Source organism: Blastococcus sp. SYSU DS0669 (genome assembly GCF_054050895.1).
The window spans coordinates 1-57,671 of the sequence record NZ_JBJHAE010000015.1 but is presented as its reverse complement, the minus strand read 5'-3'; the positions used below and the strand labels follow the sequence as shown (position 1 = coordinate 57,671).

At 74.6% G+C, this 57,671-nt stretch carries 48 protein-coding genes; 23 read left to right on the top strand and 25 right to left on the bottom strand.

What is annotated here, in order from left to right; genetic code table 11:
• Positions 1–24 precede the first annotated feature (24 nt).
• The 4 genes from ACI792_RS14985 (at position 25) to ACI792_RS14970 (ending at position 2,961) form a co-directional block, all read left to right on the top strand.
• Positions 25–924, top strand: coding sequence for an alpha/beta hydrolase fold domain-containing protein (locus ACI792_RS14985; RefSeq protein ID WP_456603286.1), 900 nt, complete (start codon positions 25–27; stop codon positions 922–924).
• Positions 925–1,043: 119 nt separating this feature from the next.
• Positions 1,044–1,439, top strand: coding sequence for a YciI family protein (locus ACI792_RS14980; protein WP_456603285.1), 396 nt, complete (start codon positions 1,044–1,046; stop codon positions 1,437–1,439).
• A gap of 5 nt (positions 1,440–1,444) precedes the next feature.
• Positions 1,445–2,683, top strand: coding sequence for an RNA polymerase sigma factor (locus tag ACI792_RS14975; protein ID WP_456603284.1), 1,239 nt, complete (start codon positions 1,445–1,447; stop codon positions 2,681–2,683).
• On the top strand, positions 2,680–2,961 hold the full coding sequence (locus tag ACI792_RS14970) for a DUF1905 domain-containing protein (protein ID WP_456603283.1): 282 nt from the start codon (positions 2,680–2,682) through the stop codon (positions 2,959–2,961). Before ACI792_RS14975 ends, ACI792_RS14970 begins: the two co-directional genes overlap by 4 nt.
• On the opposite strand, the gene arfB is transcribed toward ACI792_RS14970, so the two are convergent.
• From arfB to yidD, 3 genes are read right to left on the bottom strand one after another with little or no spacing between them, the layout of a single operon-like run.
• Positions 2,958–3,398: an alternative ribosome rescue aminoacyl-tRNA hydrolase ArfB gene (gene arfB, locus ACI792_RS14965; protein ID WP_456603282.1), complete on the bottom strand. Its 441-nt coding sequence runs from the start codon at positions 3,396–3,398 to the stop codon at positions 2,958–2,960. The genes ACI792_RS14970 and arfB overlap by 4 nt on opposite strands.
• A 23-nt stretch (positions 3,399–3,421) precedes the next feature.
• A complete protein-coding gene (locus ACI792_RS14960; RefSeq protein WP_456603281.1) occupies positions 3,422–4,423 on the bottom strand; it encodes a hypothetical protein in 1,002 nt (333 codons plus the stop codon).
• Between the two features lie 31 nt (positions 4,424–4,454).
• The gene (gene yidD / locus ACI792_RS14955) at positions 4,455–4,949 is read right to left on the bottom strand and encodes a membrane protein insertion efficiency factor YidD (protein ID WP_456603280.1); all 495 of its coding nucleotides are present in this window, start codon (positions 4,947–4,949) and stop codon (positions 4,455–4,457) included.
• 32 nt (positions 4,950–4,981) lie between these two features.
• Here yidD and mmuM point away from each other — a divergent pair, with 32 nt between their 5' ends.
• Positions 4,982–5,890: a homocysteine S-methyltransferase gene (gene mmuM, locus ACI792_RS14950; RefSeq protein WP_456603279.1), complete on the top strand. Its 909-nt coding sequence runs from the start codon at positions 4,982–4,984 to the stop codon at positions 5,888–5,890.
• Between the two features lie 80 nt (positions 5,891–5,970).
• Here the strand turns inward: mmuM and ACI792_RS14945 are convergent, their stop codons facing one another.
• The gene (locus ACI792_RS14945; RefSeq protein ID WP_456603278.1) at positions 5,971–6,828 is read right to left on the bottom strand and encodes an SDR family oxidoreductase; all 858 of its coding nucleotides are present in this window, start codon (positions 6,826–6,828) and stop codon (positions 5,971–5,973) included.
• A gap of 216 nt (positions 6,829–7,044) precedes the next feature.
• Positions 7,045–7,188 (bottom strand): hypothetical protein, encoded by a 144-nt coding sequence (locus ACI792_RS14940; protein ID WP_456603277.1) that lies wholly within the window; start codon positions 7,186–7,188, stop codon positions 7,045–7,047.
• Between the two features lie 157 nt (positions 7,189–7,345).
• On the opposite strand from ACI792_RS14940, the gene ACI792_RS14935 reads away from it, so the two are divergent.
• The 7 genes from ACI792_RS14935 (at position 7,346) to ACI792_RS14905 (ending at position 20,187) form a co-directional block, all read left to right on the top strand.
• Positions 7,346–9,901, top strand: coding sequence for a DEAD/DEAH box helicase (locus ACI792_RS14935; RefSeq protein ID WP_456603276.1), 2,556 nt, complete (start codon positions 7,346–7,348; stop codon positions 9,899–9,901).
• 506 nt (positions 9,902–10,407) lie between these two features.
• Complete coding sequence (gene sbnA, locus ACI792_RS14930) at positions 10,408–11,517, top strand: 2,3-diaminopropionate biosynthesis protein SbnA (RefSeq protein ID WP_456603275.1); 1,110 nt, start codon at positions 10,408–10,410, stop codon at positions 11,515–11,517.
• Between the two features lie 46 nt (positions 11,518–11,563).
• A complete protein-coding gene (locus ACI792_RS14925; RefSeq protein WP_456603274.1) occupies positions 11,564–14,632 on the top strand; it encodes a Pls/PosA family non-ribosomal peptide synthetase in 3,069 nt (1,022 codons plus the stop codon).
• Complete coding sequence (locus ACI792_RS14920) at positions 14,629–17,262, top strand: amino acid adenylation domain-containing protein (RefSeq protein ID WP_456603273.1); 2,634 nt, start codon at positions 14,629–14,631, stop codon at positions 17,260–17,262. The genes ACI792_RS14925 and ACI792_RS14920 overlap by 4 nt, the downstream gene beginning before the upstream one ends.
• A gap of 26 nt (positions 17,263–17,288) precedes the next feature.
• Positions 17,289–18,284 carry a TauD/TfdA family dioxygenase gene (locus ACI792_RS14915; protein WP_456603272.1) on the top strand — a complete coding sequence of 332 codons (996 nt, stop codon included), beginning with the start codon at positions 17,289–17,291 and terminating at the stop codon, positions 18,282–18,284.
• Entirely contained in the window at positions 18,281–19,369 is a 1,089-nt protein-coding gene (gene sbnB / locus ACI792_RS14910; RefSeq protein ID WP_456603271.1) for a 2,3-diaminopropionate biosynthesis protein SbnB, read from the top strand. The genes ACI792_RS14915 and sbnB overlap by 4 nt, the downstream gene beginning before the upstream one ends.
• Entirely contained in the window at positions 19,366–20,187 is an 822-nt protein-coding gene (locus ACI792_RS14905; protein ID WP_456603270.1) for a 4'-phosphopantetheinyl transferase family protein, read from the top strand. The genes sbnB and ACI792_RS14905 overlap by 4 nt, the downstream gene beginning before the upstream one ends.
• On the opposite strand, the gene ACI792_RS14900 is transcribed toward ACI792_RS14905, so the two are convergent.
• The 10 genes from ACI792_RS14900 to ACI792_RS14855 form a co-directional block, all read right to left on the bottom strand.
• Positions 20,139–20,456 (bottom strand): hypothetical protein, encoded by a 318-nt coding sequence (locus tag ACI792_RS14900; protein ID WP_456603269.1) that lies wholly within the window; start codon positions 20,454–20,456, stop codon positions 20,139–20,141. The two genes, ACI792_RS14905 and ACI792_RS14900, sit on opposite strands and share 49 nt — an antisense overlap.
• A 6-nt stretch (positions 20,457–20,462) precedes the next feature.
• Entirely contained in the window at positions 20,463–21,881 is a 1,419-nt protein-coding gene (locus ACI792_RS14895; RefSeq protein WP_456603268.1) for an FAD-binding oxidoreductase, read from the bottom strand.
• On the bottom strand, positions 21,878–23,374 hold the full coding sequence (gene mqo, locus ACI792_RS14890; protein WP_456603267.1) for a malate dehydrogenase (quinone): 1,497 nt from the start codon (positions 23,372–23,374) through the stop codon (positions 21,878–21,880). The genes ACI792_RS14895 and mqo overlap by 4 nt, the downstream gene beginning before the upstream one ends.
• 11 nt (positions 23,375–23,385) lie before the next feature.
• A complete protein-coding gene (locus tag ACI792_RS14885; protein WP_456582332.1) occupies positions 23,386–24,315 on the bottom strand; it encodes an AEC family transporter in 930 nt (309 codons plus the stop codon).
• Positions 24,312–25,175 (bottom strand): ATP-grasp domain-containing protein, encoded by an 864-nt coding sequence (locus ACI792_RS14880; protein WP_456582333.1) that lies wholly within the window; start codon positions 25,173–25,175, stop codon positions 24,312–24,314. The genes ACI792_RS14885 and ACI792_RS14880 overlap by 4 nt, the downstream gene beginning before the upstream one ends.
• The gene (locus ACI792_RS14875) at positions 25,168–26,688 is read right to left on the bottom strand and encodes an aldehyde dehydrogenase (NADP(+)) (protein ID WP_456603266.1); all 1,521 of its coding nucleotides are present in this window, start codon (positions 26,686–26,688) and stop codon (positions 25,168–25,170) included. Before ACI792_RS14875 ends, ACI792_RS14880 begins: the two co-directional genes overlap by 8 nt.
• Before the next feature lie 21 nt (positions 26,689–26,709).
• Positions 26,710–27,882: an L-talarate/galactarate dehydratase gene (locus ACI792_RS14870; protein ID WP_456603265.1), complete on the bottom strand. Its 1,173-nt coding sequence runs from the start codon at positions 27,880–27,882 to the stop codon at positions 26,710–26,712.
• A 17-nt stretch (positions 27,883–27,899) separates the two neighbouring features.
• A complete protein-coding gene (locus ACI792_RS14865) occupies positions 27,900–29,231 on the bottom strand; it encodes an enolase C-terminal domain-like protein (RefSeq protein ID WP_456603264.1) in 1,332 nt (443 codons plus the stop codon).
• Between the two features lie 28 nt (positions 29,232–29,259).
• Positions 29,260–30,174, bottom strand: a complete 915-nt coding sequence (gene kdgD, locus ACI792_RS14860) for a 5-dehydro-4-deoxyglucarate dehydratase (RefSeq protein WP_456603263.1) — start codon at positions 30,172–30,174, stop codon at positions 29,260–29,262.
• Between the two features lie 146 nt (positions 30,175–30,320).
• Positions 30,321–31,214 (bottom strand): LysR substrate-binding domain-containing protein, encoded by an 894-nt coding sequence (locus tag ACI792_RS14855; protein ID WP_456603262.1) that lies wholly within the window; start codon positions 31,212–31,214, stop codon positions 30,321–30,323.
• Between the two features lie 131 nt (positions 31,215–31,345).
• Between ACI792_RS14855 and ACI792_RS14850 the strand changes: the two genes are divergently transcribed.
• The 4 genes from ACI792_RS14850 to ACI792_RS14835 are packed head-to-tail and all read left to right on the top strand — an operon-like array spanning position 31,346 to position 34,866.
• The gene (locus ACI792_RS14850) at positions 31,346–32,356 is read left to right on the top strand and encodes a tripartite tricarboxylate transporter substrate binding protein (RefSeq protein ID WP_456582339.1); all 1,011 of its coding nucleotides are present in this window, start codon (positions 31,346–31,348) and stop codon (positions 32,354–32,356) included.
• Positions 32,353–32,952, top strand: a complete 600-nt coding sequence (locus tag ACI792_RS14845) for a tripartite tricarboxylate transporter TctB family protein (protein ID WP_456603261.1) — start codon at positions 32,353–32,355, stop codon at positions 32,950–32,952. Before ACI792_RS14850 ends, ACI792_RS14845 begins: the two co-directional genes overlap by 4 nt.
• 10 nt (positions 32,953–32,962) lie before the next feature.
• Positions 32,963–34,480 (top strand): tripartite tricarboxylate transporter permease, encoded by a 1,518-nt coding sequence (locus ACI792_RS14840; protein ID WP_456603260.1) that lies wholly within the window; start codon positions 32,963–32,965, stop codon positions 34,478–34,480.
• Entirely contained in the window at positions 34,477–34,866 is a 390-nt protein-coding gene (locus tag ACI792_RS14835) for a universal stress protein (RefSeq protein WP_456603259.1), read from the top strand. The genes ACI792_RS14840 and ACI792_RS14835 overlap by 4 nt, the downstream gene beginning before the upstream one ends.
• 84 nt (positions 34,867–34,950) lie before the next feature.
• On the opposite strand, the gene ACI792_RS14830 is transcribed toward ACI792_RS14835, so the two are convergent.
• From ACI792_RS14830 to ACI792_RS14820, 3 genes are all read right to left on the bottom strand, one after another.
• A complete protein-coding gene (locus ACI792_RS14830) occupies positions 34,951–35,505 on the bottom strand; it encodes a hypothetical protein (protein ID WP_456603258.1) in 555 nt (184 codons plus the stop codon).
• 152 nt (positions 35,506–35,657) lie between these two features.
• Positions 35,658–37,337, bottom strand: a complete 1,680-nt coding sequence (locus ACI792_RS14825; protein ID WP_456603257.1) for an alpha-amylase family protein — start codon at positions 37,335–37,337, stop codon at positions 35,658–35,660.
• Positions 37,334–38,377, bottom strand: coding sequence for a TIGR03885 family FMN-dependent LLM class oxidoreductase (locus tag ACI792_RS14820; protein ID WP_456603256.1), 1,044 nt, complete (start codon positions 38,375–38,377; stop codon positions 37,334–37,336). The genes ACI792_RS14825 and ACI792_RS14820 overlap by 4 nt, the downstream gene beginning before the upstream one ends.
• 131 nt (positions 38,378–38,508) lie before the next feature.
• On the opposite strand from ACI792_RS14820, the gene ACI792_RS14815 reads away from it, so the two are divergent.
• The 3 genes from ACI792_RS14815 to ACI792_RS14805 are packed head-to-tail and all read left to right on the top strand — an operon-like array spanning position 38,509 to position 41,012.
• Positions 38,509–39,285 (top strand): sulfite exporter TauE/SafE family protein, encoded by a 777-nt coding sequence (locus ACI792_RS14815; protein ID WP_456582346.1) that lies wholly within the window; start codon positions 38,509–38,511, stop codon positions 39,283–39,285.
• Positions 39,286–39,322: 37 nt separating this feature from the next.
• Complete coding sequence (locus ACI792_RS14810) at positions 39,323–40,090, top strand: sulfite exporter TauE/SafE family protein (protein WP_456603255.1); 768 nt, start codon at positions 39,323–39,325, stop codon at positions 40,088–40,090.
• Positions 40,091–40,097: 7 nt separating this feature from the next.
• On the top strand, positions 40,098–41,012 hold the full coding sequence (locus ACI792_RS14805; RefSeq protein WP_456603254.1) for an AEC family transporter: 915 nt from the start codon (positions 40,098–40,100) through the stop codon (positions 41,010–41,012).
• Positions 41,013–41,037: 25 nt separating this feature from the next.
• On the opposite strand, the gene ACI792_RS14800 is transcribed toward ACI792_RS14805, so the two are convergent.
• The 5 genes from ACI792_RS14800 to ACI792_RS14780 all read right to left on the bottom strand — a co-directional run bounded on the left by ACI792_RS14800 (position 41,038) and on the right by ACI792_RS14780 (position 46,631).
• Positions 41,038–42,546 carry a tripartite tricarboxylate transporter permease gene (locus tag ACI792_RS14800; RefSeq protein ID WP_456603253.1) on the bottom strand — a complete coding sequence of 503 codons (1,509 nt, stop codon included), beginning with the start codon at positions 42,544–42,546 and terminating at the stop codon, positions 41,038–41,040.
• A 7-nt stretch (positions 42,547–42,553) separates the two neighbouring features.
• Positions 42,554–43,015 (bottom strand): tripartite tricarboxylate transporter TctB family protein, encoded by a 462-nt coding sequence (locus ACI792_RS14795; RefSeq protein ID WP_456603252.1) that lies wholly within the window; start codon positions 43,013–43,015, stop codon positions 42,554–42,556.
• Positions 43,016–43,132: 117 nt separating this feature from the next.
• Positions 43,133–44,197, bottom strand: a complete 1,065-nt coding sequence (locus ACI792_RS14790; RefSeq protein WP_456583074.1) for a tripartite tricarboxylate transporter substrate-binding protein — start codon at positions 44,195–44,197, stop codon at positions 43,133–43,135.
• A gap of 134 nt (positions 44,198–44,331) precedes the next feature.
• Positions 44,332–45,000 (bottom strand): response regulator, encoded by a 669-nt coding sequence (locus tag ACI792_RS14785; protein ID WP_456603251.1) that lies wholly within the window; start codon positions 44,998–45,000, stop codon positions 44,332–44,334.
• The gene (locus ACI792_RS14780; RefSeq protein ID WP_456603250.1) at positions 44,997–46,631 is read right to left on the bottom strand and encodes a sensor histidine kinase; all 1,635 of its coding nucleotides are present in this window, start codon (positions 46,629–46,631) and stop codon (positions 44,997–44,999) included. The genes ACI792_RS14785 and ACI792_RS14780 overlap by 4 nt, the downstream gene beginning before the upstream one ends.
• A 172-nt stretch (positions 46,632–46,803) precedes the next feature.
• On the opposite strand from ACI792_RS14780, the gene ACI792_RS14775 reads away from it, so the two are divergent.
• A complete protein-coding gene (locus ACI792_RS14775; RefSeq protein WP_456583077.1) occupies positions 46,804–47,979 on the top strand; it encodes a mandelate racemase/muconate lactonizing enzyme family protein in 1,176 nt (391 codons plus the stop codon).
• A 19-nt stretch (positions 47,980–47,998) separates the two neighbouring features.
• Here ACI792_RS14775 and ACI792_RS14770 read toward each other — a convergent pair whose 3' ends face one another.
• A complete protein-coding gene (locus ACI792_RS14770; RefSeq protein ID WP_456603249.1) occupies positions 47,999–48,400 on the bottom strand; it encodes a tautomerase in 402 nt (133 codons plus the stop codon).
• 85 nt (positions 48,401–48,485) lie between these two features.
• Between ACI792_RS14770 and hrpB the strand changes: the two genes are divergently transcribed.
• Together hrpB and malQ are read left to right on the top strand one after the other, a co-directional pair.
• Positions 48,486–50,987: an ATP-dependent helicase HrpB gene (hrpB, locus tag ACI792_RS14765; protein ID WP_456603248.1), complete on the top strand. Its 2,502-nt coding sequence runs from the start codon at positions 48,486–48,488 to the stop codon at positions 50,985–50,987.
• 37 nt (positions 50,988–51,024) lie between these two features.
• On the top strand, positions 51,025–52,854 hold the full coding sequence (malQ, locus tag ACI792_RS14760) for a 4-alpha-glucanotransferase (protein ID WP_456583080.1): 1,830 nt from the start codon (positions 51,025–51,027) through the stop codon (positions 52,852–52,854).
• A 66-nt stretch (positions 52,855–52,920) separates the two neighbouring features.
• On the opposite strand, the gene ACI792_RS14755 is transcribed toward malQ, so the two are convergent.
• On the bottom strand, positions 52,921–55,539 hold the full coding sequence (locus ACI792_RS14755) for an ExeM/NucH family extracellular endonuclease (RefSeq protein WP_456603247.1): 2,619 nt from the start codon (positions 55,537–55,539) through the stop codon (positions 52,921–52,923).
• 198 nt (positions 55,540–55,737) lie between these two features.
• Here ACI792_RS14755 and ACI792_RS14750 point away from each other — a divergent pair, with 198 nt between their 5' ends.
• Positions 55,738–57,525, top strand: coding sequence for a bifunctional metallophosphatase/5'-nucleotidase (locus ACI792_RS14750; RefSeq protein ID WP_456603246.1), 1,788 nt, complete (start codon positions 55,738–55,740; stop codon positions 57,523–57,525).
• Positions 57,526–57,671 lie beyond the last annotated feature (146 nt).

Genomic DNA, 57,671 nt, shown 5'->3' with positions numbered 1-57,671 from the left:
CGCTCCACCGACCCCGGAGGTCCCGTGCCCACCCCCGCCGGCCGCCTGCTGCCCCCGCTGCTCCGCCTGCTCCGCGCCCGGAGGGAGTTCGAGCGCCCCGAACTCATGCTGCAGGGCGTGCAGGAGCGCCTGCTGCGCCCGGCGCCGTACGGGCCACCCCGCCGGCTCGGCCCGGTGGAGGTCGTGGTGGACGTCCACCACCGGACCGGCTGGCCGGTCTACCGCGTCCTCCCCCGCGCCGGGACGCCGGACCGGGCCGCCGTCTACGTGCACGGCGGTGCCTGGGTGAACCAGATCCACCCGCTGCACTGGCGCCTGGTGGCCCGGCTCGCCGCCCGCACCGGCACGGCGATCACCGTGCCCGTCTACCCCCTGGCGCCCGTGGGGACGGCGGCGACGGTGGTGCCGCCGGTGGCCGACCTGATCGCCGCGCTGGTCGAGCGGCACGGCGCCGGGCGGGTGACCGCGATGGGCGACTCGGCCGGCGGTCAGATCGCGCTGTCGGCCGCCCTGCTGCTCCGGGACCGGGGCGTGCCTGCCCTGCACCGGACGGTGCTCATCTCCCCCGCGCTGGACCTGACGCTGGCCAACCCGGAGATCGACCTCGTGGAGCCGCAGGACCCCTGGCTGGCCCGACCCGGCACCCGGGCGGCCATCGAGCTCTGGCGGGGCGACCTGCCGCTGACCGACCCCCTGGTCAGCCCGCTGTTCGGGCAGTTCGCCGGGCTCGGTCCCCTGACCGTCTTCAGCGGCACCCGCGACATCACCAGCCCCGACACCCGGGTGCTGGTCGAGCGCGCCCGCGCGGCCGGCGTGCCGGTCGACCACCACGAGGAGGAGGGCCTGGTGCACGTGCACGCCCTGCTGCCGGTGCCCGAAGGGCGGCGGGCCCGGCGGGTGATGGCGGCCGTCCTCGCCGGCTGACGCAGCACCCCGGCGGGCCGGTCAGCGGTTCCGCTCGGGTGGTGCTGGCGCCGCCCGTGGCCGTGCTGGGAAGGTCGCGACGAGGGTGTCGATCCGGCCGCACCTCGTTCGTACAGAGGGTGAGCGACCGGCACGAGGCCGGCGCCGAACCCCAGGAGGCAGCCATGGCGCAGTACCTGCTGAACATCGTCCAGCCGGTCGGCGAGGTCCCCCCGCCGGAGGACCTCGAGCCGGTGATGAAGGAGCTCGCCGCGCTCAACGAGGAGATGCAGGCGGCGGGCGTGTGGGTCTTCGCCGCCGCGCTGCACCAGCCGGAGGCCTCGACCGTCGTCCGAGCCGAGAGCGGCGACCTGCTGATCACCGACGGCCCCTACGCCGAGACGAAGGAGTTCGTGGGTGGGTTCGACCTGATCGAGGTCGACGACCTGGACCAGGCCCTGGTCTGGGCCGGCAAGCTCGCCCGCGTCCTCGGCGGCCTGCCGGTCGAGGTCCGGCCCGTCGTCCAGGCCTTCTGACGCCGGTGCCCGACGCCGCCGCCGAGGTCGAGCGTGTCTTCCGCGAGCACCACGGCCGTGCGGTCGCCGTCCTGATCCGCCTCCTCGGGGACGTCGACGCCGCCGAGGAGGCGGTCCAGGACGCCTTCCTCACCGCCCTCGCGCGGTGGCCGGCCGACGGGGTGCCGCCCAGCCCGGCCGGCTGGATCGTCACGACCGCCCGCAACCGGGCGATCGACCGCTGGCGGCGCGAGTCCGTGCGGACCGACCGGCACGCTCAGGCCGCCTTGCTCGGCGGCGCCCCCGAGCCCGTCGAGGAGGGTCCCGTGCACGACGACCGGCTGCGGCTCGTCTTCACCTGCTGCCACCCCGCGCTGGCCGCGCCCGCCCGGGTGGCGCTCACCCTGCGGCTGCTCGGCGGCCTCACCACCGCCGAGATCGCCGCGGCGTTCCTCGTGCCCGAGGGGACGATGGCCCAGCGCCTGGTGCGGGCCAAGGCGAAGATCCACACGGCCGGCATCCCGTACCGGGTGCCGCGCGAGGCGGAGCTGCCCGACCGGCTGCCGGCCGTGCTCGCCGTCGTCTACCTCGTCTTCAGCGAGGGGCACACCGCGACGTCCGGGGACCGGCTGGTGCGGGCCGACCTGTGCGCCGAGGCGATCCGGCTGGGCCGGCTGCTCGCCGAGCTGATGCCCGACGAGCCGGAGGTGCTGGGGCTGCTGGCGCTGATGCTGCTCACCGAGGCCCGCCGCCCGGCGCGGACCTCCGCCGACGGCGACCTCGTGCCGCTGGCCGACCAGAACCGGTCGCGGTGGGACCGCGCGCTGATCGCCGAGGGCCAGGAGCTCGTCCGGCGGTGCCTGCGGCGGGGCCGGCCGGGCCCCTACCAGCTGCAGGCGGCGATCGCCGCGGTGCACGGCGACGCGGCGACGGCCGCCGGAACCGACTGGCGGCAGGTGGTCGCGCTCTACGACCAGCTGCTGGCCCTCAGCCGGAACCCGGTCGTGGCGCTCAACCGCGCCGTCGCCGTCGCCGAGCTCGAGGGCCCCGCCGCGGGGCTGGCGCTGGTCGAGGCGCTGGAGCTGCCGCGCGAGCACCTGCTGCCCGCCGTCCTCGCCGACCTGCTGCGCCGCGCCGGGCGGCCGGCCGATGCGGTCGCGGCCTACGAGGAGGCCATCGAGCGCTGCGGCAACGAGCGTGAGCGGGCGTTCCTCCGTCGCCGGCGCGATGAGTTGTCGGTGCTGCGCCGGTCGGAGGAGGCATGAGCACCCCCACCGCCCTCGACGTCACCTTCACCGCGCCCATCGAGACGGACGGCGCGTTCCCCACCTACCTCGAGGTGCCTGACTCCGCTGAGCTGCTGGGCACCCGCCGGGCGGTCAAGGTGACCGGCACCGCCGACGGGCACGCCTTCGCGGCCACCCTCATGCCGTCGGGCAGCGGCCCGCACTGGCTGCCGCTGCGCGCGGCGATCTGCTCGGCCATCGGCAAGAGCCGCGCGGGTGAGGAGGTCACCGTGCACCTGCAGCAGCGGCTGGGCTAGTCCCAGGAGCCGCGCTGTTTCTTGAGCTGGCCCCGCTGCTTCTTGGCCTGGATCCGGCGCTCCTGCGAGCCACGGGTGGGCTTGGTGCGCCGCCGGGCCGGCGCCGGTGGGGCGAGTGCGGCGCGCAGCACCGCCGCCAGCCGATCCCGGGCGGCCTGCCGGTTGCGCAGCTGCTGGCGGTGCTCGCTCGCCGCGATGGTGAGGACGCCGTCGACCAGCCGGCCGCCGAGCCGCGAGGCGAGCCGCGCCCGCTGCGGGTCGGTCAGCCCCGGCAGGTCCAGCGGCCGCACGGAGAGCTCGACCCGGGAGTCGGCGGTGTTGACCCCCTGTCCACCGGGCCCCGAGCTGCGGGAGAACCGCCACGACTGCGCCGCCGCCGGCACGACGAGCGAACCGGTGACCGGGAGGTCACCGGAGGCGTCGTCGGTCCCGGGCACCGGCACAGTGTGGCCGACGCGGTTCAGGTACGGGACGCCAGCGGGCCCGGCGCCAGGTGCTCGGCGGTCCAGCCGGGCACCGCTCCGGCCCACGCGGCGCGCTCGGCCTCGTGCACGCCGCGCAGGATCCGGCGCCAGGTCAGGGCGCGCTGCAGCGGCGCGACGTGCAGCGCCAGGTCGCACAGCTCGCGCAGCTCGGCGGCGCTGCCGTGGTCGAGCCACGGGTCGAGGTACGCGTCGCGCAGCCGGAGCAGCCCGGGGTCGCCCTGCGGCAGCCCCAGCGCCCGACCGGCGGAGCGGAGGGCGACGAGCAGGACGAGGAACGGGTGCGAGACCGAGGCGTCGCCCCAGTCGAAGAAGCGGTACGGGCGGTCACGGGCGAAGACGTTGCCGTCGTGCAGGTCGTCGTGCTGCACGCTCGCCGGGACGCCGCCGTCCGCGAGCTCCCGGCAGGCCGCCGCGTAGCCGCCGAGCCCCGCCCGCAGGCGGGCGCGCACGGCGTCGGGGAGCTCCTCCGGGCGGCCGGCCTGCTGCGCCTCGTCGTCGGCCAGGAGGTCCGCCAGCGCGGGCAGCCGCTCCGGGCGGTGGTCGGGCACCCCGAGGCCGACGAGCTCCTCGGCGTGCCGGGAGACCTGGGCCTGCAGGCGGGCGTGGCCGGCCAGCAACGCCGCCCAGCCGGCGAGGTCCGCGCCGGTCTCGCGCAGGGTCGGACCGCCGTCGGTCATGAGGAGCAGCCGGCGCTCCCGGTCCACCGCGAGCGGCACCAGCACCTGCTGAGGCACCCAGCGGCCGAGGGCCTCGGCGAGCACCGGCTCCTGCGCCGAACCCGGCCCCACCGCCTTCAGCCAGACGGCGTCCCCGCCGCGCAGCGGGATGCGGAAGGCGGTGGACCAGGCCCGCACGTGCGGCTGCTCGGGCTCCCCCGTGACGACCAGCCCGGCGCTGGCCAGCTGATCGGCCGCCCAGGCCAGCGCGCCGGCCCGCCACGGGGGATCCCGCCAGGTGCGCGCGCCGGTCGGGATCACCGGGCGACCGTAGGCGAGGTCCTGCTCCGGGTCAGGCCGGGACCGGGTCCGCCCCGCCGACGGCGCCGGGGCGGCAGCGTGCCAGGCGGCGCAGCGTCAGCCACGAGCCGCGCAGGGCGCCGTGGGTCTCCAGCGCCTGGATCGCGTACGCCGAGCAGGTCGGGCCGTACCGGCAGCACGGCCGGCGCCGGGGGCTGATCTCCCGCTGGTAGTAGCGGACGGCCGCGATCAACCGGGCGGCGGCGCCGCTGCCCTGCTGACCCGCCCGGATCGCCGGCAGCGAGCGGGGCGCGACCAGCAGGAGGTCCATGCCGCAGCCGATGGCGTTGGCCAGGCAGCAGCCGGTGTTGAGGAACAGCAGGTCGCGCAGGCACGAGTCGTCGCGCCGGCCGCGGCGGTAGCCGCGCGGAGGCCCGTACCCGTAGCCGGGGCCGTAGTGGCCGCCGTAGTGCCCGCGGTAGCCACCACCGCCGTAGCGGGGCCGCCGGCGCCTCGGACCCCAACCGCTGCTCCAGATGAACACCATGGGTGCGCAGGTACCGCGGGAGGATGGTCGCCATGCCTGATCTCGCCCCCGGTCTCGCCGCCACGCTCGCCACCGGCCCCGTCGTGCTGGACGGCGGGCTCTCCACCGAGCTCGAGGCCCGCGGGCACGACGTCTCCTCCGCCCTGTGGTCGGCCCGCCTGCTCCGCGACGACCCGGGGGCGGTGGTGGCCGCCCACGCCGCGTTCGCCGCGGCCGGTGCGCAGGTGGCGACGACGGCGAGCTACCAGGCGACCGTCGAGGGGTTCGCCGCCACCGGTGCGGACGCGGCCGAGGCCCGGCGGCTGATCGCGTCGTCGGTCGCGCTGGCCCGCGAGGGGCAGGGCCAGGGGTGGGTCGCGGGGTCCGTGGGCCCGTACGGCGCGATGCTGGCCGACGGGTCGGAGTACACCGGCGCCTACGTGGCCGAGGTCGGCGTCGCGGCGCTGCGCGCGTTCCACCGCCCGCGCATGGCGGTGCTCGCCGAGGCGGGGGCCGACGTGCTGGCGTGCGAGACCGTCCCCGCGGCGGCGGAGGCCGAGGCGCTGCTGCTGGAGGCGCAGGCGCTGGGGGTGCCGGTCTGGCTGTCGCTCACCACCGTCGTCGACGAGCACGGCGTGCCGCGAACGCGGCGCGGGGAGCAGGCCGCGGACGTCTTCGCCATGGCGGACGGGGTCGACGAGGTGGTCGCGGTCGGGGTCAACTGCACCGCCCCGGACGCCGTCCTGCCCGCCGTGCGCGCGGCCGCGGCGAGCGGCAAGCCGGTCGCGGCCTACCCCAACAGCGGTGAGTCGTGGGACGCCGTCGCGCGGCGGTGGACCGGGACCCCCGGGATCGCGCCGGACGCCGTCCGGGAGTGGCTGCCCGCGGGGGTGCGGCTGGTCGGCGGCTGCTGCCGGGTCCGCCCCGCCGCCGTCGCCGCCCTCGCCGCGACGATCAGGTGACCTGATCACGCAGCGTCCTCCCTCACGGTGGGCGGTGAGGGAGGACGCTCCATGATCAGGTGAGCTGATCGTGGCCGGGGTCAGAGGATGGGCTTGCCTCCGGTGACGGCGATCCGCGCGCCGGAGACGTAGGACGCCTCGTCGCCGGCCAGCAGCACGTAGACCGGGGCCAGCTCGGCCGGCTGCGCGGGACGGCCCATCGGCACCTGCTGCCCGAAGCTCTCCACCTTCTCCTCGGGCATGGTCGCCGGGATCAGCGGCGTCCACACCGGCCCGGGGGCGACGCTGTTGGCGCGGATCCCCTTCTCCGCCAGCATCTGGGCCAGCGACGCGGTGAAGTTGGCGATCCCGGCCTTGGTCATGGCGTAGGCGATCAGGTTCGGGCTGGGGTTGTCGCTGTTCACCGACGACGAGTTGATGATCGACGCCCCGGGCCCCATGTGCGGCAGCGCGTCCTTGGTCAGGGTGAACATCGCCGAGAGGTTCGTGGCGAGGGTGAAGTCCCACTCCTCGTCGGAGATCTCCTCCAGCGAGTCGTGGCTCATCTGGAACGCGGCGTTGTTGACCAGCACGTCGACCCGCCCGAACTCCTCGACGGCCTTCGGGATGATCGTCTTGCAGTGCGCGCGGTCGGAGATGTCCCCCGGCACCAGCACGCACTTCTGACCGGCCTGCTCGACGTACTTCGCGGTGTCCTGCGCGTCCTCGTGCTCGGACAGGTAGGAGATGAGGACGTCGGCGCCCTCGCGCGCGAAGGCGATCGCCACGGCGCGGCCGATGCCGCTGTCCCCGCCGGTGATGACGGCCTTCTTGCCGGCGAGCTTCCCGGAGCCCTGGTAGCTCTCCTCGCCGTGGTCCGGCTTCGGCGTCATCTCGCCGAGCGTGCCGGGGGTGCTCTGCTGCTGGGCGGGCTGGGACTCGGGACGGGGCTCGGACACGGGCGTCCACCTTTCCTGGATCGGGAGCGCTCGGCACTCGGGCGCTGGTCTCACGCCCCTGCGGTGCCGTGGCGCGGCCGACCTACCCGCCCACCGCGGTCCGGAACCCCGGACACGGGCCCACCGGCCGCCTGACAGCACACGACCCGGGCGGGAGGAGAGGCGCACGTCGGTGTGCACCCCTCCTCCCTCCCGGGTCGGGAGGAGTCGTCCTGGTCAGGCGGCGCGCGCCACCGGGCTGTGGGTGGCCGCGGCGTCGAGCGGCACCCAGCGCATCTCGAGCCGTCGCCGGCCCGCCTGGTCGGTCACAACGGTCCACCGGCACTCCGGGCAGAAACGTTCGCGCATGGTCTCAGCCACCTTCCGTTCACCTGTTGTTCACCTTCCTCTCCGGTTACGGCGTATGTCACACACTCCGGGAGACCTCGTTACCGGATCGTTACCGTCCGCCGCACACGGGACGCCGCCGGGCCTGGTCCGGGGAAGCAGGAGAGCGTCGGGCACGCTGGTGCACCTGATGACCACGACCGCTGCTCCTCCCCTGCTCGAGGACCCCGCCGACCTGTCCGCACTGCGCGCGACCGGCGGCGACCCCGACGCGCTCTTCGCCGCCTTCGCCGCCTGGGCCGAGGCCGGCGGCACGCCGCTGTACCCGGCCCAGGAGGAGGCGCTGATCGAGCTGGTCAGCGGCGCCAATGTCGTGCTCGCCACCCCGACCGGCTCCGGCAAGTCGCTGGTCGCCACCGGTGCCCAGTACGCCGCGCTGGCCGCCGGCCGGCGCAGCTACTACACCGCCCCGATCAAGGCGCTGGTCAGCGAGAAGTTCTTCGCCCTCTGCGGGGTCTTCGGCGCGGCCAACGTCGGCATGCTCACCGGCGACGCCGCGGTCAACCGTGACGCCCCGATCATCGCCTGCACCGCCGAGGTGCTCGCCAACATCGCGCTCCGGGAGGGCAGCGAATCGGAGCACCTCGCCGACGCGCTCGTCGTCATGGACGAGTTCCACTTCTACGGCGACCCTGACCGCGGCTGGGCCTGGCAGGTGCCGCTGCTCGAGCTGCCGAAGGCGCAGTTCCTGCTGATGAGCGCCACGCTCGGCGACGTCACCTCCCTGCGGGAGGACCTGACCCGCCGCACCGGCCGGCCCACCGCGCTCGTGGCCAACGCCGTGCGGCCCGTCCCCCTGCACCACTACTACGCGACGACGCCGATGCACGAGACGATCCAGGAGCTCCTGGACACGCAGCAGGCGCCGGTCTACGTCGTCCACTTCACCCAGGCCTCGGCGCTGGAGCGCGCCCAGGCCCTGATGAGCGTCAACGTGTGCAGCAAGGAGGAGAAGGCCGCGATCGCCGAGATGATCGGCGGGTTCCGGTTCTCCTCGGCCTTCGGGACGACGCTGTCACGGCTGGTCCGCCACGGCATCGGCGTGCACCACGCGGGCATGCTGCCCAAGTACCGGCGGCTGGTGGAGCAGCTCGCCCAGGCGGGGCTGCTCAAGGTCATCTGCGGCACCGACACCCTCGGGGTGGGCATCAACGTGCCCATCCGGACCGTGGTGTTCTCCGCGCTCTCCAAGTACGACGGCACCCGCACCCGACTGCTCCAGGTGCGCGAGTTCCACCAGATCGCCGGCCGGGCCGGCCGCGCCGGTTACGACACCGCGGGCACCGTCGTCGTCCAGGCACCGGAGCACGAGGTGGAGAACCTCAAGCAGTTCGCCAAGGTCGCCGACGACCCGAAGAAGCGCCGCAAGCTGGTGCGCAAGAAGGTGCCCGACGGCATGGTGCCGTGGAGCGAGGCGACCATGAACCGCCTGGTCGAGGGGGAGCCCGAGAAACTGACCAGCCACATGCGGGTGACGACGGCGATGGTGCTCGACGTCGTCGACCGCCCCGGCGACCCGTTCGCGGCCATGCGCCGGCTGCTCACCGAGAACCACGAACCGCGCAAGAGGCAGCTGCGGCTGATCCGCGACGCGATCGGCATCGCGCGGTCGCTGCTGCAGGCCGGAGTCCTGGAGCGGCTGACCGAGCCCGAGCCGGACGGCCGCCGCTACGACCTGACCCTCGACCTGCCCCCGGACTTCGCGCTCAACCAGCCGCTGTCGACCTTCGCCCTCGCCGCCATCGAGCTGCTCGACCCCGGCAGCGACACCTACGCCCTCGACGTCGTCAGCGTCATCGAGGCCACCCTCGACGACCCGCGCCAGATCCTCGCCGCCCAGCTCAACAAGGCCAAGGGCGAGGCGGTCGCCCAGATGAAGGCCGAGGGGATCGAGTACGACGAGCGGATGGAGCTGCTCGAGGAGGTCAGCTACCCCAAGCCCCTGGAGGAGCTCCTCGGGCACGCCTACGACGTCTACCGGCAGAGCAACCCCTGGGCCGCGGACGCGCAGCTGTCGCCGAAGTCGGTCGTCCGCGAGATGTGGGAGCGGGCGTTCACCTTCCGGGAGTTCGTCAACACCTACGGTCTGACGCGGGCCGAGGGCGCGGTGCTGCGCTACCTCTCCGACGCGTTCAAGGCGCTGCGGTCCGGCGTGCCCGCCGCCGCACGCACCGAGGAGGTCACCGACCTGGTCGAGTGGCTCGGCGAGCTCGTGCGCCAGGTGGACTCCAGCCTGCTCGACGAGTGGGAGCAGCTCACCAATCCGGACGACGGGGCGGTGGCCGAGGTCGCCGTCCCGGCCCGGCCGCGCCCGCTCACCGGCAACGAGCGGGCGTTCACCGCGATGGTGCGCAACGCGCTGTTCCGGCGGGTCGAGCTGTGGGCGCGCCGGCGCTGGTACGACCTGGGCGAGCTGGACTCCGGCTCCGGCTGGGACGCCGAACGATGGGGCGAGGTGGTGCAGGCCTACTTCGCCGAGCACGACGAGGTGCGGACCGGAGCCGACGCGCGCGGGCCGGCGCTGCTGATCTGGGACAAGCGCCCCGGCACCTGGCACGTGCGGCAGATCCTCGACGACCCCGAGGGCAACCACGACTGGGGTTTCGACGTCGAGGTGGACCTGGAGGCCTCCGACGAGCAGGGCGCGGCGGTGATCCGCCTGGTCGACGCCGGCCGCAAGGACTAGTTGGCTCCTCGTGGCCGGGACCGGGTGCCACCGAGCGCCCAGCCGGCACAGCGGGACTGGTCACTCCGCGTCATCGGTTACGACGTGTGACGACAGACGCGCCGATTTCGTTCCGGAAAGACGGACCGCGATGAACCGAGCACAGCGAGCACATGCACGCCACGGGCGCGCAAAGCCTTGACACCGTTCGCGGGGCGATGAGAAGTTGCGGCCACTGCGACCGGAACAGGGCAGGTCACCGGCCGGTCGAGCACTGTCGTCCAGACCAGTGGAGGTCTGCCCCGTGCGTGCTGAACCCGCGGGCCAGGACGGTCGTCCTGTGCCCCGCACTCGGTAGTCGCGCCTGCGGGCGCCTCACCCTCCGTCACGCGCTTCTCCTGAACGGCTCGGGCATCCGCGACCGGCCGTGACGCGCTGTGCCAACGGTCGTCCCTCTCGTCGTCGACCGACCCTGCGCTCGTCACCGAGCGCGCGCGGGCTGCTCCCGATCAGCCTTTGGACCAGTGATGAGCTCACCCTTCGTCTCGCGCGCCAACGGCGGCACGCGGCCCTCTGCTCCGGCTCCCGTCGCGCCACGCATCGTCGCCGTTCCCGAAGCCTTCAACACCGAGGATCTCTACGTCGACCTCACGGGGATCATCGGCTCCCCGCTGCACCTGAAATGCGAGGGGTTCAACTTCGCCGGGTCGATCAAGCTCAAGGCGGCCGCCGAGATGGTCGACGCCGCCATCCAGGACGGGGTCCTCACGGAGGACTCGGTGCTCGTCGAGTCGTCGTCGGGCAACCTGGGCGTCGCGCTCAGCATGATCGCCGCAAGCCGGAGCCTGCGCTTCCTGTGCATCACGGACCCACGCTGCAACCTGTCCACCCGCCGGCTGATGGAGGCGCTCGGCAGCCGGGTGCACCTCGTCACCGAGCCGGTGGACGACGGGGGCTTCCTGGGCGCCCGCATCCAGTTCGTGCGGCGGCTCTGCGCGTCCGACCGGCGCTACGTGTGGCTGAACCAGTACGCCAACCCCGGCAACTGGCGCGCGCACTACCGCACCACCGCACCGGCCATCGCCCGGCACTTCCCGAACATCGACGTCCTCTTCGTCGGAGCCGGGACCACCGGCACGCTGATGGGCTGCGCGCGCTACTTCCGGAACCGTGACCGGCAGGTGCGCGTCGTCGCCGTCGACGCCGTCGGCTCGGTGACCTTCGGCGGGCCCGCCGGGCGCCGGATGATCCCGGGACTGGGCACGAGCGTCCGCCCGGACCTGCTCGACGAGAGCTACATCGACGAGGTCGTGCAGGTCGAGGAACGCGACACCGTGCGCGCCTGCTACCGGATGGCCCGGCACGGATTCCTCTTCGGCGGCTCGACCGGCACGGTCGTCAGCGGGGCCGAACGCTGGCTGGCGGAGCACGACGCCCGCGGCCTCACCGCCGTGGCCATCGCGCCCGACCTGGGCGAGCGGTACCTGGACACGCTCTACCAGTCCAACTGGGTGGAGGCCCTCTACGGCCCGGAGGCGCTGGCCGCGTCGACGGACGACCCGCTGTGGTCGGACGGCGCCGGCAGGCCGACCCCGGACACCGCCGGCCGGCAGGCCACGGGCGCGCTGGCGCCGTGAGCACCGGGCCACGGCCGGCCGGCCGGACACCGACGGCGGCGGCCCCGTGACGGCGGAGGCCCTCGCAGCCGCCCCCGTCGGTGCGCTCCCCCCGCGCGGCGGCGATCTCGCGGTCACCGGTGTCGAGGCCGCGTTCTGCGGTCTCCTCAGCGACTGCCTGCACGGCGCGGACGTGACGCCGGAGTCGCACTTCTTCGACGACCTGGGCGCGGACTCGATGGTGATGGCGCAGTTCTGCGCCCGGGTCCGCAAGGATCCCGATCTGCCGCGGGTCTCCATCAAGGACGTCTACCGGCACCCCACCGTCCGGGGCCTCGCCACGGCCGTCGGCGGTCCGGGGATCCCTGCCGCGACCCCGTCGGTGGTCGAGCAGCTGGGCTCGGTGCTGGCCGACGTGCTCGGCCGCGAACGGGTCGACCCGGAGGCCCACTTCTTCGACGACCTGGGCGCGGACTCGATGGTCATGGCGCAGTTCTGCGCCCGCGTCCGCAAGCAGCCCGGCCTGCCGACGGTGTCGATCAAGGCCGTGTACCAGCACCCGACGCTCACCGGGCTGGCGTCGACGTTGGTGAGGATCCCGGCGACGGCCGAGCCGGAGCAGACCCGGCCCGCCCGCGCGGCGGCGGCGGACCCGCGGTCGGGGAACGGAGCGAGCGGTGCGCCGCCGGCGGCGCCCGCCCCGGCCCGCGGGCGCCCTCGCTACGTGCTGTGCGGAGTCCTCCAGGCACTGACGTTCCTGGCGTGGACCTATGCGACCACCGCCCTGGCCCTGCGCGGCTTCGAGTGGGTGGTGGACAGCGGGGACCTGTTCGACTTCTACCGGCGCGCGGTGGTGGTGGGTGCGGCCACGTTCGCCGGTGCGGCCCTGTTCCCGGTGGCGGCCAAGTGGATCCTCGTCGGCCGGTGGCGGTCCGAGCACTTCCGGGTGTGGAGCCTGCCCTACCTGCGGTTCTGGGTGGTCAAGACGCTGCTGCGGACGAGTCCGGTGACCCGGCTGCTCGCCGGGTCACCCCTGTACTCGCTGTACCTCCGCGCGCTCGGTGCCCGCGTCGGGCGCGGCACCCTCGTCCTGACCCGGGCCATACCCGTCTGCACGGATCTGCTGACGCTCGGCGAGGGCGCGGTGGTCCGCAAGGACACCTTCCTCTCCTGCTACCGCGTGGTCGACGGGGTCGTCGAGACCGGACCGGTGACGATCGGCCGGGACGCCTACGTCGGCGAGGGCGCGGTGCTCGACATCGGCACGTCGCTCGGGGACGGCGCCACGCTGGCCCACCGGTCGTCGCTGCACGAAGGCCAGTCGGTGCCCCCCGGCCAGACCTGGCACGGGTCCCCCGCCACGCGGACGGACTCCTCCTACCGATCGGCCGAGCCGCGCCGGAGCGGCTCCGCCAGACGGTTCACGTACGGGCTCGGGCAGCTGGTCACCGCGGCACTGGTCACCATGCCGCTCGCCGTGGGGGTGCTCGACGCCGCCATCGCCGACCTGCCGGTGCTCGACGTCGACCTCACGCCGGGAACCCCGGCGGACGCCGGCTTCTGGCTGGGCTGCCTGCTGGTCTCCGCCATCGTCTTCACCGGCGGTGCGCTCGGGTCGGCGCTGTTCGTCGTGACCGTTCCGCGCCTGCTGGCGCTGCCCCTGCGGTCGGGCCGGGTCTATCCCCTGTACGGCCTGCACTACTCCCTGCAGCGCACGATCGCGCGCACGACCAACTCGAAGTTCCTGACCGGGCTGCTCGGCGACAGCTCCTACATCGTCGGCTACCTGCGCGCGATCGGGTACCGGATGACACCGGTGCTCCAGACGGGATCGAACTTCGGCACCGGCGTGAAGCACGAGACGCCCTACCTCGTGCGGATCGGCACCGGCACGATGGCCGCCGACGGGCTGTCGATCGTCAACGCCGACTTCTCGAGCACGTCGTTCACGCTGGCGCCGGCGCGGATCGGCGCGCACAGCTTCCTCGGCAACGCCATCACCTACCCGTCCGGCGCCCGGATCGGCGACAACTGCCTGCTGGCGACCAAGGTGCTCGTGCCGGTCGACGGCCCGGTGCGGCAGGACGTGGGGCTGCTCGGCTCCCCCGCGTTCGAGATCCCGCGCTCGGTGGACCGAGACCTCGCCCTGCTCCCGCCACAGGACCAGCTGCCGGCCCTGCTCCGGCGGAAGAACCGCTACAACCTGCGGACCATCCTGCTGTTCCTGCTCGCCCGCTGGTCCAACCTGTTCCTGATCCTCACCGCCACGCTGGTCGCCGCCGCGTACTACCCGCACCTCGGCTCCGCCGTGTTCGTGGCATCCACCCTGCTGGCCCTGCTGCTCACCACCGCCTGGGGGGTGTTCCTCGAGCGCCTCGCGACCCGCTTCCGCCCCCTGCGCCCGCGCACCGTGTCCATCTACGACCCGTACTTCTGGTGGCACGAGCGGTTCTGGAAGATGCACGCGCACCCCGAGATCTTCAACGGCACCCCGCTCAAGGGCCTGATCTGGCGCCTGCTCGGTGTCCGGGGCGCCCGGCGGCTCTTCGACGACGGCTGCGGGATGCCCGAGCGGTCCCTGGTGACGCTCGGCGACGGCTGCACGCTCAACGCCGGCGCCACCGTCCAGGGCCACTCGCAGGAGGACAGCGCCTTCAAGTCCGGTGCCATCACGCTGGGGGCCGGCTGCACGGTCGGCGTCGGCGCATGGGTGCACTACGGCGTCACCATGGGCGAGGGCTCCGCGCTGGCCGCGGACGCGTTCCTGATGAAGGGCGAGGAGGTGCCCGCAGGAGCGATCTGGAGCGGCAACCCGGCGGTCCAGGTCCTCGACCCGCCGGTCGCCGCGCCCGGGGACGGCGTTGCGCACCGCGCGCAGGCCGCGCCGCCGGGGGCGTCCCGTGGTTCCTCGGCCTCCTCGGACTCCCGCGGGCCGGTGATCGTGATCCCCGCCGAGCCCACCACCCGCCCGGCCGCCGGCGGCCGTCCTCCCGCGACGGGACCCGCCGGGCACCGCGCGGGCGCCGTCGCGGGCGGTGTCGCGGTGGCCGGACTGGTCCCGGCCCTCACGGCGGCGACCGTCGGCCGCGGTCGGCACCGCGCATCCCCAGGCAGTCGATTCCGGAGGTCCCGATGACCACCCTGCACGAACCGGCGCGGAGCGACCGGCAGGACCCGGCCGCACGTACCCCGCAGGACCCGGCCGCACGTACCCCGCAGGACCCGGCCGCACGTACCCCGCAGGACCCGGCCGCACGTACCCCGCAGGACGCGGCCGGACGCTACTGGCGTGACGTGCTGCTGGCCGGCGGCACGACGAGCCTGCCGCGCTGGGCGACCCCGACCTCCGCCGGCGTCACCGACGTCGACCTCGAGGTCGACGGGCCCACGACGGCCCGGCTCCGGGAGCTGGCGACCGAGCTCGCCGTGCCGTTGAGCACACTGGTGCTCGCCGCGCACGCCCGCGTCCTCGCCGCCCTGTCGGGCGAGGCGCAGGTGGTCACGTCGTACGTGACCGCGCCGGGGGCCCGCCCGCTGCCGTGCCTGCTCCCGGCCGCCGCGCCGTCGTGGCGCGCTCTCGTGGCCGAGGTGAGCGCCCGCGAGCTGGCCCTCCGGGCCGCCGCCGGACACCCCGTGGACGACCTCCGCGCGGAGCTGGGCACCCCCGGGCCGATCAGCGAGGCGGAGTTCGACCCGGCCGGGCGGCCCGGGCCCCCGTCCCCGGGAGCGGTCATCCGGCTGGAGCTCGAGGCCGGGGACGACCGGCTCCTCCTGCGGCTGCGCCACCGCACGGAGGTGCTGGACGCCTCCGCTGCCCACCGCATCGCCGGTTACCACCGCGCGGCGCTGACCGCGCTGACCGTCGACCCGGACGCCGATCCCGGTGCGGCGACGCTGCTGTCCGGCGCCGAGCTCGACCACCAGGTGCACGGCCTCGCCGGCCCCCGCCGGCCGCTCCCCGAGGAGCGACCGCACGAGCTGGTCCGCAGGCAGGTGGCCGAGCGGCCGGACGCGGTCGCCCTCGAACGCGGGGACGCACGCTGGACCTACGTCGAGCTCGCCGCCCGCGCCGACCAGGTCACGGCCGCACTGCTCGACGCCGGGCTCGCGGACGAGGACGTGGTCGCGGTCGTCACCGAGCGCTCGATGGAGTGGGCCGCGGCGGTGCTCGGCGTGCTCCAGGCGGGCGGGGCGTACCTGCCCCTCGAGCCGCACTTCCCCCCGGCCCGGATCGCCTCCGCTCTCGGCCGCGCCGGGGTGCGGCTGGTGCTGACCGAGGACGGCAGCCGCGGCTCGCTCGACACGGCCCTCGCCGACCTGCCCGCCGTCCGCACCCTCGACCTGGGGGCCGTCTGCTCCGGCGATCCCGTCGTCGCCCGGCCGGTGGCCGTGCCGGCGACCGGGCTGGCCTACCTCTACTTCACCTCCGGCTCGACCGGGGAACCCAAGGGCGCGATGTGCGAGCACGCGGGCATGCTCAACCACCTGCTCGCGAAGATCTCCGACCTGGGCCTCGACGAGCACAGCGTCGTGGCGCAGACCGCGCCGCAGTGCTTCGACATCTCCCTCTGGCAGCTGCTCGGGGCCTGGCTGGTCGGCGGCCGCACCGTGCTCGTCCCGCAGGACGTCGTCCTCGACGTCGGCCGCTTCGTCGACACCCTCGTCGAGCGCCGGATCAGCGTGCTGCAGATCGTGCCGTCCTACCTGGAGGTCGTGCTGGCGCACCTGCAGCAGCACCCGCGGGACCTGCCGGACCTGCGGGTGGTCTCGGTGACCGGCGAGGCGGTCAAGCCCGAGCTCGTGCAGCGCTGGTTCGACGTGCTGCCCACCGTGCCGCTGGTGAACGCCTACGGATTGACCGAGACGTCCGACGACACCAACCACGAGGTCCTGCACCGCCCCCCGGACGGCGACCGAGTGCCCCTGGGCCGGCCGGTCCAGAACGTGACCGTCTACGTGCTGGACGACCGCTTGCGGCCCGTCCCGCTCGGCGCGCCCGGGGAGATCGCGTTCTCGGGGGTCTGCGTCGGCCGCGGGTACGTCAACGACCCGGAGCGGACCGCCCGGGCCTTCCTGGCCGACCCGCTCCGACCCGGGCACCGGCTGTACCGCAGCGGCGACCAGGGCCGCTGGCGGCCCGACGGCAAGCTCGAGTACCTGGGCAGGCAGGACCACCAGGTCAAGGTGGCCGGGTTCCGCATCGAGCTCGGGGAGGTCGAGAACGCGCTGCTGCGGCTGCCCGGTGTCCGGGACGCCGCCGTGGTGGTCACCGGGAGCGGGCGCGGCGCCCGGCTGGTCGCCTGCTGGACCGGCGATGCGCCCGCCGGCGCCGACCAGGAGTTCGCCGACCTGCTCGCGGCCACCCTCCCGGCCTACATGGTGCCGACGGTCTTCTGCCGCCGCCCCGAGCTGCCGCTCACGGGCAACGGCAAGGTGGACCGGAAGGCCCTCACGGCGCTCGCCGCGGACCTGCGCTCGGCGGCGCATGCCTCGGCGCCGGCCGGCCCGACGGAGCAGCGCCTGGCCGCCCTGTGGTCGACCGTGCTCGGCGTGCCCGTCGAGCGCATCGGCAGGGAGACCTCGTTCGTCGAGGCCGGCGGCACGTCGCTGTCCGTCGTCCGTCTCGCCGCCGCTCTCGACCGGGCCGTGTCGCTGGGCGACATCGCCCGCACCCCCGTCCTCGCCGACCTCGCCGCCCTGCTGGACGAACGCGCGGCGTCGGTCGCTGCCTCCGCCCCCCGGGTCCCCGCCGACCCCGCGCGCTGACCCCTCTCTCCGGAAGGAAGTCCGCCATGTCCGCGATCCCCACGGTGTCCCCCGACCTGCGGCCCGGGCCGGGGGCACTGCCGGTCCTCCGCGTCCCGCCCGACGAGCCGGCGCGGTGGGGCAGCCAGAACCGTGACACCGTCCGGGCGCTGGTGGCCGAGCACGGCGTCCTGCTGGTCCGCGGGCTGAGGATCCGGACGGCGGCGGACGTCGCCCTGCTGGCCGGCCGGCTCGGCTCCGGGCCGATGACCGAGCGCGAGGCCTTCGCCGCGCGCGAGGCGGACGCCGAGGGCGCGTACCCGTCGACGCCGTGGCCGGCGAACCAGCCGATGTGCATGCACCACGAGCTGAGCTACACCTCCGCTCCTCCCGGCCTGCTGCTCTTCGGCTGCCTGACCGCGCCGGAGACCGGCGGCGCCACCGCCGTGGCGGACGCCGCTGCCGTGCTGGCCGACCTGCCGCCGGATCTGCGGGCGCGCGCCGAGCGGTACGGCTGGGTGCTCGAGCGCACGTACAACGAGGAGATCGGCGCGTCCTGGGCCGACGCGTTCGGCACCGACGACCCGGCCGGGGTGGACGCCTACTGCCGGTCGGCCGGGATCGAGGCCGACTGGCGCCCCGACGGCACGCTGCGCACGCGGCAGCACCGTCCCGCCGTCGTGACCCACCCGGTCGGCGGCCGGCGCTGCTGGTTCAACCAGATGGCCTTCCTCAGCGAGTGGACGCTGCTGCCGGAGGTGCGCGACTTCCTCGTCGACGAGTACGGTCCCGACGGCCTGCCGTTCACCACCCGGTTCGGGGACGGCAGCCCGGTGGGGCCGGACGAGGTGGCCGCGATCAACGAGGTCTACGACTCGCACACGCGCCGGGAACCGTGGCAGGCGGGTGACCTGCTGCTGGTCGACAACGTGCGCACGGCGCACGGCCGTGAACCCTTCACCGGCCCGCGGGAGGTGGTCGTCGCGCTGACCGACCCGGTCCGCGTCGACGCCGCCGGCACCACCGAGGGCGGTGCGCGATGACCGACGTCCGCAGCGCGCCGTCGCCCCTGCCGTCGTCGGCCGAGCTGCCGGGACCGGGGCCGGCCGCGCCGCCGCCCTTCGCGATCGTGCCCGGCGCCCAGGTCGCCTCCGTGCTGCGCGGCAGGGAGCGGGAGGTGGTCGCGCTGGTCGAGGAGACCTACCGGCTGCACGGGGACGGTGCCACCGTGAACCCGCCGTCGTACTTCCTGCGTTTCCCGGACCGGCCGACGTCACGGATCATCGCCCTGCCCGCGTCCCTCGGGGGCGACGCGCCCGTCGACGGCCTGAAGTGGATCTCCAGCTTCCCCGGGAACGTGGCCTCGGGGCTGCCCCGGGCCTCCGCGGTGCTGATCCTCAACGACCCGGCCACCGGCTACCCGTACGCCTGCATGGAGTCCTCCATCATCAGCGCGGCGCGCACCGCGGCCTCGGCCGCGGCGGCCGCCGAGCGGCTCAGCCGGGGCCGGCCGCGGCCCCTGCGCGCCGGGTTCGTCGGCGCCGGGCTGATCGCCCGCTACGTGCACACCTACCTGGCCGCCACGGGGTGGGCCTTCGAGGAGATTGGGGTCCACGACCTGGACCGGGGCAGCGCTGAGGGGTTCCGCGGCTACCTGGAGCGCTCCGGCTCACCCGGCCACGTCACCGTCCACGACGACCTCGAGTCGGTCGTCCGGGACAGCGACCTGCTCGTGTTCGCCACCGTCGCGGGCGCTCCGTACGTGCACGACCCGGCGTGGTTCGGGCACGCACCGGTGGTGCTCCACGTGTCCCTGCGCGACCTCGCCCCCGCGGTGCTGCTCGAGGCCACCAACGTCGTCGACGACGTCGAGCACTGCCTGAAGGCGCAGACCTCCCCGCACCTGACCGAGCAGCTGACCGGCAGCAGGGACTTCCTCCTCGGGACGCTGGCCGACGTCCTCGAGGAGCGGATCGCGGTGCCCCCCGACCGGACCGTCGTCTTCTCGCCGTTCGGCCTCGGCGTGCTCGACCTGGCGGTCGGCCGGTTCGTCCACGACGCCGTGCGGGACAGCGGCGACCTGCGGGTCGTGGACGACTTCTTCACCGAGCTGAAGAGGCACGGGTGAGCGCAGCGGCGGCACGGACCGCCGTCCGGCCGGCCCTCGGCGCGCTGCCCCCGCTGGCACCGGGGAGCTGCCAGGTGTGGTGGGTCCGCGCCGGCGAGGTCCGCCCCGAGCACGACGAGCTGCTGGACGACGACGACGTCGCCCGGCGCGCGCGGTTGCACCGTCCCGCGGACCGGCAGCGGACGACGGCGGCGTGGGCGGTCGCCCGCCTGGTGCTGGGCGGGCTCGCCGGCCGGTCGCCCGGGTCGCTCCGGGTCGACCGCACCTGCCGCGCGTGCGGAGCCCAGCACGGCAAGCCGCGCCTGCTCGGCGGCACGGGTCTGCACGTGTCGGTGTCCCACGCCGGGGACCGGGCGGTCGTCGCGGTGAGCCGGGACGCCCCCGTCGGGGTGGACGTCGAGCAGGTCGGCCCGTGGGCGGAGGCCGACCTGGCCGATGTGGCCCGGTTCGTCCTCGCGCCGGAGGAGCGGGCGGTGCTCGCCCGGCATCGGGCCGGGACCCGCGCCGAGGTGTTCACGGCCTACTGGACCCGCAAGGAGGCCGCGGTCAAGGCGACCGGCGCCGGGCTCTCGTCACCGCTGGAGGACATCGTCGTCTCCTCCCCCGCGTCACCTCCGCGGGTGCTGCGCTGGGGTGCGGCGGACGGGGACGTGCCGGCACCTTCGCTCGCGGCGCTCGCCTCGCCAGCCGGCTTCGTCGGCACCGTGGCGGTCCTCGGCCCCACCGCCCCGCGGGTGGTGGAGCACGACGCCGGGCCGCTGCTGCGCCGCTACAGCGACCGGCGGCCGTCCTCGGTCACCGCCCGCAGGCACCGGTAGCCGTAGCCGTAGCCGTAGCCGTAGCCGTAGCCGTAGCCGTAGCCGTCGAGCGTGAGCTGGGCTCGATCCGCCCGCGGCGTAGGTGTTCGCCGGGGCGACGGAGGGTCGTGCACGTCGAGGTCGACGTGGAGGGCGTCCACGCGCGCGGCCACGGCCTCGGCGACGGCTCCGGGATCCAGGGCCTGCTCGGGCGGGAGCCAGGTGAGCCCGGAGCCGTGCAGGACGGCGCGCTGGGCCTCGTCAGGCCCCGGGCCCCCGACGAGCAGCACGTCCGGTCAGCCGGGCAGCACCTTGCCGGGGTTCATCAGGCCGCCGGGGTCGAGCAGCTGCTTGATGCCCCGCATCAGGTCCAGCTCGAGGGCGTCCTTGTAGTCGGCGATGACGTCGCGCTTGGACTGCCCCAGCCCGTGCTCGGCGCTGATGCTGCCGCCGAAGGCGCTCGTCGAGTCGTAGACGACGCGGGCGAGCTCGTCGGCCCGCCGCCGGAAGGCGTCGTCGTCGGCGTCCACCGGCTTGCTCAGGTTGTAGTGCAGGTTGCCGTCGCCGACGTGCCCGTAGGTGACGATCCGGATCCCCGGCACCGCGGCGCGCAGCGCCCGGTCGGTCCGCTCGACGAACGCCGGGATGCTGCTCACCGGGACCGTCACGTCGTGCTTGAGGCTCGGGCCCTCGAAGTTCTGGGCCTCGGAGATCCCCTCGCGCAGCCCCCACAGCGCGGCGGCCTGCGCCGAACCGGAGGCCACGACCGCGTCCTCCGCGACGTCCCGCTCGAACGCCCCACCGAGGGCGGACTCGAGCAACCCGTCCAGGCCGGCGTCGGGCAGCGTGTCGCCGAGCTCCACGAGCACGTACCAGGGGTGGACGGCCCCGAAGAGGTCGCGCGCGCCCGGGCCGTGCCGCAGCACGAACTCCACGCTCTGGCGGGACATGATCTCGAAGCCGGTGAGCCGGTCGCCGCACAGGGCGCGCACGATGCCGAACAGGTCCACGGCCGCCCGGACCGACCCCACGGCCACCCACGCCGTCGCCCGGCTGCGGACGGCCGGGAAGAGCTTCAGCACCGCCGCCGTCACCAGGCCGAGCGTGCCCTCGGCCCCGATGAACACCTGCTTGAGGTCGTAGCCGGTGTTGTCCTTGCGCAGCCCGCGCAGACCGTTCCAGACCCGGCCGTCGGGCAGGACCACCTCCAGCCCGAGCGTGAGGTCGCGCATCGTCCCGTACCGCAGCACCGCGGTGCCCCCGGCGTTCGTGGACAGGTTGCCGCCGATGGTGCAGCTTCCCTCCGAGCCCAGGGAGAGCGGGAAGAGGCAGCCCACGGCGGCGGCCGCCTCCTGCACCGCCTGCAGCACCACGCCGGCCTCCACGGTGATCGTCTGGTCGACCGGGTCGACGGCGCGCACGCGACGCAGGCGGTCCAGCGAGACCACCACCTGACGGCCGGACGCGTCGGGCACGGCTCCCCCGCACAGCCCGGTGTTGCCGCCCTGGGGGACGACGGCCGCGCCCTCCGCCGCGCAGACCCGCACGACCGCGGCCACCTCCTCGGTGCTCGCCGGCCGGACCACGGCCGCCGCGCGGCCCGAGTACGCGCCGCGCCAGTCGCCGAGGTACCCGGCCAGCTGTCCCGGATCGGTGACCAGCCCGGCGTCCCCCACCGCCGCGCGGAGCCGTTCGAGGAGCGCGGAGGCGGTCATGCGGGGGCCTCCCCCGGCTGGTCGGTGGCCGGGTCGAGGCCGAGGACCCGGCGGGCGGCGGACGCCCGTGCGTGCAGCTCCGCCGGATGCGGGCGGCCCGGGCCGGCCGGGGCGATCTCCTGCAGCCGCGGGGCCCACTGCGCCATGCGGCCCGGGAAGCTCGCCGCCAGCACGTCGACCATCGTCGCGGCCGCCGTCGAGGCCCCCGGGGACGCCCCGAGCAGGGCGGCGAGCGATCCCCCGGCCGAGGTGACGACCTCGGTGCCGAAACCGACCACGGCGCCGCGCCCGCCGGACATCTTCAGCACCTGCACCCGCTGCCCGGCCGGGACCAGCTCCCAGTCCCCGGCCTCGGCGGAGGGGACGAACACCCGCAGGGCGTCGAGCCGGGCACGGGGGGTCTGGGCGAGCTGCCGGACCAGGTAGGCCATGAGCGACCGGTTGTCCCGGGCCGACGCGGCGAGCACCGGGAGGTTGCCCGGCCGGACGGAGCGGAGCAGGTCCGTGCGCCGCCCGGTCCGGAGGAATCGCGGGGAGAACGCCGCGAACGGGCCGAAGAGCAGGTGCTCGGCGCCGTCCACCGTGCGGTGGTCCAGGTGCGGAACGGAGATGGTCGGCGCCCCCGGAGCGGCGTGCCCGTAGACCTTGGCCCGGTGGGCGGTCACCAGGTCCGGGCGCGCGGTGCGCAGGAACAGCCCGCTGATCGGGAAGGCGCCGTAGCGGCGCACCTCCGGGACCCGCGCCCGCTGCAGCAGCGGCAGCGTCCCGCCGCCGGCGCCGACGAAGACGTAGGGCGCCCGGAGCCGGCTCTCCGCCCGGGTGGCCGTCTCCCGCACGCCCACCGACCATGTGCCGCCCGTCCGCTCCAGCGCGGTCACCTCGGTCCCCAGCCGCACCGACGCCCCCCGCGACCGTGCCGCGGCGAGGAGTTGCCGGGTCAGCACGCCGAAGTCGACGTCGGTGCCCTGCGACGAGCGCGTGAGGGCGACGGGCCCGTCGTCGGGCCGGTCGGCGAACACCAGCGGCAGCCAGCGGGCGAGCACGGCGGGGTCGTCGCTGAACAGCGTCCCGGCGAACAGCGGGTGGTCGCGCAACGCCTGCCACCGGCCGCGCAGGTGCGCGACGCCGTCCGCCCCCCGGCCGAAGCCCAGGTGCGGCACCGGGCGGACGAAATCCTTCGCCGGACCGATCCGGCCGCTCGACACCAGGTGCGCCCACAGCACCAGGGAGGCGGCGAACTGCTCGCCGATCTCCACGGCGCGGGAGACGTCGACCGACCCGTCGGCCCGACGGGGGGTGTAGTTGAACTCGCAGAGCCCGGCATGGCCCGTGCCGGCGTTGTTCCAGGCGCTCGAGCTCTCCAGCCCCGCGTCGTCCAACCGCTCGACCACGGCGATCCGCCACCCCGGCTCCAGCTCGCCGAGCAGCGTGGCCAGCGTCGCACTCATGACGCCGCCACCGATGAGCACGGCGTCGAACTCCTCGGTCTCCACGGGAACTCCTTTCATGCCAGCAGCACCGCGATGCCGACGAGGACGGGGACCGACAGCACGGTGCTGAGCAGGATGACGTCCCGCGCCAGCACCGTGCCCCGGTCGTAGGAGGCGGCGTAGACGAAGACGTTCTGCGCGGTGGGCAGCGCGGAGGTGACGGTGACCGCGAGCAGGGCGGTGCCGTCGAGCCCGGCGACCCAGCGGCCGAGCGCGTACGCGACGGCGGGCATCACCAGGTTCTTCAGGACGACGGCCAGCCACACCTGTCCCGCCAGCGCCCCGGCCGCCGGCCGGGGCGCACCGTGCAGGGTCATCCCGTAGGCCAGCAGCGCGGCCGGCACCGCCAGCGCCGCGATGAGCTCGACCGGCTCGAGGACCACCCCGGGCAGGTCCAGCCCGCTGGCCGCCAGCAGCAGGCCGAGCGCGCACCCGATGACGACCGGGGTCCTCAGCGGCGCGAGGACCAACTGCCGCCACGTCGGAGCCTGCTCCCTGCCGGCCCGTGAGCCGGCCAGCACGGCGAGCCCCACGGGCGCCATGACCAGCACCTGGAAGAGCAGGACCGGAGCCACGTAGGAGGCGTTGCCCACGACGTACACCGCCACGGGGATCCCCAGGTTCCCGGCGTTGACGTAGGACGAGGACAGTGCACCGGTGGCGAGGTGCGCCGGAGCGAGGCGCCACCGCCACCACGCCAGGCCGGCGTACAGCAACGCGATCACGACGGCGCTGCCAGCGGTGGCGACCAACGCCAGCGAGGCCACCGTGGCGGTGTCGGCGCGGCCCAGGGTGAGGAAGAGCAACGCCGGCGTGGCGACGAAGAACGACAGCCGGGAGAGGATGCCGGGCGCGTCCGCACCGAGGACGCCGTACCGCCCCACCGCCCAGCCCACGGCGATCACCGCGGCCAGGGCCGCGAAGCCGCCCAGCACCCCGCTCACCGGCTGAGTTCCGCCTCCACCGCGCGCGCGAGGGTCGCGGCGGCCTCCGGCGCCTGGGGCAGGAAGAGGCTCGGCTCGGTGAGCTCCAGCTCCAGGAGCACCGGCCTCCCCGCGTCGTCGGCGACCAGGTCGATCCGGGCGTAGAGCGGCGTCGCCGCGCCGGGCACCAGGTCGCCGATCGCGTCGGACACCGACTGCGCCACCGACCGCTGGGCGGCCGTGGGCGTCACCGGCCGGAGGTCGCCGCGGCTGTCCCGGTCCTGCCGGACGCCCTCGCCGGGCTTCAGCAGGGCGCCCTTGCGCACGGCGTGGGAGAACCGGCCGCCGAGGAACAGCATCGCCGTCTCGCCCCGCTCGTCCACGCTGGGGAGGTAGGGCTGGAGCATCGCCGTGCGCCCGGCCGCGGTCAGCTCGGCGGCGTGCGCCAGCGCCGCCGACCGGTCGCCCCACCGGGCGGTGTCGCGGGACCCCGCGGAGACCGACGGCTTGACCACCCACTCGCGCGCCTCGGGCAGGTCACCGGGACCGGCCGGGTCCCACACCGTCGGCACGACGGGCACCCCGGCCGCCTCCAGGTCGCGCAGGTACACCTTGTCGGTGTTCCAGCGCAGCAGGGCGGCGTCGTTGCGGAGCCGGGGCACCGTGGCCGCCCAGCGCAGGAACTCCTCCCGACGCCAGGCGTAGTCCCAGCACGACCGGACGACGGCGAGGTCGGCGCCGCCCCAGTCCGCGTCGGCGTCGTCCCAGCGGAGGAGGTCCACCTGGTACCCGGCGTCCGCCAACGCCGCGGCGGCGAGCGGCAGGTCCGGGTCCACCCGCAGCCCCCGCTCGGAGGAGACCAGCGCGACCCGTTCAGCCACGGGGCAGCTGCAGCGTCCCGTCGACCCGTCGCGGGATGCGGTCGTAGCCGTCGGTCAGCTCCTCGGGCAGGACCTCCGCCGGGGCCCCCTGCCACGTCACCGGGCGCAGGAAGCGGCGGATCGCCGAGGTCCCCACCGAGGTGTGCTGCGAGTTCGTCGACGGCCACGGCCCACCGTGGTGCTGCGCCCAGGAGACGGCGACCCCGGTCGGGTAGGCGTCGTAGACGATGCGGCCGGCCCGGGTGCGCAACTGCTGGGACACCGCCAGCGGCAGGTCGGTCTCGCCCTCGCCGCGCAGCACCGTGGCCGTGAGCGAGGACGGCAGGGCGTCGAACGCGGCGAAGAGCTCGTCCTCGCCGTCGTAGCGGGCCACCACGCTGACCGGGCCGAAGCACTCCTCGGTGACCTCGGCCGGCAGCTCGCGCGCCGACGTGGTGAGCAGCCGCGGGGTCGCCGCGAACCCCGCACCCGACGGCTGCTCCCCGCGGGCGACCTCCTCGACGCCCGGTGCGGCCGCCAGGCCGTCGGAGATGCGGCCGTAGGAGGCGGCGATGCCCTCGTTGAGCAGCACGGGCGCGGCCGCGGCCCGCACCGCCTCGGCCATCGCCCCGACCACGCGGTCGCCCTCGGGGCCGGAGGGCACGAAGGCCAGGCCCGGCTTGGTGCAGAACTGACCACCGCCCAGGGTCACGGAGCCGACCAGCTCGCGGCCGATCGTCTCGCCGCGCTCACCGGCGGCCTGCGGGGTGACGACCAGCGGGTTGAGGCTGGACAGCTCCCCGAAGAAGGGGACGGGGTCGGGACGCCGCTCGATGATCTCCAGCAGCGCGCGCCCGCCGTTGACCGATCCGGTGAAGCCGACGGCGCGGATCGCGGGGTGGGCGACGAGGTCGGCGCCGGCCTGCAGCCCGTGCACGATGCCGAGGGTGCCGTCGGGGGCACCGGCCTCGGCCGCGGCCTCGGCCAGCACCTCGAACACCAGCTGCGACGTCGCCGGGTGGGAGCCGTGCGCCTTGACCACCACGGGGCAGCCCGCGGCCAGCGCCGACGCGGTGTCGCCGCCGGGCACGGAGAAGGCGAGCGGGAAGTTGCTGGCGCCGAAGACGGCGACCGGGCCGATCGGGACGAGCATCCGTCGCAGGTCCGGCCGCGGGCCCATCGGGCTGTCGCCGGCGTGGTCGATGGCGGCCTCCAGGTAGCTGCCCTCCTCCAGCACCTCCGCGAACAGCCGCAGCTGGTAGCAGGTCCGGGTGAGCTCACCGTTCAGCCGGGTCGTCCCGAGGGCGGTCTCGCGGTCGGCGACGGCGACGACGTCCTCCCGCCGGGCCTCCAGCGCGCCGGCCAGGTCGCGCAGCAGGGCGGCGCGGCCGGCCCGGCCGAGGTCGTCCAGCGCGGGCGCGGCGGCCAGCGCCGCCGCGCAGAGGCGGTCCACCTCGGCCGAGGTGGTCTCCTGCGCGACCACCTCGACGGCCTCGCCGGTGCGGGGGTCGGTGCTGACGACGTCAGCGGGCATGGGTTCCTCCTGAGGGGCAGGTCAGCGGGGCGCGTCGACGACGACGCGCTCGACGGTCCAGGCGCGGGCCTGGTCGGTGAGCGTGATGCCCAGCCCGGGGCGGTCGGAGATGTGCATCCGGCCGTCGCGGATCTCCAGGCGCTCGTGGAACAGCGGGTGCAGCCAGTCGAAGTGCTCGACCCACGGCTCGTGCGGGTAGGCCGCGGCGAGGTGGGCGTGGATCTCCATGGCGAAGTGCGGGGCGATCTGCAGGTTCGCGTCGTCGGCGAGGGCGGCCAGCTTGAGGAACTGGGTGATCCCCCCGATCCGCGGCGCGTCGGGCTGCAGGACGTCGACCGCCCCCTGCCGGATCAGCTCCCGGTGCTCGGCGACGCTGGTGAGCATCTCCCCCGTGGCGATCGCGGTGTCCAGCGAGCGGGCCAGCTGGGCGTGCCCCTCGGCGTCGTAGGCGTCCAGCGGCTCCTCGATCCACACGAGGTCGAACTCCTCGAGGCGCCGGCTCACGCGCATCGCGGTGGGCCGGTCCCACTGCTGGTTGGCGTCGACCATGAACGGCACCCCGTCGCCGAGGTGCTCACGGACGGCGCGGACCCGGCGCAGGTCCTCCGCCGAGTCCGGCAGCCCGACCTTGATCTTGATCCCGCCGACGCCGCTCTCCAGCGTCCGGGTGGCGTTGTCCTTGACCTGCTCGACCGACTCGTGCAGGAAGCCCCCGGAGGTGTTGTAGCAGCGCACCGAGTCCCGGTGGGCGCCCAGCAGCTTGGCCAGCGGCAACCCGGCCCGCTTGGCCTTGAGGTCCCACAGCGCGACGTCGATCGCCGCGATCGCCTGCGTGGAGGCGCCGCTGCGGCCCACCGAGGCGCCCGCCCAGACCAGCTTGGTCCAGAGCCGGGCGATGTCGCTGGGGTCCTCCCCGATCAGGTCGGGGGCGATCTCGCGGGCGTGCGCGAACTGGGCCGGTCCGCCCGCGCGCTTGGAGTAGCTGAACCCGATCCCCTCGAGACCGGCCTCGGTGCGGATCTCCGCGAAGAGGAAGACGACCTCGGTCATCGCGCGCTGCCGGCCGGTGAAGACCTTGGCGTCGCTGATCGCCGTCGCCAGCGGCAGCGTGACCGAGGAGAGCGCGACCGACTCGATGCGGTCGAGGACCGCCGGTGCGCTGCTGGGTCGCAGGACGGGCACGGTGCTGGTCACGGGTTCCTCCGGAGCGGTCAGCGGACGAGGCAGGGGCGCTTGGGGTCGAACGCCCAGCCGGGGACGAGGTACTGCATGGCGACGGCGTCGTCACGGGCCCCGAGCCCGTGCTCGAGGTACAGCTGGTGCGCGGCCTCGAGCGCCTCGCGGTCCAGCTCGACGCCGAGACCCGGGGCGGTGGGCACCTCGATGGCGCCGTCGCGGATCTGCAGCGGCTCGCGGGTGAGCCCCTGCCCGTCCTGCCAGATCCAGTGGGTGTCCAGCGCGGTGATCTCCCCCGGCGCGGCGGCGCCGACGTGGGTGAACATCGCCAGCGAGACGTCGAAGTGGTTGTTGGAGTGGGAGCCCCAGGTCAGCCCGAAGTCGCTGCAGAGCTGCGCGACCCGCACCGAGCCGCGCATCGTCCAGAAGTGCGGGTCGGCCAGCGGGATGTCGACGGCGTTGGTCCGCACGGCGTGCGCCATCTGCCGCCAGTCCGTGGCGATCATGTTGGTCGCCGTGGGCAGCCCCGTGGCGCGGCGGAACTCGGCCATCACCTCGCGACCCGAGAAGCCGCCCTCGGCGCCGCACGGGTCCTCGGCGTAGGCCAGCACGCCGTGCAGGTCGCGGCACAGCCGGACGGCGTCGGCGAGCAGCCAGCCGCCGTTCGGGTCGAGGGTGATGCGGGCGTCGGGGAACCGCTCGGCCAGCGCGCGGACCGCGGCGACCTCCTCCTCCCCCGGGAGCACGCCACCCTTGAGCTTGAAGTCTCCGAACCCGTACCGGGCCTGCGCGGCCTCGGCCAGGGCCACCACCGCCTCGGGGGTGAGCGCCGGCTCACGCCGCAGCTTCGCCCAGTCGTCGGCCGGGTCGACCTCGGCCAGGTACGGCAGGTCGGTCGCGGTGCGGTCACCGACGTAGAAGAGGTAGCCGAGCATCGGGACGGAGTCGCGCTGCTGCCCCTCCCCCAGCAGCTCGGCGACCGGCACCCCGAGGTGCTGGCCCAGCAGGTCCAGGAGCGCCGACTCCAGCGCGGTGACGGCGTGGATCGTCGTCCGCAGGTCGAAGGTCTGCAGGCCCCGGCCACCGGCGTCGCGGTCGGCGAAGGTGGCCGCGACCTCCCGGAGGAGGCGCCCGTAGGTCGCGACCGGCTGCCCCACCAGCAGGGCTGCGGCGTCCTCGATGGTGCGCTGGATCGCCGCACCGCCGGGCACCTCGCCGACGCCCGTCCGGCCCTCGCTGTCGGTGACGATGGCGATGTTGCGGGTGAAGAACGGGCCGTGCGCGCCGCTGAGGTTGAGCAGCATGCTGTCGTGCCCTGCGACGGGGACCACCTCGACGGCGGCCACCGTCGGTGTGCGATCGGTCATCGGTCCTCCTCCTGCCTCGTCCGTGGTCTCAGGAGACTTTGGAGACGAGCGCCGTCAGCTCGGCGAGCTCCGCCTCGGTCAGGTCGGTGAGCGGCGGGCGGACCCGGCCGCCGTCCCGGCCGACCGCGGTCAGCCCGGCCTTGACGATGGAGACCGCGTAGCCCTTCGTGCGGTCGCGGATGTCGATGTAGGGCAGCACGAAGTCGTTCAGCATGGCGTAGACGGCGGCGCGGTCCTGGGCGCGCACGGCGGCGTAGAACTTCAGCGCGAACTCGGGCAGGAAGTTGTACAACGCCGATGAGTACGTGGTCACGCCCAGCTCCAGCAGCGGCAGGGCGAAGGTCTCGGCCGTGGGCAGCCCGCCGACGTAGATCAGCCGGTCGCCCACACGGGCGTAGGTGCGGGTCATCTGCTCGATGTCGCCGATGCCGTCCTTGAGCCCGATCAGGTTGGGGTTGCGCTCGGCCACCTCGGCGACGGTGACGTCGCTGAGCACGGCGTTGGCCCGGCTGTAGACGATCACCCCGAGCTCGGTGGCCCGGCAGACGGCGCTGATATGCTCGACGAGCCCGCGCTGGCTGGCCTCGGTCAGGTACGGCGGGAAGAGCAGCAGGCCGGAGGCGCCGGCGGCCTCCGCCGCGCGGGCCTGGGCCACCGACACCGCCGTCCCGCCGGTGGCCGGGGCGATGACCGGGACCGCACCGGCGACCTCGTCGACCGCGACGCGCACCACCCGGTCCATCTCCTCGGAGGTCAGCGAGAACCCCTCGCCGGTGCCTCCGGCCGCGAACAGGCCGGCCACGTCGAAACTCGCCTGCCACGCCAGGTGGGCGCGGTACCGCGCCTCGTCGAACTGCAGGTCGGCGTCGAAGTGGGTCACCGGGAAGGAGAGCAGGCCGGACTTCAACCGGTCAGCGAGAGCGTCCGGGGGCAGCAGCGTCACGGGTGGTTCCTCGGGTCCGACGGGTCCGCCCTCGGCGCTCGGAGCGCTGTGCGGCGGTGGTCGACGTCACGGTAGGAACGGATGACGATGCATGTCCAAGAGCGGTTTCGCATCGCTCGATGCCTCCCGTGCATCGACGGTCGCCGTCACCCCCGGACCGTGTGCCGCGTGAGGACGTCGAGGACCCGGCGCAGCGCCGGGTTCTTCGACTGCCGCGCCCAGAGGAGGTGCAGCTCCACCGGCTCGGGCACCGGCGTCTCCAGCCGCACGAAGCCCACCCCGTCGATCGACAACCGCGCCGCCGACGCCGGCACGAAGGCGATGCCGCGCCCGGCGGCGACCAGCCAGAGCATCGTCAGCACCTGGCTCACGACGTGCACGGCGTTCTCCGAGGCCACCGGCACGACGCCGACCACGAGGTCGTAGAAGTACCGGGCCCGCGTGGGCGAGTGCATGACCACCGGCTCCGCGCCGATGTCGGCGGCGGTCACCGGGCGCCCCAGCTCCAGCAGCCGGTGACCGGTGCGGGCGGCCACGAGCATCGGCTCGCGGTGCAGCAGCCGGGAGCCGAAGCTCTCCGCGTCGAAGGGCGGACGGGCCAGCCCCAGGTCGATCTCCTCGTCCAGCAGCCCGGCGACCTGCTCGCGGGTCACCATCTCGGCGAGGTCGACGTCGACGTCGGGCAGCTCGCGCGCCAGGTCGTTGAGGAGCCCGCCGAGGATGCCGTAGGTGGAGGCGGCCGTGAAGCCGATCCGCACGATGCCGCTGGAGCCCGAGGAGACGCGGCGGGCGACCTCGGGCGCCGTGTCGGCCAGCGCCAGCAGCCGCCGCGCCTCGGTCAGGAAGACCTCGCCCGCGGCCGTCAGGGTGACCCGGCGGTTGTCCCGCTCCAGCAGCTGGGCGCCCACGGCCCGCTCCAGCTTCTGGATCTGCCGGCTCAGCGGCGGCTGGGTCATCTTCAGCCTGGCCGCCGCGCGACCGAAGTGCAGCTCGTCGGCGACGGCGACGAAACCGCGGAGCTGCTCCAAGGTGAACGCCATACCGGCAAGGTATCAATCAATGCAGCATCGGTTTTGGACAGGCATGAAAAGCCGCCCATACAGTCGCCGCACCAGTGACCGCCCTCACAGCGTCGGAACCCTCCGACCGGGCTCTCGACGAGGAGACACAGATGACCCAGATGAACCGGGTTCGCCGCCGGACCGCGGCGGGTCTCGGCGTGGCTGCAGCCCTCGCCCTGACCGCCTGCGGCGGCAACCTCGGCGGCGGCGAGACCGCTGACGCGGAGTCCTTCCCCGACGGTCCGATCACGATCCTGGTGGGCCAGGACCCGGGTGGCAGCACCGACCTGATCGGGCGGGCCGTCGCCGAGGGCATGTCCGACGAGCTCGGCGTCGCGGTCACCGTGGAGAACCGCCCCGGCGCCAACGGCGCGCTCGCGGCCCAGCAGCTGGCCGGGGAGGCACCCGACGGCCAGACGCTGATGATCTTCAACGGCAGCCTGGGGTACATCACCCCGCTGGCCGTCCCCGAGGACGAGGCCGTCGACGTCAACGACTACGAGGTCGTCACGGGCATCTCGCTCGACGACTACGTGCTCGTCACCGCGGCGGGCTCGGGCTTCAGCACCGTCGAGGACCTCGCCGCCGCCGGCCGGCCGGTCACCTTCGGCACCACCGGGGTCGGCACCGGCAGCCAGCTGTCGCAGGAGCTGCTGTTCAACCAGGCCGGCATCGAGGCCACCGCCGTCCCGTTCGACGGCGGTTCGCCGACGCTCACCGCCGTCCTGGGCGGGCAGGTCGACGTCGGCTCCATCCAGCTCGGCGAGGCGATCGAGCGGATCGAGGGTGGCGAGCTGACCCCGATCGTGACCTTCGCCGAGGAGCGCCCGTCCTTCCTGCCGGACACCCCGACCGCAATCGAGGCCGGCTACGACGTCCCGGTGCAGCAGTCCCGCGCCCTGGTGGCGCCGGAGGGCACCCCGGACGAGATCATCGAGCAGCTGCGCGAGGCAGCGCGGGCGGCGTTCGAGACCGACTCCTACCAGGAGTTCAACGAGAACAACCTGCTGACGCCGAACGAGATCGACGGCGAGGAGCTGCAGCAGCGGTGGACGGACAACCTGGAGCAGTACCGCAGCGTGGTCGAGGAGTACGACATCGACCTCGGCGGAGAGCAGTGACCTCTGCCCCCGGCGGGGCGCAGCGCCCCACCGGTCCCGGCGGCCACCCGGCCGCCGGGACCGGCCCGGCGGACCTCGTCGAACGGCTGCACGACGACCCGACGATCGCCGACGCCGACGACCTCGCCGCGGAGCTCACCGCCGAGGAGCGCCCGGAGCCGGCCGGTCCGGTGGCGAACGTGGTCATCGCGCTCGTCGTGGTGTGCCTGGGCATCGCCACGGTGGTCGGGTCGTTCGGCCAGGGCGTCGGCAGCGCATCGGCCCCCGCCGGGGGCACCTGGCCCTTCCTCATCGGTGTCGTGCTGACCGGCCTGGGCCTGGCGCTGCTGCCGCTGGCCCGCCGGACGGCCGACGCGGAGAAGTTCACCCGCGCCAGCTGGCTCGTCGTGGCCGGCATCGCCACGATGGTCGGCTTCGTCGCGGCGATCGGCGTCATCGGCTTCGAGATCCCGGCCACCGCGCTGGTGTTCGTCTGGCTGCGCTTCCTCGGTCGCGAGAGCTGGCGGCTGTCGGTCGTGCTGAGCCTGGCCGTGGTCGTCGCCTTCTACCTGATCTTCGTCGTGGCCCTCTCGGTCCCGATCCCGCACCTGTTCTAGGGAGTTCCCGGTGGATCTGGCCCCGGTGCTGGACGGCTTCACCGTCGTCCTCGAGCCCACGAACCTGCTGTACTGCCTCATCGGCGTCGTCATCGGCATGCTGGTCGGTGTCCTCCCCGGGCTCGGGCCCGCGGCGACGATCGCGATCCTCCTGCCGCTGACCATCGGCATCGACACGGTGACGGCGATCATCATGCTGGCCGGCATCTTCTACGGCGCCCAGTACGGCGGGACGATCACGTCGGTGCTCCTGCGCCTGCCCGGCGAGGCGTCGACCGTGGTGACCGTCTTCGACGGCTACGCCTTGGCCAAGCAGGGCAAGGCCGGGACCGCGCTGGGCATCGCCGCCATCGGCTCGTTCGTCGGCGGCACCATCTCGATCGTGGCGCTGTCCTTCGTCGCGCCGCTCGTCGCCGGCTTCGCCCTGGACTTCGGCCCGCCCGAGTACACCGCCCTCGCGCTGCTCGGCATCCTGCTGGTCTCCACCATCAGCAGCGGCGACCGGATCAAGGCGCTGATCGCCGCCGCCGCCGGGCTGCTGCTGGCGACCGTCGGCCGGGACAGCTTCACCGGCGCGGAGCGCTTCACGTTCGACAACCTGAACCTCGCCGACGGGCTGGACTTCGTGCCGATCGCGATGGGCCTGTTCGGGCTCGGCGAGATCCTGTACGCCCTCGAGGAGCGGCACCACGCGGTGCGCGCGCCCTCCACCGTGGCCAACGTGTGGCCCTCCCGCAAGGACCTGCGCCAGTCCTCCGGCGCCATCGGCCGCGGCTCGGTGCTCGGGTTCTTCCTGGGCATCCTCCCCGGCGGCGGGGCGACGCTCTCGTCCCTGGCCGCCTACTCGCTGGAGAAGCGCCGCTCCAAGACCCCCGAGCGCTTCGGCAAGGGCGCGGTGGAGGGCGTCGCCGCCCCGGAGTCGGCCAACAACGCCGCGGCGACGTCGTCCTTCATCCCGCTGCTCACCCTGGGCATCCCGGCGAACGCGACGATGGCGGTCATCTTCGGCGCGCTCCTGATCCAGGGGGTCACCCCCGGGCCGCGGCTGGTCCAGGACGACCCCGAGCTGTTCTGGGGCGTCGTCAACTCGATGTACATCGGCAACATCCTGCTGCTGATCATGAGCATCCCGCTGGTGGGCCTGTTCGTCCGCATCCTGCGGGTCCGCGCGACGGTGCTGGCGCCCATCACGGTGATGATCACGCTGATCGGCGTCTACACGGTGCGCAACAGCGTCTTCGACATCGGCCTGGTCATCGTCTTCGGCGCCCTGGGCTACCTGATGAAGAAGCTGGGCTTCGACCCGGGGCCGCTCGTGCTGGCCTTCGTGCTCGGGTCGCTGCTGGAGAGCAACCTGCGCCGGTCGCTGCTGATCTTCGAGGGCGACCCCACCGGTTTCCTCACCCGGCCGATCTCGGGGACACTGCTGGCGGTATTCGCCCTCGTCGTCATCGGTCCCCTGCTCTCCCGGCTGCTCCGGCGCCGGCGGGCGGAGACCTCCGACCATCGCGCCAAGGAGCCCGTATGACCGTCCTCGTCGGATTCGTCCCCACCCCGGAGGCCCGCGCGGCTCTCGATGCCGGGATCGCCGAGGCGGCGCGCCGCGGCGAGGGGCTCCTCGTGCTCAACTCCTCGCGCGGGGGCGCCCCGGTCAGCGTGGAGGTCGCCGACGAGGACACCGTCCGCGACATCACCGCCCAGGCCGAGAAGGCCGGCGTCGCGGTCGAGGTCCGGCAGGTGACCCGCGAGGGCGAGGTGGCCGACGAGGTGCTGCGGGTGGCCCGGGAGGTCGACGCCTCGGTCATCGTCATCGGGCTCCGCAAGCGCTCCCCCGTCGGCAAGCTGCTCATGGGCAGCAGCGCCCAGCGGATCCTCCTCGACGCCGACCGCCCGGTCCTCGCCGTCAAGCCCTGAGGGCAAGGCCCACCCGGCGCCCACCGGGGCGCCGATCGTGGTCACGGCAGCGCGGTGACCACGATCGGCGCCCGGCCGCTCAGCTCAGCGGGCGACGTAGGCCGACAGGAACAGCACGAAGGCGCTGACCAGCAGCAGCAGGCGGGCCGGGGTCAGCCCGTTCACCAGCCCCGCCGTCGCCTCCACCCACTGCGGGCGCACACCGGCCTCCCGCGAGCGCTGGCGCACGATGCGCACCTCGTCGGCGAGCAGCACTCCGGCGGCCCCCAGCAGGCCGAGCCCCAGGACGGCGAAGGTCAGCGAGAGCCGGTCGTCGAAGGTCTCCGCCGAGCCGGCGAGCAGCAGGACGGCGACCAGGCCGAGGAGCAGCCCGATGAGGCCGCCGGCCACGGGCGCCCAGGGGCCCATCACGGTCATGGGGCCGCGCCGCGGCTTCCGGGGGGCCGGGCGGACGCCCACCGGCGCAGTGGCGTGCCCGGCGGGTGGCGCCTCCCCGGCGGGGACCGGGGTCGGCTCCGGCGGGGGCGGCACCGGCGCCCCGGTCGGCGTCGCCCCGGCCGACGTGCCGCCACCGGTCGGGGCCCCGGAGCCGTCGGGCCCGGTCGCGGGCAGGGACATGGTCTGGTCTCGTTCGCTCATCGCACTCACCTCACCGGCCACGCTAGGCACAGCCGTCCCCCACGCGGTGCAGGACACCCCGCGCCGGCCACGTGGGCCATCACTCACGCCCCCGGGATGCCGGATCGCAGGTCAGCGGGTAACCGGCCGGCCGCAGCCAGCCACCGCCGCGCTCAGAGCAGCCGCCGGCTGTCCTCCCCGACCACGCGCAGCCAGCGGTAGCCGAAGCCCTCGAGCGCCAGTTCCGCGGCGCCGTCGTCGCCCAGGTCGGTGGTGCAGGACATGAGCAGGTCCTGCAGGCGGTGCCCGCTGCCGCACCCGGGCACGGTGAGCGGCACCGTCCGCGGCTCCGGCCCGAGGTTGTGCAGGGTGACCAGCGCCGCGTCGTCCCAGGTGCACATGAGGGCCAGCACCGCGGCGTGCGGCTGCTCCAGGACGGCGAACTCCCCCCAGCCGAGCTCCGGCGATTCGCGGTAGCGCCGGATCAGCAGCTTCATGAACGACAGCAGCGACTCCGGGTCACGGCGCTGGTCGGCGACGTTGACGAACTCGGGCCCGAAGCCACCGTCGACGACCGGCCGGGTCAGCTGGTCGGCCGGAGCGCGGGAGAACCCGCCGTTGGCGCCGCCGGTCCACTGCATCGGGGTGCGCACCGACAGCCGGCTGCCGGCCGAGAGGTCCTCCCCCATGCCGATCTCCTCGCCGTAGAAGAGCACCGGCGTGCCCGGCAGGGCGAACAGCAAGCTGTAGACCATCCGCACCCGGCGCGGGTCGCCCGACAGCATCGGGGGCAGCCGCCGGATCAGGCCCCGGTCGTAGACCTGCATCTCCGGCTCGGGGCCGAAGGCGGCGAAGACCTCCGCGCGCTCGTCGTCGGAGAGCTTGTCCAGGGTCAGCTCGTCGTGGTTGCGGACGAACGTCCCCCACTGGCTGTCGGAGGAGATCTCCGGGCGGGCAGCCAGCGAGGCGGCGAGCGGCCCCGCGTCGCCGCGGGCCAGCGACAGGTAGGTGCGCTGCATGGTGTTGAAGTCGAACTGCATGGTCAGCTCGTCACCGTCCCCGCCGCCGAAGAAGTCCACCTGCTGCTCGAAAGGCAGGTTGACCTCGCCCAGCAGCACACCGGAACCGGTCCGTCGGCCGAGGAAGGCGCGCAGGGCGCGCAGGTACTCGTGCGGGTCGGGGAACCGCGCCGCCGTCTCCTCGTCCATCCCGGCGGTCTCCAGCAGGAAGGGCACGGCGTCGACCCGGAAGCCCGAGAGCCCCAGCTGCAGCCAGAAACCCATGATCTTCGCGATCTCGTCCCGGACCTTCGGGTTGGCGACGTTCAGGTCGGGCTGCTCGGAGTAGAAGCGGTGCAGGTACCACTCGCCGGTCTCCGGGCTGTGCGTCCAGATGCCGCCCTCGGCGTCGGGGAAGACCACCTGGTCGCTGGTGTCCGGCGGCTCGTCCGCGCGCCAGACGTAGAAGTCGCGGTACGGGGAGTCCTTGCTCTCCTTCGCCGACCGGAACCACGGGTGCTGGTCGGAGGTGTGGTTGACCACGAGGTCGGCGATCACCCTCATCCCGCGGTCGTTCGCCGTCCGGACCACTTCGACGAGGTCGCCGAAGTCGCCCAGCCGCGGGTCCACGCCGTAGTAGTCGGTGATGTCGTAGCCGTCGTCCCGCCCGGCCGTCGGGTAGAAGGGCATCAGCCACAGGCAGGTGACGCCGAGGTCGGCGAGGTGGTCCAGCCGCTGCGCCAGGCCCTGCAGGTCGCCGACGCCGTCGCCGTTCCAGTCCATGAAGGTCTCGACGTCCAGGCAGTAGACGACGGCGTTCTTCCACCAGAGGTCGGACGTGTCGGTGATCCTCACGGCGCGGGCACCGGGGCGACGTGCGGACGGCGGTTCTCGGCCGGGCCGGGCGGGTCGATGGCGGCCACCGGCCGGGGTCGCTCGAGGTCGAACTGCGGGAGCACCCGTTCGCCGAAGGCGTCGAGGAACGGGCGCTGCTCCTGGCCGACGTGGTGCAGGTACACTTGGTCGAAGCCGAGCTCCAGGTACTCGGCGATCCAGGCCGCGTGCTGCCCGAGGTCGGCCGAGATCCGGACCGGGCCGTGCATGTCCTGCGGCGTCACGTGCGCGCTGGCCTGCTCGAAGGCCTCCGGGCTGTCGAGGTCCCAGCACAGCGGCGGCGGGAAGACGTTGCTGCGCCACTGGTCGTGCGCGACCGCCACCGCGCGGTCGGGGTCGGGGTCCCAGGACACGTGCACCTGGAGGGCGAGGGTCCCCTGCCCGCCGGCGTCCCGGTAGGCGGCGACCATCTCGCGCAGCTTCTCGTGCGGCTGGTTGATGGTGACCAGCCCGTCGGCCCAGTCGGCGCCGTTGCGGGCGGTGGCCACGCTGACCGCGGGGCAGATCAGGGCCGGCTGGGGATCGGCCAGCGTGTAGAGCTTCGCGCGGTCCACGGTGACCAGCCCGTCGTGGCTCACCTCCTCCCCCGCGAGCAGGGCGCGGATGACCTCGACGCACTCCCGCAGCCGCGCGTCCCGGACGTCCTTGCGCGGCCACGCGTCGCCGGTGACGTGCTCGTTCATCGCCTCGCCGCTGCCCAGCGCCACCCAGAACCGGCCGGGGAACATCGCGCCCAGGGTGGCGATCGCCTGGGCGACGATCACCGGGTGGTAGCGCTGCCCGGGCGCGTTCACCGCCCCGAACGGCAGCGACGTGGTCGCCATCGCGGCCCCGAGCCACGACCACGCGAACGCCGACTCCCCTTGCCGCGGGTTCCAGGGGGTGAGGTGGTCGGAGCACATGGCGGCGGTGAAGCCGACCTCCTCGGCGTGCCGGACGTCGTCCAGCAGCGCCGCGGGGTGGACCTGCTCGTGCGAGTTGTGGAACCCGAGGACGGTCATGCGTCCTGCCTACCGAGGTTCGGGCCCGACGGCGACCGCAGCGGGGCAGGCCACCGGGTGTGAGCCGTCCGACACAGTCCCGCAGCGGCGGCCCCGGGCGGTGTCGTGCGACCCTTCCCGGCGATGACCAGATGAGCGGGTGGGAGATGCTCGCGGTGGCCGCGGCCGGCTTCGCGGCCGGTGGCATCAACGCCGTCGTCGGCTCCGGCACCCTCGTCAGCTTCCCGGTGCTCCTGGCGGTGGGGCTCCCCCCGGTGCCGGCCACCATCACCAACTCCCTCGGCCTGGTCGCCGGCAACCTCAGCGGATCCATCGGCTACCGCCGCGAGCTCCGCGGCCAGCGACGGCTGCTGCTGAGCCTCCTGCCCGCCTCCGTCCTGGGCGCGCTCACCGGGGCCTTCCTGCTGCTCACCCTGCCGGCCGCGGCGTTCGAGGCGATCGTGCCGGCCCTCATCGGGCTCGCCGTGGTCCTGGTGGTGCTCGGGCCGCGGGTCCAGCGCCGGCTCCCCGCCCGGCCGGAGGACGGCACGGCGCCGCCGGTCAGGGGCGGGCGGCTGGCCGCCTGCTTCGCCGGCGCCTACTTCACCGGCACCTACGGCGGCTACTTCGCCGCCAGCCAGGGCGTGCTGCAGATCGGCATCTTCGGGCTGCTGCTGCGCGAGCCGCTGCAGCGCCTCAACGCCCTCAAGAACGTGCTCACGCTGGCGGTCAACGCCGTCGCCGCCGGCGCCTACGTCGTCGTCGCGCCCGACCGCATCGTCTGGTCGGCCGCCGCGCTGCTGTCCGTGGGGTCGCTGCTCGGCGCCGCGGTCAGCTCCCGCTACGGCCGGCGGCTGCCTTCCGCCGTGCTGCGGACGGCGATCGTCGTGCTGGGGCTGGTGGCGATCGTGGTGGTGGTGACCGGATGAGCGCCGAAGCCTCGGGTTCCCCTGCGGAGCAGCGACGGTGAGCGCCTGGGAGTTCGTGTTCCTGGTGCTCGCCGGCGTCGGGGCGGGGCTCACCGGCAGCATCGCCGGGCTGGCCTCGCTGATCAGCTACCCGGCCCTGCTGGCCGTGGGCCTGCCCCCGGTGACGGCCAACGTCACCAACACCGCCGCCCTGGTCGTGGTGGGCGTGGGCACGGTGAGCGCGTCCCGCCCGGAGCTGGCGGGCCAGGGGCGGCGGCTGGTCCCGCTGATGGTCGCCGGGCTGGTCGGCGGAGCCGTCGGCGCGCTGCTCCTGCTGCTCACCCCGGCGGGCGGCTTCGAGAAGGTCGTGCCGTGGCTCATCGGCGCGGCGTCGATCGCCATCCTGGTCCAGCGCTCCCCCCGGGAGCTCGCGGCCGAGGGCGCCGCGGCGCGCGCCGGCCGCCCCGACCAGTGGTGGCTGCCGGTCGCCGTCCTCGTCATCTCCGTCTACGGCGGCTACTTCGGTGCCGCCGCCGGCGTGCTGATGTTGGCCACCTTCCTGCTCACCACCGGGGAGGGCCTCCCCCGCAGCAACGCCATGCGCAACGTCGTGCTCGGCGTGGCCAACACCGTCGCCGCGATCGGCTTCGCGGTCTTCGCCACGGTCGTCTGGTCGGCCGCCCTGCCGCTGGCCCTCGGGCTGTTCCTCGGCGCGCTCCTCGGCCCGCGCATCGTCCGGGTGGCTCCCCAGACGGCGCTGCGGCGGGTCATCGCCCTCGCCGGTGTAGGGCTGGCGGTCTACCTCGCGTTCGACGCGTACGGGTGACGGCCCGGTGAACGCGGCCGCGCTCGTCCTCCCGGAGTTCGCCCTCCTCCTCATCGGCGTGCTCCTGCGCCGCTACGCCTGGCGGTCACCGGGCTTCTGGGTCGACCTGGAGCGCCTGGTCTACTTCGTGCTCTTCCCGGTGCTGCTCTTCCGCACCACGCTGTCGGCGGACCTGGCCGCGGCCGGCTCCGGCGGAGCGCTGCTCGCCGCGGTGGGCGCCCTGGGGGTGGGTGCCCTGCTCGGGGCGGTGGTCCGGTGGCTCCCGGGCGTCGACCGCATGACGGCGGCCTCGGGGTGGCAGACGGCCTTCCGGTTCAACACCTTCATCGCCCTCGCGCTGGTCGAGGACCTGGGGGTCGCCGCGCTCGCCCTCATGGGCGTGCTCCTCGGCGTCACCGTGCCGCTGGTCAACGTCCTCGCGGTCACGGCCCTGGCCCGCAGCGCCCCCGGGGGCACGACCGGTGGGGTGGTGCGCGTCCTCGCGGCCGTCGGCCGCAACCCGCTGATCCTGGCCACGGTCGCCGGGCTGGGCGGCAACCTCCTGGGGCTCGCGCTCCCCTCGCCGGTGGACGCGACGCTCTCCCGGCTGGCCGCCGCCGCCGTGCCGCTGGGGCTGCTCGCGGTGGGGGCGGCCCTGCGCCTGGGCGGCCTGCCGCGCGGGCAGCGGTTCATGGCCGGCTACCTCGGGGCGGTGAAGCTCCTCGCCGTCCCCGCGGTGGCGCTGGGCCTGTGCGCCCTGCTCGGCGTGGACGGGGACCAGCGCTTCGTCGTCCTCGCGCTCGCCGCCGTCCCCCCGGCCACCGCGTCGTACGTGCTGGCCGCACGCATGGACGGCAACGGCGCGTTCGTCGCCGCCCAGGTGTCGGCGGCGACGACGGCCGCGCTCCTCACCCTGCCGATCTGGCTGGCGCTGACCACCTGAGGGCCGCGCCGGTCGACGCGGTGCGTCAGACCTCCTCCTCCTCGAACACGGCCTCGCGCTTGCGGCGGACCGACGGGAGCACCGCGATGAGCAGGGCCAGCGCCGCCAGGACGAGGAGGGCCAGCGAGATCGGGCGGGTGAGGAAGACGGTCGCGTCGCCCTGGGAGATGGTGAGCGCGCGGCGCAGGAACCGCTCCAGCAGCGGCCCCAGCACGAAGCCCAGCAGCAGCGGCGCCGGCTCGCACCCCAGCTTGATGAGCCCGTAGCCGAGGAGCGCGAAGAAGGCGATGGCGTAGACGTCGTAGGCGTTGAGGCTGATCGCGTAGGTGCCGATGCAGGCGAAGGCGACGATCGCCGGGAACAGCCACCGGTACGGGATCGTGAGCATCTTCACCCACAGCCCGATCAGCGGCAGGTTCAGCAGCACCAGGAACAGGTTGCCGATCCAGAACGAGACGATCAGCCCCCAGAAGAGCGCGGGCTCGTCGACGATGACGTTCGGGCCCGGGACGATGCCCTGGATGATCAGCGCGCCGATCAGCAGCGCCATGATCGAGTTGGCCGGCAGCCCGAAGGTCAGCAGGGGGATGAACGACGTCTGGGCGGCGGCGTTGTTCGCCGACTCCGGCCCGGCGACGCCCTCGATCGCTCCCTTGCCGAACTCCTCGGGCCGCTTCGAGGAGCGCTTCTCCATCGAGTAGGAGACGAACGAGGCGAGGACGTGCCCGGCCCCGGGGAGGACGCCGAGCGCCGAGCCCAGGGCCGTCCCGCGCAGCACCGGCATCCGGATGCGGCGGAAGTCCTCCTTGGAGAGCCAGAGGTTCTCGACCTTCTTGACCATGACGCTGCGCGTCATGTCGCCCTCGAGGTTGCGCAGGATCTCGGCGATGCCGAACAGCCCGACCGCGAGGGAGACGAACTCGAAGCCGCCGAACAGCTCGCGCTGGCCGAAGGTGAAGCGCGGGACGCCGGTGGCGATGTCCTGCCCGACCGTGCCGAGCAGGAGCCCGAGGACGATCATCGCCAGCGCCTTGAGCGTCGAGCCGCTGGCCAGCGTGATGGAGGCGATGAGGCCGAGCACGATGAGCGAGAAGAACTCGGCCGGGCCGAACTCGAGCGCGATGTCGGCGATCGGCGCGGCGAGGAGCGCCACGATGAGCGTGGCCACGCTGCCGGCGAAGAACGAGCCGAGGGCCGCCGTGGCCAGCGCCTTGCCGGCCCGGCCCTGCTTGGCCATGGAGTAGCCGTCGATCGCCGTCACGGCGGCCGACGACTCGCCGGGCAGGTTGATCAGGATGGCGGTGGTGGACCCGCCGTACTGGGCGCCGTAGTAGATGCCCGCCAGCATGATCAGCGCGGTGACCGGCTCGAAGCCGAAGGTGATCGGCAGCAGCAGCGCCATCGTGGCGGTCGGCCCGATGCCGGGCAGGACGCCGACCGCGGTGCCGAGGGCGACGCCGAGGAGGCAGAAGAGCAGGTTGACCGGCGTGAACGCCGTCTCGAAGCCGAGCGCGAGGCTCTCGAGCACCCCCATGGAGGCCTCAGCCCCCCAGCCACGGGCCGAGGAGCGGCAGCCGCAGCTGCAGCGCCACCACGAAGATCAGCACGCAGACCGCGGTGATGCTCACCGCGATCACCAGGGCCGGGATGACCCGGACGCTCCGGCCGGCCAGCACGGCCATCGTGACCGTCACCAGCAGCGTCGGCACCAGGCCCAGCGCGCGCACGAAGTAGCCGAAGAAGAGCAGGGCGGTGACCAGCAGCACCAGCGCCCGCCAGGGGACGGGGCCCGGGTCGCCGCCCTCGCCGGAGAGGTAGCCGGTGACGGCGATCGCGATGCCCAGGACGACGAGCACCCCGCCGAGGACCAGCGGGAAGAAACCCGGTCCCATGCGCAGCGGGCTGCCGATGTCGTACGTGGCCGAGGTGATGGCGAAGGCCAGCCCGAAACCGGTGAAGACCCCGCCCGCGATGAGGTCCTTCCGGGCATCGTGCAGTTTCATGGCTCCTCGGCTGGCTCGGGGTCGGGGGGGACGGTGGTGGGGGGGGGGGGGGGGGGGGGGGGGGGGGGGGGGGGGCCCCGCCCCCCCCCCCCCCCCCCCCCCCCGTCGCTACGGGGATCAGTCCGCGGCGACCCCGGCCTCCTCGATGATCGGCTGCCACAGGTCGATCTGGCTGGAGAGCTGCTCGGTGTGGCCCTCGGGGGTCGCCTCGTCCGGCGTCGCGGGCGCGGATCCGAGGTCGGCCAGCTGGTCGATCACGTTCTGGTCCTCGAGCGCCGCCTGCAGCGCCTCGTTCAGGGTCTGCACGACCTCGTCGGGGGTGCCGGCCGGGACGTAGAGCCCGTGCCACACGCCGACCTGCAGCTCGGGCAGGCCGGCCTCCTCGGTGGTCGGCAGGTCGGGCAGGCTCTCCACCCGCTCCGGCGTCGTCACCGCGTAGGCCTTGATCTCCCCGGCCTGGATCTGGCCGGTGGTGTTGGTGGTCTGGTCGCACATGAGGTCGACCTGGCCGCCGACGAGGTCGGTGAGGGCGGGGCCGGTGCCCTCGTAGGCGACCTCGGTGAGCTCGACGCCGAGGGCCTCCTGCAGGAGCAGCCCGCACAGCTGCGAGGCCGCGCCGACCCCGGCGTTGGCGAGCGTGACGTTGCCGGCGTTCTCCTCCAGGTAGGTGATCAGCTCCTCCATCGTCTGGGGCTCGAAGTCCGGGCGGGCGACGATCGTCATCGGCACCGTCGTGACCAGCCCGACCGTCTCGAAGTCCTCCAGCGGCGCGTACGGCAAGTCGGAGTACAACGACGGCGCGGTCGACATGCCGATGTGGTGCATCAGCACCGTGTAGCCGTCGGGGTTGGCCGCGGCGACCTCGCCGGCCGCGATGGTGCCGCCGGCGCCCTCCACGTTCTGGACGACGATCGGCACGCCGAGCTCCTGGCTCATCGGCTCGGCGATGAGGCGGGTCACCGTGTCGGTCGGGCCGCCGGCCGAGAAGGGGACGACGAAGGTGATGTCCTCCTCCGGGAAGCCCGCGGCGGCCTCCTCGCCGCCGCCTCCTGCGCCTCCGGCCCCGCCGCACGCGGCGAGGAGCAGGGAGGCGGCGGCCAGGCCGGCCAGCCGTGGGACCCGGCCGCGGACGGGTCGGGCCGAGCGCGACTGCGGGGAGTCGTCGAGGTGGTGCAGGGACATGGCGGGGACCCTTCGAGATCGCGGACCGGCTCCGAACGCGTCGACCTTGCACCCTCGTGTGTGACCTGGGCGACATTCCGTGCATTTCGTACACGGGCCGACCGCCCCCTGTACACACCCGGCGGCCCGGGGTCTCACCGCCAGCGGTACTCCGTCTCGGGCCGCCCCGCGCCCCCGTAGCGGGGGCTGCGGGTGGCCAGCCCCGTCTCGGCGAGGAACTCGAGGTACCGGCGGGCGGTGATCCGCGACGTCCCCGTCGCGGCGGCGGCCTCGGCGGCCGACAGCCCACCGGCGGCGCGGAGCGCGGTCACCACGTTGTCCAGGGTCTGGGGGTGCATGCCCTTCGGCAGGGACGCCTGCCGCTGGGGCCGGGGGCCCTCCAGCGCCCGGTCGACGTCCTCCTGTCCCGCCGCGGCGCCGTCCGCGGGCAGCCGGTCGCGGTACTCGGCGTACGCCTGCAGCCGGTCGCGCAGCGCCGCGTAGGTGAAGGGCTTGAGCAGGTAGCCGACGACTCCGTGCGCCGCGGCGGCGCGGACGGTGCTCAACTCCCGGGCCGAGGTCACGGCCAGGACGTCGACGTCGAGGCGGGCGGCCCGGATCCGCCGGCACAGCTCGAGGCCGTGCGTGTCGGGCAGGTTCATGTCCAGGAGCACCAGCTCCACCGGCACGCGCGCCAGCGCGTCCAGGGCCACGGCGCCGGTGCCGGCGACCGCGGCGGTGGCGAAGCCCGCGGTGCGGTCGACGTAGGTCCGGTGCGCCTCGGCGGCGACCGGCTCGTCCTCCACCACCAGGACCCGGATCACGGGGTGGTCTCCACGGCCGTGCGGACGGGCAGCGACACCGCGAACTGCGCACCGGGCCCCGGCCGCACGGTGACCGACCCGCCGTTGCGGCGGACCGCCTGCGCGACGAGCGCGAGGCCGAGCCCCCGCCCGGGCCCGCCTGCGGGCAGATCGCCGGCGTCCTTGGTGGTCCACCCCCGCTCGAACACCCGGGGGGCCTGCTGCTCGGTGAGGCCCGGGCCGCTGTCCTCCACGCGGATCTCGAGGCGGTCGGAGTCGACCCAGGCCGCGAACTGGACCTCCCGCGGCGGGGCGCCCGCGAGGGCGGCGTCGATGGCGTTGTCGAGCAGGTTCCCGACGATCGTCACGAGCTCGCCGCTGGGGATGCCGGTCGCGGACACGGCGGTGCCCGGGTCGATCTCCAGCCACACCCCCCGCTCGTGCGCCGTCGCGGACTTGCCCAGCAGCAGGGCGGCGAGCACCGGCTCCTCGACCGCGTCGACCACCCGGTCGGTCAGCCGCTGGGCCGACGCGAGCTCGGCGGTGGCGAACTCCACGGCGTCCTGCCCCCGGCCCAGCTCGATCAGGGACACCGTCGTGTGCAGCCGGTTGCCCGCCTCGTGCGCCTGCGCCCGCAAGGATTCGGCGAAGGCGCGCACGCTGTCCAGCTCGCCGGTGAGGGCCTGGAGCTCGGTGTGGTCCCGGAGGGTCACCACGGCTCCGCCGGAGTGCCCCGACGCGCGCGCCGGCACCTGGTTGACCACCAGCACCCGGCCCCCGCTCACGTGCACCTCGTCGACCGTCTGCTGCTGCCCGCACAGCGTCCGCGTGAGGTCGGGGGAGAGCCCCAGCTCGCCGACGTGCCGCCCGCTGGGCTCGGCGTCGAGGGACAGCAGGCGGCGCGCCTCGTCGTTGACCAGCTGGACCCGCCGGTTCCCGTCCACGACCAGCAGGCCCTCGCGGACGGAGTGCAGGACGGCCTGGTAGTAGTCGAGCATCCGCGCGAGCGCCGGCGCCCCGAGCCCCCGCGTCTGCCGCCGGACCCGCCGGCTGATCAGCCAGCCGCCCGTGCTGCCCACGGCGAGGGTGACCAGCCCGGCGCCGACGATGCCGGGCATCGACCGGGCGAGGTCCGCCCCGATCGCGTCGAGCGTGATCCCCGCGGAGACGAGGGCGACGACCTCCCCGTCCCGGTCGACGATCGGGCCCGTGGCGCGCACCGACGGCCCCAGGGTGCCCGTGTAGGTCTCGGTGAACGTGCGGCCCGCCAGGGCGGGCTCGATGGTCCCGATGAACGAGCGGCCGATCTCCGCGGGATCGGGGTGGGTGAAGCGCGTCCGGTCGGGGGCGAACACGGTGATGAAGGAGGTGCCGGTGTCCCTGCGCACCGCCTCGACGTACGGCTGCAGCACCTCGGTCGGCCGGGGACCGGTCACCGCCTCGACGACCAGGGGCGAGTTGGCCAGCGCCGCCACGATCGCCCGGGCCTGCACCTCGGCGTCGTCCTCCCCCGTCCGGTGCGCGTTGACGTAGGCGAAGGCCGTCGCGGTGAGGACGATGACGGCGACGACCAGGCCCTGCAGGAGGAGCAGCTGGCGCGCCAGGCTGGTGGGTCTGGCGGGGCGTCGCAGCGGGAGGTCGGGCCGGCGCACGCGGTCAGTGTGCCCTGCACCACAGCCGATGCGGCCCGGAGGTCGTCGCGCCCGGATTACGAAATGAACGAATGCCACCCCGTCGTCCCACCAGGGGCCATCGTGGGTGCCACCGTCCAGGCACCGTCGGCCGCCCCCCGCCGACGGTGCCTCCGGCAGAGAGGTCGGGCCCGTGCGCATCGTCGACATCCGCGAGAAGACCGTCCCCATCGAGGCGGACATGTCCAACGCGTTCATCAACTTCTCGAAGATGACCGTCAGCGTCCTGGCGCTCGTCACCGACGAGATCCGCGACGGGGAGCCGGTCATCGGCTACGGCTTCAACTCCAACGGGCGGTACGCCCAGGGCGGGCTGCTGCGGGAGCGGATCATCCCGCGGGTCCGGGAGGCCGCCCCCGAGAGCCTGGTCGGCGAGCACGGCGACCTGGACCCCGAGCTCATCTGGCGCGCGGCGATGACGAACGAGAAGCCCGGCGGCCACGGCGACCGGGGCGTCGCCATGGGGGTGCTGGACATGGCGTCGTGGGACCTCGCGGCGAAGCTGGCCGGCCTCCCGCTCAACCGGCTGCTCAGCGAGCGGGCCCGCGACCCGCGCACGCCGGCGACCCCCGCGGAGCGGGTCTGGGTCTACGCCGCGGGCGGCTACTACTACCCCGGGCGCGGCATCGAGGCCCTGCAGGCGGAGATGCTCTCCTACGTCGACATGGGCTACCGCACGGTCAAGATGAAGATCGGCGGCGCCCCGCTGGAGGACGACGTGCGCCGCATCGAGGCCGTCCTGGAGGTGCTGCCCGACGGCTGCGACCTGGCGGTGGACGCCAACGGGCGGTTCGACCTGGACCGGGCGCTGGCCTACGCCGACGCCCTGAGCGCCTACCCGTTGCGGTGGTACGAGGAGGCCGGCGACCCGCTGGACTTCGAGGACCTCCGCCGGCTCGCCGAGCGGTACCCCGGGCCGCTGGCGACCGGCGAGAACCTGATGTCGTTCCAGGAGGCGCGCAACCTGATCCGCTACGGCGGGCTGCGTCCCGACCGCGACATCCTCCAGATGGACCCGGCGCTGAGCTACGGGCTGACCGAGTTCCGCCGGATCGTGGCGATGCTCTTCGACTCCGGCTGGAACCCCGACCGCTGCGTGCCGCACGGCGGGCACCAGTTCAACCTGTCCATCGCCTCGGCGTTCCACCTGCACGGCTGCGAGTCCTACCCGGGCATCTTCGAGCCCTTCGGCGGGTTCGCCGACGACCACCCGGTCGAGGACGGCCACGTGCGGCTCCCGGACGCACCCGGCATCGGGCTGGAGCGGAAGTCGTCGCTCGCCCCCGTCCTGCGGGACCTCGTGGCCTGACCCCGCCGCGCGTACCGACTCAGCCCGCCGCGCCGCCCGCGTCGGGAACCCAGTCCGGGGCGAAGCCACCCAGCTGCGGGTGGTACATCTCGTCCCCGGAGTGCTGCGTGAACTCCACCTTGAGCAGGCGCTCCTCCAGACCGCAGACCCGGGCGCACACCTCGACGATCCGGCGGGCGAGCACCTCCCGCGTCGCCGCCGGCCGGCCGGCGCGGACGTCGCACATGACGAGCCCCGCCGGCTCGGGGTCCCCCGTGCCGCACCGCCACACCCCGCCGGGCCCGAGGTCGTGGACGGAGACGGTGACGAACTCCGGCCGGACGGCCATCACCTCGCCGTAGACCGCCCCGAGCTCCCTGGCCAGCGACCTCTTGCCGGCGAGGTCCATGCGGAGCGGGAGGTCGAGCTGCAGCGAGGGCACGGCCTCGCCATGCCCCGTCGGTGGCCGTGGCACGCCCGCGCGGTGGTGGCGGAGCCACCCTGCCGCGCACGCCAGACTGGGGCCCGTGCTGCCACCGCCCGGGACTCCCGGGACCGACCTGCCGGTCCGCGCGGCGCTGCCCGCGCTCGCGGACGCGCTCTCGGTCGGGGGCGGCGCCGTGCTGGTGGCCCCGCCCGGGACCGGGAAGACCACGCTCGTCCCGCTCGCGCTGGCCGGCTCCCTCCCGGGCCGCGTCGTCGTGGCCGAGCCGCGCCGGGTGGCCGCCCGGGCCGCCGCCCGCCGGATGGCCGCGCTGCTGGGCGAGCGCGTCGGCGGACGGGTGGGCTACAGCGTCCGGGGGGACAGCCGGCGGAGCGCCGCCACCCGGGTCGAGGTGGTCACCACCGGCCTGCTCGTCCGCCGCCTGCAGGCCGATCCCGAGCTGTCCGGCGTGGCCGCGGTCGTCCTGGACGAGTGCCACGAGCGGCACCTGGACACCGACCTGGCGCTCGCCTTCTGCCTCGACGTCCGGGACACGCTGCGCCCGGAGCTGCAGCTGCTCGCCATGTCGGCGACGGCCCAGGCCGACCGGCTGGCCGCCCTGCTCGGTGGGCAGGGTGAACCCGCCCCCGTGGTGGAGGCGACCGGGGCGCTGCACGACGTCGACGTCGTCTGGGCGCCGCCGACCACGCCGGTCGACCCGCCGCACGGCCTGCGGGTCGACCCCCGGCTGCTCGGCCACGTCGCCGCCACGGTCCGCCGGGCCCTGGCCGAGCGCGGCGGCGACGTCCTCGTCTTCCTGCCGGGCGCCGGCGAGATCGGCGCGGTGGCCGGGCGGCTGAGCGGGCTCGATGCCGACGTCCTCCCCCTGCACGGCCGGCTGGCCGCGCCCGCCCAGGACGCAGCGCTGCGGGCCGGGCCCCGGCGCCGCGTCGTCCTGGCCACGGCGCTCGCCGAGAGCAGCCTGACCGTGCCCGGCGTCCGCGTCGTCGTCGACGCCGGCCTCGCCCGGGCGCCGCGGGCCGACCTGGCGCGTGGCCTCGGGTCGCTGGTCACCGTGCGGGCCTCGCGGGCGGCGGTGACCCAGCGGGCCGGCCGCGCCGGGCGGGAGGGGCCGGGCGCGGTCTACCGCTGCTGGACGCCGGCCGAGCACGACCGGCTGCCGGCCCACGACGAGCCGGAGGTGGCCGTCTCGGACCTGACCGCGTTCGCGCTGGAGCTGGCCTGCTGGGGCGCGCCGGAGGGTCGGGGCCTCGCCCTGCTCGACGCTCCCCCGGCGGCCGCCCTGCTCGTCGCCGGCCGGACGCTGGGCACCCTCGGGGCGGTCGACGGCGACGGGCGGGCGACCGCCCGCGGGCGCGCGCTCACCGCCGTCGGGGTGCACCCCCGGCTGGCCCGCGCGCTCCTCGACGGCGCTCCGCTGGTGGGGCGGCGGCGGGCCGCCGAGGTGGTCGCGCTGCTCTCCGCCGACCTCTCGCTCCGCAGCGACGACCTCCTCGCGGGCTGGCGGGAGCTGCGCGCCGGCACCGACCGGGGGGCCACCGCCCGCTGGCGGGACGAGGTCGCCCGCCTCGAGCGCGCGGTGGACGACCTCCCTCCGCCCCGCCTGCCCGACGACACCCTGCCCCTCGACACTATGGCCGGCCTCGTCGTCGGCCTCGCCCACCCCGAGCGGCTGGCCCGGCGACGCGCCGGCAGCACCACCTACCTCATGGCCGCCGGCACGGGCGCCGAACTGGCGGCCGGCACGGCGCTGTCCGGAGCACCGTGGCTGGCGATCGCCGTCGCCGACCGGTCCCCCGGGCGCCGCGATGCCCGGGTGCGATCCGCGGTGGCCATCGACGAGGCGACCGCGCTGGACGCCGGCGGCCCGCTGCACACCGACGGCGACGAGGTGGCCTGGCGCGACGGCGACGTGCGCAGCGCGCGGGTCGAGCGGCTGGGCGCGATCGTGCTGGCCGAGCGCCCGGCACGCGATCCCGGGCCCGCCGCCCTGGCCGGTGCGGTCGCCGAGGGCCTGCGCCGCGAGGGCCTCGGGCTGCTGTCGTGGACGACGGCGGCCCGCCGGCTGCGCGACCGCCTGGCCGCGGCGCACGCCGGGATCGGGGAGCCGTGGCCGGCCGTGGACGACGAGGCGCTGCTCGCCGCGATCGACGTCTCCGGCGCCCGCAACCGCGCCGACCTCGCCCGCATCGACGTCGCCGCGGCCCTGCGCGCGCTGGTGCCCTGGCAGGTGGCCGGCGATCTGGACGCCGTCGTCCCCGACTCGGTGACGGTCCCGACCGGGTCGCGGATCCGGATCGACTACACCGATCCCGCCGTCCCCACCCTCTCCGTGCGCGTGCAGGAGGTGTTCGGCTGGGGGCAGGCCCCGCTGGTGGCGGGGCGACCGCTGCGGCTGCAGCTGCTCTCCCCCGCCCAGCGGGTCGTCGCCACCACGACCGACCTCGCCGGTTTCTGGACCACCGGCTACCCCGCCGTCCGCAGCGAGCTCCGGGGTCGCTATCCCCGCCATCCGTGGCCGGAGGACCCGGCGACCGCGGCTGCCACGAAGCGAGCGACGTCACGCGCCCGGCCCGGCAGCTGAGGCTGCGGGCTTCCTCCACCCCGGCGAGGATCGCGGGGTGACGACGAAGCCGACGACCGACGGATGGGGCATCGATGCCAGCTGGCTGGACGCGCTGGACGAGGAGCACCGGGTAGCCCGGGAGACGATCGAGACGCTGCGCGCCGTCATCGGTGAGCCGCCGGCCGACCTGGAGGACCGGGCGCCCATCGTCGCCCGCCCCGGCGACGCCCTGGAGGTGGACGAGGCCGACGTCGTCTGCGAGGACGGCGAGGTGCGGCACGTCGACGGCGAGCTGCCCCCGGACTTCCCGCTCGGCTACCACTGGCTGCAGTCCCCCGAGGGGCCCCGCCGGCGGCTGATCGTCTCCCCGGGGCGGTGCTGGCTGCCCGAGGAGCGGGCCTGGGGGTGGGCGGTGCAGCTGTACGCCACCCGCGGTCGGGAGAGCTGGGGCATCGGCGACCTGGGCGACCTGCGGACGCTGCGGCAGATGGCGGCCGAGCAGGGGGCCGGGTTCCTGCTGATCAACCCCCTGCACGCAGTCGCCCCCCTCGCCACGCAGGAGGCGAGCCCCTACCTGCCGGCCACCCGCCGCTTCCGCAACCCGCTCTACCTGCGGGTCGACGAGGTCCCCGGCGCCGACGGCGTCGACCTCGAGGCCGACGCCGGGCGGGCGCTGTCCGAGGGCCCGCTCATCGACCGCGACGCCGTCTGGGCCCGCAAGCGCGAGGTGCTCATGCGGATCTTCTTCGCCCACGGCGGCGGCGAGGCGTTCACCCGCTGGCGGGAGGAGCAGGGCCGGACGCTGCAGGACTGGGCCACCTGGGCGGCGATCACCGAGGAGCACGGGGCCGACTGGCACACCTGGCCGCAGGAGCTGCGCCGCCCCGACTCCCCCGCCGTCGCCGCCTACGCCGAGCGGCACGGGGCCGTGGTCGGGTTCCACGCCTGGCTGCAGTGGGCGCTGGAGCTGCAGCTGACCTCGGCCGCCGCCGGCATGACCGTGATCCAGGACCTGCCGATCGGCTTCGCCGGCGGCGGCGCCGACGCCTGGACGTGGCAGGAGGTGCTGGCCGACGGCGTCAGCGTCGGCGCGCCACCGGACGCGTTCAACTCCGCCGGGCAGGACTGGGGCTCCCCGCCGCTCATCCCGTGGCGGCTGCGCGACGCCGACTACGAGCCCTTCGTCCAGTCCATCCGGGCCACGATGGCCGGCGCGGGGGGCTTGCGGATCGACCACGTCATGGGGCTCTTCCGGCTGTGGTGGGTCCCCGCCGGCGGCAGCGCCGCCGACGGTGCCTACGTCCGCTATCCGGCCGAGGACCTGCTGAACATCGTCGCGCTGGAGAGCCACCGCGCGCAGGCGCTCGTCGTCGGCGAGGACCTGGGCACGGTCGAGGACGGCGTCCGCGAGGCCATGGCCGAGCACGGCGTGCTCTCCTACCGGCTGCTCTGGTTCGAGGACGAGGAGCCCGCGGCGTGGCCGGCGGAGGCGATGGCGGCGATCACCACGCACGACCTGCCGACGGTGGCGGGACTGTGGACCGAGGCCGACGTCGACGAGCAGCGCGAGCACGGCACCGGCACCGACGAGGAGCTCGAGCGCGGTCGCAGCTCGCTGCTGGCGCACCTGCCGGGGCTCTCCGACGACGCCACGGTCGAGCAGGCGGTCGAGCAGGCGCACGCCCTGCTGGCCACGGCGCCGTCGCTGCTGCTGTCGGCGACGCTGGACGACGCGGTCGGCGAGCAGCGCCGGCCGAACATGCCCGGGGCGGACGACCGGCCCAACTGGTCCCTGCCGCTGCCCGTGGCGGTCGAGGACCTGCCGGGTCACCCGCTGCTGCAGACGGTGGCCCGCACCCTGGCCGAGGGGGTCCGGAAGGGCTGACACGGCACCGGCGCGGGCCCTCGTGGAGAGAGGCCCGCGCCGGCGCGCGTCAGGGGCGGGAGCGGATCAGGACTCCGCACCCTCCTGCTCTGCGGTGCCCTGCCCGCGGCCCTGGTCGAGCCGGTCGGTGCCCGGCCCGCCGATGAGCACGTCGCTGCCGTTCCCGCCGTCCAGCCGGTCGTCGCCGAAGCCGCCGGAGAGGACGTCGTCGCCGTTCTCACCGGCGATCCGGTCGTCGCCGGCGCCACCGCAGACGACATCGTCACCGTTGCCACCGCGGATCTCGTCGTCCCCACCGAGACCCATGATCACGTCCCGGCCGTTCGTGCCGCTGAGCACGTCGCTGCCGTCGGTCCCCCGGATGGTCGGCAGCAGGCCCTGGCAGCGCTCCTCCAGGTCGATGCCGAGCACCAGCGGGTCGTGGTCGCTGGAGCGGTACGGGCTGGGCGCGTACAGCGCCGGGTCGCCGGAGTACTGGTAGGCGAAGGACTCGACGGCGTTGATGTTCCAGTGCGTGACGTCGGTGACCTTCGCCGTCAGCTCCGCCGTGGCCAGCGCGTGGTCCAGCGAGCCGGACATGTCGTCGAACACGTAGCTGTAGGAGCCCTCGTCGAAACGCAGGCCGAGGTCGGTCCAGCCGGCGTCCTCGAGGAGCTGGATCGGGTCCTCCTGCGTGTAGGCGTTGAGGTCGCCCATCAGCAGCACGTCCTGGTCGCCGGTGGACTCCCGCAGCTCCGCGGCGAACTCCGCGAGCGACGCCGCCTGCCGGACGCGGTCGCCGTTCCACGCGCCCTGGCCGTCACCGGTGTCCACGTTGTCGCCGGTCGGCCGGCCCGGGCTCTTGGACTTGAAGTGGTTGGCCACGACGGTGAACGCGTCGCCGTCCTTCACGAACGTCTGGGCGATCGGCTCGCGGGCGTTGTCCCAGACCTCCTCGTCGACCAGGCCGGCCGGGTCGCCGACCGGGAGCACCACGTCGTCCTGGTGGATGATCGCGTTGCGGATGACGTCGCGGTCGACGCCGTAGAGCTCCTCCGGCAGCGGGACGAAGTCCCACTTGTCGTAGCCGGCGGCCTCGTTCAGCCGGCTCACGAGGTCGGCCAGCGCCGTGTCCGCGTCGCCGGGGCTGTAGCCGCTGGCGTCGGTGTCCTCGATCTCCATCAGCGTCACCACGTCGGCGCCGAGCGCCTCGATGGCCGGCACGATCTTCCCGGCCTGGTTCTCGAGCTCCGCCGGGGACTCCGCGCCCCGGCCGACGGACTGGTCGAAGGTCAGGAAGTAGTTGAGCACGTTGAACGCGGCGACCTGCACGTCCCCGCCGACCTCCTCGGGTGCGGCCGGCCGGGTGTTCTGCGGCGCGAAGACCCCTTCGGCGGTGCCGTCGGCCGGCTGCAGCCGCCACTGGTTGAAGCCGTAGCCGAGGACGAGCGGCTCGGTGAACGAGAGCTCGTCACCGACGCGGACCGGGGTCTCCGGCGACAGGTACGGGCGGGTGCTGACGCTGACCCGCGCGCTCACGCCGTCGTCGAGCACGACCCGGCGCAGCGCGTTCTCCGCCGCGACCGCCTCGGCCTCGGCGGTGCCGGGCCGGGCGAGCTCGGTCGGCTGCACCAGCAGGCCGCCCTCGGAGAGGGTGAGCTCGCCGAAGCTGGTGAGGTCGAAGACCTCGCTGACGGTCAGGGTGTCGGCGGGGGCGACGAGCATGCCCTCGAGCCGCTCGCGGGCCTCGTCGCCGGCCGGCAGCTCGAGCACGGCGGGCTCGGGCAGCTCGCCCGCGGCGCAGACCTGGACGTCGGTGCGCGAGGAGATCTGCGTCTGGCCGCCGAACTCCTGGGCTGCGCCGGTGACGGCGACGGTGTCGCCGAGGTCGACCGCGACGCCGCTGAACACGAAGATGCCGTCGGACGTGGCGGCGTCCCCGTCGCCGTCCGGGTCCTGCAGGTAGAAGCCGGAGAGGCCTTCGACGTCGCCGACGACGGTGCCGCGGACCGTCACCTGCTGCCCGGCCAGCGGGGTCTCCGCACCCTCGCCCTGGACGGCGCCGATCTCGTGCGTCACCGGGGTCTCGCAGACGTCGACGGCGGGCGGCGGCGGCTCGACCGGATCGGGCGCCGGGTTCACCTCGCCCTTGGTGCTCGACGCCGGGCCGGACCAGACGAGGGCGTCAGAGACGGGGTCGTAGGCGCGGGACAGCGACTGCCCGGCGGGCTCGTTCCCGGCCTCGCTCACGCCGATCCCGGTGCTGGTCAGACCGGCAGCCGGGCCGCTGGTGGCCGTGAGGGTCCCCTCGTAGGACAAGAACTCGAGCACCTCGTCGCCGCGGACCAGCGCGACGCCGTCCGGTGCCCCGTTCTGCAGGCCCGGGGCATCGACGGCCACGACGGCGGGGGCGTCAGCGGGGGCGGTCACGTCCCCGAGGCCGACGGTCCCGTAGGAGGCGCCGTTGCTGCCGTTGTAGAGGACGAGGGACAGCCCCGCGGACGTGGTGCCGGCGGGCAGGTGCACCTCGACGAACTCGCCGGTGTCGGTGCCGGCGTTGTCGTAGTGGAGCTCGGAGATGAACGGGGTGGTCGACGGCGCCGCCTGGCCGAAGGCGGGCAGGCCCACCACCGCCACGGAGGCGGCGAGGGTGCCGAGGGCGGTACGGCGCGCGAGGACGCGCGGACTGCCGATGCGTACGAGCACGGGGGTCCTTCCGGACGGAGGGTGAGACGCCGTGACCGTAAGCCGACCGAGTGACACCCGCGACTACGGAAGGTGACATCTGAGTGACACGCCGCGCAGACTGTGTTCCTTGTCACAGATTCCCGGGATGGCTACTCCGTGTTCACGCTTCGGTGTGACGCTCCCCCGGCAAGCTCCCCCCACCAACCCCGGAGCGTCATGTCTCTGAAGCACTTCCGCCGCGGCACCGTCGTGGCCACCGTGGCCGCGGCCAGCCTGGCCGGCGGCACCCTGACGGGGACCGCCGTCGCCGCGCCCGCCCAGGAACCCCGCCCCGACTTCACCCTCACGCTGCTGCACGCCAACGACCTCGAGTCCGCGCTGCTGCCGATCACCACCGAGGACGGCGGCACCTACGGCGGGGCCGACCGCTTCGTCGAGCTCATCCGCCAGCAGCAGATCCTCGCCCTGACCGGCCCGCGGACCGCGGACATGGCCAAGAAGCGCGGCGTCGTCACGGTCTCGGCCGGCGACAACTTCCTCCCCGGCCCCCAGCTGGCCGCCAGCGAGGACTCCGGGCGCCCCGTCTACGACGCCACCGTGTTCAACGCCGCCCGCTTCGACGTGTCGATCCCGGGCAACCACGACTTCGACCTCGGCCCGGACTTCTTCGCCGAGTGGATCGGCGACATCCGCCCGCAGACGACGATCGTGTCGAGCAACCTCGGCTTCGAGGAGGAGCCGGCCCTGCTGGCCCGCGTGGCCGACGGCACCATCGTCACCTCCCACGTCGTCCAGGAGCGCGGGGAGAAGATCGGCTTCATCGGGCTCACGACGCCCGACCTCGCCCGGCTCACCAGCTCCCGCGACGTGGCGGTCGACCCCGACCTCGCCGGGATCGCCAACACCCAGGCCGCGGCGTTCGCGGCCGCAGGCGTCGACAAGGTGGTGCTGGTCTCGCACCTGCAGGACATCGACAACGAGGTGGCCCTCGCCGCCGAGCTCAGCGGCGTCGACGTCATCATCGGCGGGGGCGGGCACGAGCTGCTCACCGACGAGGGCGACCCGCGGGTGCCCGACGAGACGGACGTCTACGGCTCCTACCCGCTGACCCCGACCGACGCCGACGGCGAGGTCGTCCCCGTCGTCACGACGGCGGCGCTCTACAGCTACGTGGGGCGCCTCGTCGTGTCCTTCGACGCGGCCGGTGAGCTCCTGACGGTGCACGACGACGTCTCGCGCGCCATCCCGGTCGCGGCCCAGGGTCCCGACGCCGTCGCGCCGAACCAGGCGGTGAACCGGCGGGTCGTCCAGCCGGTGCAGGAGTACGTCGCGGACCTCGCCGAGCAGGTCGTGGCCACCTCGGCGGTCGACCTCAACGGCGTCCGCGACGACGTCCGGAGCCAGGAGACCAACCTCGGCAACCTCGCCACCGACGCCCTGCTGGCCGCCGGCCAGCGGGAGGCGGCCGCCCTCGGGGTGACCGCACCGGTCGTGGCGCTGCAGAACGGCGGCGGCATCCGCAACAACGCGGTGATCCCGGCCGGCGACGTCACCGCGCTGGACACCTACTCGATCCTGCCGTTCTCCAACTTCGTCGGCGTCGCCCCGGCCATGCCGGTCGAGACGTTCGTCGCCGGCGTCGAGCGCGGCCTGTCGGGCCTGCCCGGGGCGGCCGGCCAGTTCGCCCAGGCCGCCGGCTACCGGGTCACCTACGACGTGACCCAGCCGGTCGGGTCCCGGGTCGTCGACCTGGTCCTGGACGACGGCACGGTCCTGGTGGAGGACGGCGCGCCGACCGGCGCGCTGGAGACCATCTCCGTCGCCACGATCGACTTCCTCCTCCGCGGCGGCGACGGGTACCCCTTCGACGGGGTGGGGTTCACCGTCCTGCCGGTGACCTACCAGGAGGCCCTCGAGACCTACCTGGTCGAGGACCTCGGCGGCGTCGTGAGCGCTGCCGACTACCCCGTCGGCGGCGAGGGCCGCATCACGCCCGCCGCCTGACGCAGCACCCCGGACGGGGGGGGGGGGGGGGGGGGGGGGGGGGGCGGGGGCGCGGGGGGGGGGGGGGCGGCCCGCCGGGGGGCGGGGGGGGGGGGGGGGGGGGGTGGGGGGGGGGGGGGGGCGCGGGTGGTGGACGGTCGTTGGGT

Coding starts and splice junctions, on each gene's coding strand:
- ACI792_RS14895 (WP_456603268.1), bottom strand. CDS start 21,881: ATGACCGCCTCCGCGCTCCTCGAACGGCTCCGCGCGGCGGTGGGGGAC.
- sbnB (WP_456603271.1), top strand. CDS start 18,281: ATGACCGACGTCCGCAGCGCGCCGTCGCCCCTGCCGTCGTCGGCCGAG.
- yidD (WP_456603280.1), bottom strand. CDS start 4,949: ATGGTGTTCATCTGGAGCAGCGGTTGGGGTCCGAGGCGCCGGCGGCCC.
- ACI792_RS14800 (WP_456603253.1), bottom strand. CDS start 42,546: ATGGGGGTGCTCGAGAGCCTCGCGCTCGGCTTCGAGACGGCGTTCACG.
- ACI792_RS14865 (WP_456603264.1), bottom strand. CDS start 29,231: ATGACCGATCGCACACCGACGGTGGCCGCCGTCGAGGTGGTCCCCGTC.
- mmuM (WP_456603279.1), top strand. CDS start 4,982: ATGCCTGATCTCGCCCCCGGTCTCGCCGCCACGCTCGCCACCGGCCCC.
- ACI792_RS14835 (WP_456603259.1), top strand. CDS start 34,477: ATGACCGTCCTCGTCGGATTCGTCCCCACCCCGGAGGCCCGCGCGGCT.
- ACI792_RS14830 (WP_456603258.1), bottom strand. CDS start 35,505: ATGAGCGAACGAGACCAGACCATGTCCCTGCCCGCGACCGGGCCCGAC.
- ACI792_RS14875 (WP_456603266.1), bottom strand. CDS start 26,688: ATGCCCGCTGACGTCGTCAGCACCGACCCCCGCACCGGCGAGGCCGTC.
- ACI792_RS14920 (WP_456603273.1), top strand. CDS start 14,629: ATGACCACCCTGCACGAACCGGCGCGGAGCGACCGGCAGGACCCGGCC.
- ACI792_RS14820 (WP_456603256.1), bottom strand. CDS start 38,377: ATGACCGTCCTCGGGTTCCACAACTCGCACGAGCAGGTCCACCCCGCG.
- ACI792_RS14795 (WP_456603252.1), bottom strand. CDS start 43,015: ATGAAACTGCACGATGCCCGGAAGGACCTCATCGCGGGCGGGGTCTTC.
- ACI792_RS14790 (WP_456583074.1), bottom strand. CDS start 44,197: ATGTCCCTGCACCACCTCGACGACTCCCCGCAGTCGCGCTCGGCCCGA.
- ACI792_RS14915 (WP_456603272.1), top strand. CDS start 17,289: ATGTCCGCGATCCCCACGGTGTCCCCCGACCTGCGGCCCGGGCCGGGG.
- ACI792_RS14855 (WP_456603262.1), bottom strand. CDS start 31,214: ATGGCGTTCACCTTGGAGCAGCTCCGCGGTTTCGTCGCCGTCGCCGAC.
- sbnA (WP_456603275.1), top strand. CDS start 10,408: ATGAGCTCACCCTTCGTCTCGCGCGCCAACGGCGGCACGCGGCCCTCT.
- ACI792_RS14970 (WP_456603283.1), top strand. CDS start 2,680: ATGAGCACCCCCACCGCCCTCGACGTCACCTTCACCGCGCCCATCGAG.
- ACI792_RS14850 (WP_456582339.1), top strand. CDS start 31,346: ATGACCCAGATGAACCGGGTTCGCCGCCGGACCGCGGCGGGTCTCGGC.
- ACI792_RS14750 (WP_456603246.1), top strand. CDS start 55,738: ATGTCTCTGAAGCACTTCCGCCGCGGCACCGTCGTGGCCACCGTGGCC.
- ACI792_RS14935 (WP_456603276.1), top strand. CDS start 7,346: ATGACCACGACCGCTGCTCCTCCCCTGCTCGAGGACCCCGCCGACCTG.
- ACI792_RS14815 (WP_456582346.1), top strand. CDS start 38,509: ATGAGCGGGTGGGAGATGCTCGCGGTGGCCGCGGCCGGCTTCGCGGCC.